Below are 56,563 nucleotides of genomic sequence, written 5' to 3' on the forward strand. Positions count from 1 at the left end.
GTTCCGCAGGTTCCTGCTTCATTCCTAAAGCGGGGACGGTTTGGGAGAATAGCTCGCCTGAAATTAGGGAAAGAGAGCAGATAAAAGGGAGAAGAATGCGAAATTTCGATTTCATTCGATATTACCTTCGTTTAAATTCTTACTTAACTAGGGAGAGGATATTCTCTTCCAATTCTTTGTTGTATTCGCGGAATGCGTAAGGATGGGGTTCATACAATGCAATGACCTCGGATTCCGTTCCTTTGCTATCCTTAACCTTTTTCTTTATTAAAAAAAGAATATAATCTCCTTCTTGCGGTGGCGCTTTCAACCATTTGCCGATCAGCTCAGGAAAGATCAGAAACGCCAGATCGAATTTCTGAGGGAGATCCTTGCCCCCTTTCAGAGGTTTCAGAATCTCGACGGTCGCGGTAACGGAGACGGAATTGGAGGAGATCTTACTCTCCTTCACGTTGGAAAGCCTTGCTAGAGCGATGAAATTCGAGGCTCCTACTTGAGAATCTAGAGACGGGGGAGGAGTGAGAGCCGTTAGAGGGCTAAGGCAGAGGATAAAAAGAAAGGAAACGGCGTAATAAGAGAGGTGACGACGCATCGTTTAGCTCCGGAAATAAATTTTGAACCGCGACTATTAACTCTAATTCGGATCGGTATCCGTTTTCAACGATTTTCCGGAGCAGGGAATTGCCCTAAGAAAGGAAATCTTTTGGATTTTTTTCGGATTTGTAGGAACTATTTTGCCTGTACTAAAAATTCGGGAATTCGGATCGAATCCGGGTTTTCCGCAAATTTCGGAAAGATTCCTCTGATCTTAGGGGATTCATCCACCCAAATCAAAGCCTCGTCGAATTTCAAATTCCCCAATTCGGGAACGATATAGGCTTGGATTCCGAAGGACCTGGCTATCTCGAATGCGGAAGAGGAATTTTTTGGCTTTAGCAATAGGATTCGTTCGCTAATAGAGCCCAATTTTTCTTTCAGGCTATTGTAATCGTCCTTTTCGGGAGCCAGAGTGATGAAAACGAACTGTGCGTTTTTGCGATCGATTTTTCCCATCCAGGAAAGAAATTTCTTTAGGTTTTCCTTCCCTTCCGTTCTCGATTCCAGACTTCCGAAATATACGAAACTCTGTTTACCTTCCAAAACGGATCTCAACGAAATAGGCTTTTCTTTGCCGGATAAAATTAGAGTCTCCTCGGGCACATCCTTTTCCGCTTGGATCATGGGGCTCGAGTTATGAGATATGAGAAAGACTAGGGGGAGAATTCCTATGGTAGTCGCTAAGGCGAATTTCCAACGATTCGATTCCATTATGATTTTAATCCGGTTCTAACTGATGGCGCCTTACTAAACGCTCTATCTATTTAGAACAATGGACGAACGACTTCGAAAAACCGCACTTCTATTCCCGAAAAACCGACCTGGAACAAGAAGGAAACTTGCTTAGAAAAAAGTTATCTCTGGGGGAAATGTGGAAATATATGGGCGGTTTCGGGCGTCCCGATCTTAAGGAAAATCAGTTATCTCTTAGCTCGAAATGGACGGGGACCTTATGGTTCATCTTTGTAGGACGTCCTTTAGCATAACCCGGGCTCCAACGAGCCGCTCTTGCCACTTTCAACGCTGCGTCTTCGAAACCGTATCCTCTGACAGTGGATTTCACCACTTTTGCGTTGATGAGGTTTCCACGTTCGTCCACTTGGACTTCCATGGTGATATCCGCATAAGCGATCCCTTGGGATTTCGCGTTATCCGGAAAGAATTCGTTCAGGTCGAAGTCGATAATGGCTGCCGGAGGCTTATCTCCTAGAAAAGCGAATAGGAATCCGTCCTTATCCGTTCCGTCCCCGCTGAGTTTATTGGGATCGACTTCGTTTTCTTCCGGATCCTTACCGTCCTTGTCCGTTCCTTCCACCCATTCGTCTTTTTCCACTTTAGCGGGAGAATTTTCTCCACCGATGAGTTCGGGAGGAATGTCCTCTATATCCACATCGACATTCATCTCCAATTGTTCCGAGTCTACGACGCCTCTTTCGGTATGCGTAGCGATATAATAGGTGGCGAATGCAAGAAAATGGAATAACATCGATCCGTACAAACAACGTTCCCACAGCGTGAGATTCTTCGCCGTTTGAACGATGCTTGTTTTTATCTTTTCGAGATTCTGGGCCATTTTCGTTCCATTCTCATCGTTTCACGGAAAGCGCGATTCTTGTGACTCCCGCCTTACGGATTTGCCCCATGGTCTCCGCGATTTTTCCGTAAGGAATGGAGGAATCGGCGGATAATGTGAGCCTCATATTAGGTCGTAGCTTCAGGTCTCTCTGCAATTCGGCCTGGAGTTTGCCGATAGTCGTCTCGGTACCTTCTAACATAAGCTTTCCGTCTTTGGTTATGGCCACCTGTACGGATTGAGCCACGTTAGGCTCGGCGGAATCCACTTTAGGAAGATTGATATTGATGGATTCCTTTTTTAGAAAGTTAGCCGTAACCATAAAGATCACTAGAAGCACGAGGATAATATCCACCATCGGCGTGATATTAATGCTGCCGATTTCTTCGCCGTCTCCGGAAGAACTTTGTCCTGCCATCGGGAACTCCTTACTTCTTACGAGCGAGATTCGCTAAAAATTCTTTGGAAAGAATATCCAGATTGGATTGTACGATCTTAAGCTTGCGGGTGAAATAGTTATTCGCCATTACCACAGGGATCGCGATCGCTAAACCCACCGCGGTTGCAAGTAATGCAGTGGAGATCGCTCTCATCACCACTTCCGCTCCGGTATTACCCAAGGTTCCTAACTTGAAGAATGCGTTGATGACTCCGAATACGGTTCCTAAGAGTCCGATAAAGGGTGCGTTGTTTCCTAAGGTGTTTAGAATAGAGAGTCTGGTCTCGAGGGAAACTCTTTCTCCTATGATCTGTCCGTCCAGGAGTTCGCTTAGGCTTTCTTTTCCGCCCTTAGCGTGTTCCGCGGAGAAACCCGCGAATTTGGCGTATACGTTTTCGGGATGGGACGCTTGGAATTTAGCGAGCTCGGATAATTCTCCGTTTCGAACTGTGGATATGATATCGGGGAATACGATTTTGGAATCTTTAATGCTTTTGAAGAAAACGATCGCTCTCTCTATCACCACCGCTATCGCGATGATACTTGCGATTCCCATGACCACGAATATCGATTTTTCACCGAATTCGATGAGACTCTCATAATTCATTCTGACTGTCCTTCCTAATAGCTGTTTTTTTGTTTGATACGATCCGAGTCATTCTGTTTTTGTTCCAGAATTTTCGAACTTAAAACTCGGGTTCGGGAGAATATAATTCTTTGCAATGTCTGATACATGATAAGGTCTCGATACCCGACCTAGAGATAAGGTCCGAACTTTCTCCTTCGCATTGTCCTTCCGCTTCCACTCTGGACCAATAGGACTCGTTGCAGGAAAATATACATTCCTGCATTTTCGCATCGAATTTGGATAATTCTTCCGTTCCCAAAAGTTGGGTGCAATACGTCTCGTAAGAATTCGCCGATCCGCCTGAAAGAATCGGAGCAAGACTATTTTCCTTGATTCCGGAGAGGTCGTTAGTCGAAGAAAGGCAATCCTCGGCTTCCTGAACGGAACTTTTACAGGAACCTTTCGGATCCGCAGAGTTGTTTAGTAAGGATTGTAGGATCAATCCGGAATCGGAACCGGACTTGTCCTCGAATTGAGTACAATCGGATAGAAGGAATACTAGAAGGACCGAAGCCAAACGAGTCGTAGCATGTATGTTTCGGACCGACGCTATCATTAGAATTTTACCTCGATACCGACGTTAAAGAAAGGAATCACCACGCCTCCGGGCAGAGGGATCGTTCCGAACGTCGGACTAGGACTTGGGTTGGTTTTAGAATACGGTTTGGTATTATCGAAGTCTTCTCCGCCAACGTTTTCACGCAGATAGACGTTGATGATTTCCAAGAAAGTATTCACGTATCCCCATTCATAATTGAAAAATCTATCAAATCGTATGTCAAGCCTATGATAGGGTTTCAAGCGTCTGGTGTTGATATAATCCGCCAGGGCAGGGTTATTCGCATACTGGGGCACCCAATAGGTTTGCCCGTTGGCCGGGTTGCTGAATTGTCCCCCATCGTCCCCTACGATCGGAGTGAACGGCCTGCTTGTCAGATAGGACCATCTTGCGCCGAATTGCCATTCTTGGCTCCATCTCCAGCCGAACACCATATTGATCACATGTGTGCGATCATAATCGTATAATGTCTCTTTAGAATTCTTATAAAAGTGTGCGGCAATCTGGGTCTCTTGGGCGCTCAAAGGAGCGGCACCCGGATCCGGGGTGTATATATTATTATTTCGGAATGTTTGGGACCAAGTATAGGTGATCCAGCCGAACCAATGTCTGGTTCCCGGCCGGGAATTTTTTCTGAGGACCAACTCGTAACCTCTGGACCATCCCGTTCCGCTATTCGAATAATTCAGTCTTTTGTTCAGGATATAAGGCTGCGTAACCCGACCGTAAGGATCCGGATTCGTTCCGATCGGATCGGTGATATACGGATCGTCCACGATCAGATTGGAATATTCTTGTTTGAAGAGTTCTCCCTTGATCTGGTAATCTCCGGAGAGAAGCTGCTCGATTCCTCCTCCGTATTTGAATACCTTCTCGAATTCCAAATGGGGGTTTCCGCTGTCCTTATTGAAGCGAGTATCCAACGGGAAGCGGAAGAAATTTCCTCCTCCTCCGAAAATCGTAGTGCCTTTGCCTATCCCGTCGAATTTATAAGATGCCTGTCCTCTAGGACCGAAAGCGCTACTATTTACATAAGGAATATAATCGTAACGCGCGCCCGGCTCGATTTGGAATCCTCCGAACTTGATCTTAGTCGTTAGGTAAGCGTTATAGTACGCTCCCTTTGCGGTGATATTCGTCGGAATACTCGAATATGCGGGGTTTTGCGTATCGTACGGGTTCGGGCTTAGATTGTTCGGATCGTTCTGGATGATATTGGTCCCGCGGGAGAAATAATTCAGCTCCCTATATTCCGTTCCGAATTCCGCACTGAAGTATTTGCTCGGGTCCCAGAACGCATCCTGACGAACTCCGTTATAGGCGCCGCTTGCCCTGTTCTTTCCTTGGATGGAACCGAAGGAAACGTTGAAGTCCGTAAACGGATCGTAACTGATGACGGTGATTCTATTCGAGAATGTATCCACCGGCTTCCATGTATAACGTAGAGCCTGAGTTCTAAATCCTTGTCCTGCGGAGATACTCGCTCCTGCAAATGCCGCAGTCGAGTCGTTCGCAGGATCGTTCTTGTATTTACTTGGAAGATCCGCGGCAAAGTCGTCCTTGGAATAAAAAGAATGGAAGGAGATCTGGTGTCTTTCGTTGAAATTATGTACGAACTTTACCTGAGAATCCACAAAACGAGGCAGACGAAGCCCTTCCGGGAAATCGGCTCCTAACGCGGAACTAAGTCCTTGTACAAAACGATCTAGATAGCCCACACGGGCGGAGGCGATCAGATAACCTTTGCCTCCGAATGTGGGAGCCATATAGCTGATACTACTGGACCATGCGGAAACGATCAGATTCTTCTGAGACTTGTCCACTTTATCCACGGTATCGATATGAATTACACCGCCTAAGGCGTTATTGAAATTCGCGGGGAAAACGCCAGTATACACGTCTATGGATTTGATCAGGTTCGCATTCACCACTGCGCTCAATCCGTCGAAGTGGAAAGGATATAGAATAGGAAGATCGTCCACCAGATATAAATTCGAGTTCGGGTCCGAACCCCGGATCACGTAATTATTCGCTCCACCCCCGAAGGCCGCCGAAGGTACGACTCCCGGAATCGTTTCCAAAGCTCGCAAGGGCTCTCCGAATGTTCCGGGCATTCTCTTGATCTCTTCGTATTTGATCGTGGTTCTGGAAAGAATGGGTTTCTCCCTATCCGCAGTAACGTTAATGGCTCCTTTTGGAGTTCTAGCGGGAGAAGAACCGATCCCTCCGGAACCGGAGGCGTCGTCCATGTATAAGGTTACCGTCTGCCCGGAGGACTCAACGTTTCCTTTTACGTCCTGCATTTCATCGTTTTTTAATATACGGAACGTATAAAACCCGGGAGCAGGGACCACCGCATCGAAATATCCTTCCGCGTCCGTCTTATACAGTTTCTTGGTCTCGAAGAGTAAAACTTGGGTTTTAGCTTCTCCCTGATTTTTTTGGCGGGAGAATAAGCGAGCCTTGAATGCGACTTCGGCAAATACGTCCACCGGAGACAAAACGACTAAGAAGGCTAATTTGAATAGGATCCGTTTCATCTTCATGGTATTTTCGGGGTGACGAATGCGTCTTTAAAGTTCAGATACCAAGGTATCTCGCCGGTGGGTTTATCGTAATAGATGAGAAGACAGGCCACAGGATAACCTACGAAAGGACATTCCGATTTCGTAATCGCGATGCTGCAAAGATCCAAATTCCTTTTTTGTACGTCTCCGATAGCGACTGGGAACGGCGACGGCAAAGGGTCTCCGCATTTATTCGATAGATATTGTGCCGCGGCATAAATCTGGCTATTAGCGTCTCCTTCCGGAACCGTATCTTCCCTAGTGCATTCCAAGAAGAATAGAAAGAATGCGGGAAGGCCGAATATGAGTAGGGATCTTTTCATTTTTTACCCGCCTCGTTTACCAAGGGAGAACCGATTACAGTCCCTTTGACCTTTAAAACGCTCACGGTTCCCACCGGAAAAAATAGATGAGTCTCCTGCCAGTATTTTACCTTGATAAGACTTTTACCTCCGGGGATCTTCTGTACCGCGTCGCTTAAAGCGTAGTCCATATTCAAAGGATTGGTCAATGGGATGAGTCCGAAGAGGAAGAATACCGAACTCTCACCGCTGGAAGTCCCTAATTCTATATATTCTGTGGATCGGATGATCGTTACAGAATCTATGATTTGCATATCGCGGACCCTTCCTCCGACATCGGTCCGATCGAAGGTTCCGGAACAGGCTTCTCCTAAAAGAGATAAGGATAGAATTAGGAAATAGGTAATATTCCGTTTCATAGTCGGCTCTTACCTGACTTAACGTCCCTTTCTCCTCGGGTCGATTTCTTCTTCGAATTTCACCGCTTCGGCGGAAACATGCAGTCGATTGACTGTGATAAAGGCGACAATGATCTTATCCGTCCAGTATCTCACATTGATGAGTGCGTCTGCATCCTTTTCCCTTTTTAATTCTTCCAAAAGACGATCGATGGGGGGTTCTCCCAATGGGATTCCTATGATGGCGATATCCAAGGTAACCCAGTATTTCATACCTTCTACCGGGGCGAGGACTTTGTATTTTCTGTCCGCAATCGGGATCGTACTCGTCGCCAAGCCGGCGCTAGAAGTCGCGCAGGAGGAGTTGAAAATCAAAAGAGCCGTTAAGATCGTTAGGGCCGAGATACGAGTGGTCATTTTTTCTTCCTTTCTCCGGAACCGACCGAGGTCTAGGCGGGGTGCACACCTAGAAAAAACGGGAACGATTCAAAATGAGGTTCGACTTTTATTATCCGCCATGAGCGTTCGAAAAGACATATTTTCCAAGAAAAAAACTTTCCAAGAGGAGAATGAATAGACCGCGTACTATCGGAAAGTAGTACGCATGTAAGAATATTATATTACAAAACTATGATTCTTTTTGCACTTTTAAGTTTAGGGACTTATTTGCGATCGTGTTTGTATAGATCCACAAGACGACGTGCGGCTTGGTAGGAGCCCGAGGTCCCTTGCATGACGGATTCTTCCGCCTTTCCGAATTCTTCTCCTAACTTGGAATGGAAGTCGTCTAGGAGCATTGTTTGTACGGATTCGTGCAACCAATGCTTGGCTTGCTCCTTTCTTTTCTTATCCAAGTATCCATTCTTCTCGATGGCTTGGATAAAGGATTGGATACCTATCCAGATTTCGGAGATTCCTTCTCCCGTTAAGGCGGAACAGGTTTTAACTTCCGTTTTTACGCCTGATTCATGCGGAGGAAGAAAATGAACCGCAGAGATCGTTTCGGATTTGGCTCGGCTGGCTTTCAATGCGTTGTCGCCGTCCGCTTTTGTGATGGCGATTAGATCCGCCATCTCCATGATTCCTCTTTTGATTCCTTGCAATTCGTCTCCCGCTCCTGCTATGAGAAGAAGTAGGAATAAATCCACCATAGAATACACCGATGTCTCGGATTGTCCCACTCCCACGGTTTCCACAAGAATCGTATCGAAGCCCGCCGCCTCGCAAAGAAAAATAGCCTCTCTAGTTTTACGAGCGACTCCTCCCAAAGAATCTCCGGAAGGAGAAGGACGAATGAACGCTTCGCTTCTTCTGGATAAGGTTTCCATTCTGGTCTTATCGCCTAAGATGGATCCTCTGGATAATTGGGAAGTAGGGTCGATGGTGAGTACTGCGATCTTTCTACCTTGATCGATTAGATGGTTACCGAAGGCTTCTATGAAAGTGCTTTTACCCACTCCCGGAATTCCGGTGATACCGACTCTTACGCTTTTTCCGGAATGAGGGAGACATCTTTCTAGAATCTTTTCCGCAAGTTCTTGGTGAGCAGGGAGTGTGCTTTCTATCAGAGTGATGGCTCTGCTTAAGAGTCCGATATCGCCTTTCAAGATTCCTTGAACGAAGGTTTCCAGATCGGGTAAAACTTTCTTCCCGATCCGGCCTCTTACGAGATTTCCCTCCTGTCCTCGGACCTCGGCCATAAACGATTATCCTTCCACGCTTTTGATCAGCAATTCTAGGATTTCGACTCCTGCCTTGGAGATTTTGGTGCCTGGTCCGAAGATCCCGTTCACACCCGCTTTGTAGAGATAATCGTAATCTTGTTGAGGGATGACTCCTCCCGCGATTACTAGAATGTCTTCTCTGCCTAGTCGCTTCAATTCTTGGATGACCTGAGGAACGAGAGTTTTGTGACCCGCGGCGAGGCTAGAAACTCCTAGGACATGCACATCGTTTTCCACCGCTTGTTTCGCTGCTTCCGCAGGAGTTTGGAAGAGCGGTCCTATATCGACGTCGAATCCCATATCGGCAAAGCTTGTGGAGATTACCTTGGCACCCCGATCGTGACCGTCCTGGCCCATCTTTGCAACCATGATCCTGGGTTGTCTTCCCTCCAGCTTGGCGAATTTTGAAGAAAGCTCTTTAGCCTTCTTGAAATCCGGATCGTCCATAATTTCCTCCGAATAGACTCCTTGGATCATATGAGTCACGGATTTGTATCTGCCGAAAATCTTCTCCATGGCGAAGGAGATTTCTCCCAGAGTGGCTCTTTTCCTTGCCGCATCCACGGCCAGGGCAAGTAAGTTTCCGTTACCTGTTTTCGCGCATTCAGTGATAGCGTCCAGAGCCGCTTCCACCGCTTTGGAGTCCCGGTTTTTTTTCAGCTCTTGAAGCTTACGAATCTGGGATTCACGGACGGCAGTATTATCGATATCTAATATGTCCAAAGGATTTTCTTTGGCGGGGCGATAACGATTCACACCTACGATAACGTCTCGTCCGGAGTCGATTCTGGCCTGCTTTCTTGCAGCTGCCTCTTCGATTCTCATTTTAGGAATTCCGGTTTCAATCGCCTTTGCGATCCCCCCCAGTTTTTCCACTTCTTCTATGAGTTCCCAGGCTCTTTCCGCTAGTTGAGCGGTTAAAGTTTCCACATAATAGGAACCGCCCCAAGGATCCACGACCCTATGGATATTCGTTTCTTCCTGCAGATAGATTTGAGTGTTTCTTGCAATCCTTGCGGAAAAATCCGTGGGAAGGGCGATCGCCTCGTCCAATGCGTTGGTATGCAATGATTGCGTGTGTCCGAGTGCGGCCGCTAAGGCCTCCACGCAGGTTCTTCCTACATTGTTGAAAGGATCCTGTTCCGTAAGACTCCAGCCGGAGGTTTGGCAATGGGTTCTAAGAGCAAGCGACTTGTTATTTTTAGGATGAAAGCCTTTTACAAGTTTTGCCCAGAGAAGTCTTCCCGCTCTCATTTTGGCGATTTCCATAAAATGGTTCATTCCGATCGCCCAAAAGAAGGAAAGACGAGGAGCAAAACTATCCACGTCCATTCCTGCCTTGATACCGGTGCGTAAATATTCCAGACCGTCCGCGAGAGTGTAGGCGAGTTCTATATCCGCTGTCGCTCCCGCTTCCTGCATATGATAGCCGGAGATGGAGATGGAGTTGAACTTCGGCATATGATCCGTAGTGTATTTAAAGATATCCGCGATAATCCTCATGGAAGGTTCGGGCGGATAAATATAAGTATTTCGAACCATGAATTCTTTTAGAATATCGTTTTGGATGGTTCCGGAAAGTTGCTCTGGTTTTACTCCTTGTTCTTCCGCGGCGACGATATAAAAAGCCAGAGTAGGGATGACGGCTCCGTTCATAGTCATGGAGACGGACATTTGGTCCAAAGGAATCTGGTCGAAGAGTATCTTCATATCCAGCACGGAATCGATTGCGACTCCCGCCTTTCCCACGTCTCCTACAACGCGTTCATGATCTGAATCGTATCCTCTGTGCGTAGCCAGATCGAAGGCCACGGAGAGTCCTTTTTGTCCTGCAGCTAAATTCCTACGATAGAATGCGTTGGATTCTTCTGCGGTGGAAAAACCCGCGTACTGTCGGATCGTCCAAGGCTGCTGCACATACATTGTAGAATACGGCCCTCTTAGAAAAGGAGGGATTCCCGCTGCATAATCCAGATGCTCCAGATTCTTGGCGTCCTCCGGAACATAGACAGGCTTTACTGGAATTTTTTCCGGAGTATTCCAAACGGTATCTTCTAATTTAGAAAGTCCTAATTCATCTAGGGCTTCCTTGGTCCAAGCCTCCAGCTTTGCATCGGAGGAGGCAGGGGTTCGGTTCGAGGAGAATATTGGTCGTTTCATCGGATACCCAGCCTTTTTTGAAGATCGGTAAGCGTTTCGAGTAGATTGGATTTCACATGTAGGAACCCGCCGATTCCCGCGGCTTCTAAAGCTGGGACCGTATCCTTAGGATAGCCCGCAACCAAAGCAAGAGGCTTATTCGTTCCCTGGATTTTGGGAAGAATTTTAGTTACCCAGTCGGAAACTTCCTCGTCGGAGCTGCAGAATACGACGACTTGCGGATTCTCTTTAGCGATTCCGGCCAACGCTTCTTCCGCAGATTCATAACTTCCGGGATCGATCGTAGTGAACCCGGCGCAACCTAAGAAGTTCAAGGAGAAGATGGCTCTCGCCTTCTTCATTTTCAGATCTCCTAAGGGAAGAAGAAGCGCTTTAACCGTGGATTTGTTTTTGGATTCCCAATTTTCCGTAAGGATCCGGATCTCTTCGATCGCATCTCCTGCAAAAAATTCCGGAATAGGATTGCATACGATCTCTTCGGAAACGCTCGTTAAAGCCGGAGATTGCAAATTCTTGTTCAGGTCCTTGTTTTGGATTCTGTCCTTGGAATTAGGATATTGGTTGGTGCCTAGAAAGAATTCCTTGCGAGTGGAATAATTTTCTTCCTTCTTCTTTCTGGATTCCCGGATCGAAGCTTGGATTTTTCCTGACTGCAATGCTGCGAGAAAACCTCCATCTTTTTCGATTTCCGAGAATAACTTCCACGCTTGTTCTGTGATCGAATCGGTAATCGTTTCAATATAATAAGAACCGGAAGAAGGATCCGCAACCTTATCCAGATAGGATTCGTGCTTGAGAAGTAACTGCACGTTTCTTGCGATTCTGAGAGAGAAGGAATCCGCAGGTTGCAATAGATGATCGAAAGGCAGAACCTGAATGATCTCCGCTCCTCCGATGGCAGCCGAAATCGCTTCGGTAGTTCCTCTCAGAATATTATTATGAAGATCGTAAATCCCGTAATTGTATCTGGCCGTTTCCGCGGAAAGGAAGGGAAGACTCTTCTCTCCTTTTTCGGAAGAATATGCGGAGAAGATTTCCGCCCAAAGAGTACGTGCCGCTCGGAACTTCGCGATTTCCAAAAAGTAATCCGGACCGACGGAGAATTGGAAAATGGTTTGCGAGTTTACGACCTCCGGAGAGAGTCCCAATTCTCCTAAACGGAAGAGATACTCGGAACCCAATGCCAGAGTATAAGCGAGTTCCTGAACGATTGTGGATCCGCTGTCTCTGAATGTGGAAGAATGGACGGTGAGTCCCCGAAAATGCTCCGAAGTCTTGGAAGATTCTTTAAGAATCGGAAGAAGTGTTTCCGGCCCATGTCCTCCGGATTTTCCCTTACGAGCAAGAATCCGGTATGGATCGTAGCCGAGACCTCCTACGAGTTTCTTGTCCTTGGGCAACCAGGAATAAATCTCGGGAGAACGTTCTTCCGCTACGAAATGCAGTGTGATCTCGGCAAGAGGAAGTCCTTGCAATAGAAAGTCCAAATCCTTCTTGCTTGCGACCGGAATCCCTTTCCTGTCGGAAACCGAGTTTGCGATTACGAATCCTAAAGAGGAGACTCCGTTTTGGATGGCTTCTTCGGCTAAGGATTTAGCGGTGGAAAGATCGGTGGCGTCTATGTCTTGGCGAATATTCCAATCGTTTGCAAGTTTACGAGTCGATCGGGAATAAGGAAATTTTCCGGGAAGATTGGAAAGGAGCCATTCCTTTCCTTTTAGGTCTTCTTTTCTGTAGAACGGTCTGACCTTAAAACCTTCTTGGGTTTCCCAGACCAATTTTTTATCGAAATCCGCACCCTTAAGATCCTTTTGGATGAGATTCGTCCAGTCGTCCGTCGGGACCGGAGGAAATTCGGAGAAGAGTTTTTGAGATGCCATTCTACTCTTAATGCCCTTAGGCTCCTTTTTTAGTTTTGAGATAATGAGGTATCGAAGCTAGGATCGAAAGCGCCAAGGCCGCTACGATCACGATGAGGGAAATTTCGATGGAGACATGGATTACTTTTCCGAATACGTATCCGGAGAATGCCGGCAATAACAGCTTTACTCCCACGAATGCCAAAAGAAGGGCCACGCCTTTTTTCAGATAAATGAAAAGTTCCATCACTCCTCCCAACAGGAAGAATAGGGACCTCAGCCCCAAGATGGCGAATACGTTCGAAGTATAGATGATGAAACTATCCTGGGTGATGGAGAAGATCGCCGGAATGGAATCCACAGCGAAAAGAATATCGCTGAATTCCACCACGATCAAAATCAGGAAGGTGGTAGTGAAGACCGATTTGCCGTGTTCCTTCACCAAGAATTTCTCCGGGTGGTGTACACTCGTCATCGGTAGTATTTTTTTGGCGTATTGAACGAGTTTCATATCGTTCGGATCGAATTCCTCTTCTTCGCTGTGAAAGAACATCTTCCAAGCGGAATAAAGAAGAAGGAAACCGAAGAAGTAAAGGATCCACTCGAAACGGGAAACGAGCTCCGCTCCGGAGAAAATCATCAAGGCTCGGAAGAGAAGAGCTCCGATGATCCCCCATTTTAGGATCAGGGGTTGATACTGGGATTGGATCCGGAACTTGGAAAAGATCATGATGAACACGAAAAGATTATCCACGGAAAGGGAATACTCCAGTAGATAACCGGCCAGAAATTCCAGAGTCTTTTGTTTTGCGAGCCCGGGGTTTGCCGGATCCTCGTGAAAGATATAGATCAGGAGAGCGAAACTGAAAGCGAGAGTCACCCAGAACAGAGTCCAATATCCGGATTCTCTTAAGGAGAGTTTGTGCGCTCTTTTATTCAGAACGAAGAGGTCTAAGTAGATCAAAAGGCCTACCACGACGGAAAAAATCAGAAAAAGTGTAGAATCTTTTTGGCTAAACGAGATCATCGCAGCTTCCGAGACCCAAACCGGGTCTTAGGAAGACAGGTTCTGCGTTTCGACCAGGAAGACAATCCCAAATCCGCAGGAACCAATAGATTAGGAGCTTTGGATGATTTATATTCTCTTTCCGGTTTTGAGCATTTTCCATCTGGTGGTGCTGTATCTTTGGCCGGACGTTTTCTTGCTCCGTTTGCTCTCTAAAATCGCGCCGATTGTGTATCTGATTTTTGGCAGCGTTTGGGACGGGAAATGGAAAAACAATGTAGGGATCTGGTTTGGGATCGGTTTGATTTTCTCGTTGGGTGGAGATACCATTCTCGCTTTTCCCGCGGAATACTTCGTTTTCGGACTCGGAAGTTTCCTCGTCGCTCAGGTGGCTTACTCCGTTAGTTTCTCTATCGGAAATCCGGTGCATTTTTTGCGCCTACTTCCCTATGCGATTTTCGGAGCCGCATATTATTCCTGGATTCTTCCCGGAATCTCCACGGGCCTCATCGTTCCTGTAGGAGTTTACGTCTCCGCGATATGCGTGATGGGATGGAGGTCCGCTTCCAGAGAAGTTTCGGGAAGAGATTTGATTTTAGGTATCGCGGGAGCCTTTAGCTTCATCGTCTCCGATTCATTGATCGCTCTAGGTCAATTCACTCCGTACAAACTTCCTCTGCACGGGATATGTATTATGGGAACGTATTACCTGGCGCAATTTCTCATCTATCTTTCTCAGGAAGAAGAGGAATAGAAAAAATATTATTGAATCGGCACGGAAAACCTCTAGAATTGTCGCGACCGGAGTTGCAGAATGACTATTAAACCGTTGAAAGAAACCACATTCTTGGAAGCCATCGCCGCGGCCATCCAACATGAAAAGGATTACTTCGAATTCTATATGAATACGTACGAAAAACTCCCTCCGGGTCGCACTCGGGAGTTATTCGAAAAATTGGCGGAAGAAGTAGACGAACATATAAAATTCATTCAGGAAATCTACGAGAGTGCGGAAGGTGCGGAGCTTCCGAACCTGAAACAATTGGCTGCGATCCATAAATTTCACCAGAGTACGATCCAAAAAATCATGCACAAGGTGGAGAGAACGATCATCGGTACCGCATCCAAAGACGCTCACGAGGCTTTGGAGTTGGCGATCCGGGAAGCGGAAAATGCAGTAGCATTCTACGAGAAGTTGTCCACCAAGTTCGATGATCCGAATATCAAGTCCTTGTTCACTAAATTGATGGAGTACAATAATAACTATCAATCTTTGTTAGAGGCGGAATTGAATTCCTTCGATCAAACTTCTTCGGGGAGAGGGGCCTTCTTCTGGGATGAGCAAGCGGAAGAAGTGGCTAAGGCGGTACAGGCGCCAAGTAAAACCAAGGCGGCCAAAAGTCTGAAGCCCGGTCCTTCTTCTAAAAAACCCGCTCCTAAGAAAGCGGTCAAGAAGGCTGCGCCTAAGAAAAAAGCAGTAGCAAAAAAGAAGACCGTCGCTAAGAAACCTGCGCCCAAGAAAAAGGCCGCGGCTAAGAAGAAAAGATAGAACTAAAAAGACCGGGAAAGCTTCGTTTCCCGGTTGAAAATCAAAAAATAGGTTTTCTCGTCTCCTGGCGGATCCAAGTTGGACCCGTATGAAAACGAATTCCAGTCCCGATTGGACAAAGATCCAGAATCTATACCCGGTAAACCGGGAAATGATTTGGCTGAACAATTGCGGAACGACTCCCAGCAATACGGATACCGTACACGCGGTAACCGAATATCTAAAAGGATATTCCACCCACGGGGGACTCACTGAGGTGAGGCGCTATCCCAGTGTGAAAAAAGTGGTTCGTAAGATTCTTTCGGAACTGTTAGAATGCGATCCCGAGGAACTTTCTCTTATCCACCATACCAACGAAGGAATCGGTTTCATATCATTGGGTCTCAAACTCCAACCTGGGGACAAGATCCTTCTACTCGAGAACGAATATCCTTCCAATATTTATCCTTGGGAGCATTGGAAAGAAAAGGGTGTGAATCTATCTTTCGTGCCCATGTCCGAGACTCCGGAAGGCTTTTTGGATAATTTAAAAGCCCAGATCACCCCCGACGTAAAAGTAGTCAGCCTTTCCGCCGTGCATTGGTGTACCGGTATGCCGTTTCCCTTGGAAGAAATCGGATCTCTGCTAAAAGAAAAAGGGATCCAGTTCGTTCTGGACGGAGCCCAGGGAGTGGGACTTCTTCCCATCCATCCCAGAAAAATGGGTATTTCCTATATGGCATTTCCCGCTTGGAAATGGCTTTTGGGTCCTCTGGGACTCGGTGTTCTCTATGTGGCGAAGGAAAAATTAGAAGAATTGAATTTTCCTTTTAAGGGAACCGGTTCGGTCGTGAACGATGAAGTTTACCTACCTTATAGAGAAGAATTGAAAGGCACGGATAGATACGAGATCTCCACGGTGAATTTTATCGACTGGGTCTATTTTCAATCCACTTTAGAGATGCTCCACAAGATAGGTTTCCATAATAGCATGGAAAGAATCTATGAACTAGCGGATTATCTCTCCGATAAGCTCAGGGAAGCTGGCTGGAAATTGGCCTCCGACCATTTTCCGGATTTCAAGACCGGGATCGTAGTCGCCGAAAAAGAAGGTCTTTCCATGGAAAACGTGGTCTCCGACTTAAAGAAGAATGGCGTGATGTGCGCTCTAAGATTGGGAAGAGTGCGCTTTTCTCCTCATATTTATATCGCAAAAGAGCAATTGGACCGGGTCGTAGATCTGGTTTCGAGGTAAGCCTTTGGGCAAAATCCTAGAGAAGGCAGCCTTATTCTTTCCTTTTTGGGTGCTTCTTGCCGTAGCCTTCAGTTGGGTATTTCCGGGAGCGCTGACTTGGTTCAAGGGCCCTTGGATCACCTATAGTTTAGGGCTTACCATGCTCGGAATGGGGATCAGTCTGAAGCCTGAGGACTTTACCCGGGTTTTCCAGGCACCGAAACCGATTTTGATCGGAGTGATCGGTCAATATACCATCATGCCTTTGACTGGTTGGGCGCTTGCCACATTCTTCCGATTGCCGGAGCCCTTGGCCATAGGAATCATCGTCGTTTCCTGTTGCCCGGGAGGAGTTGCGTCCAATGTGATCTCATTTCTCGCGAGAGGAGACCTCGCGCTTTCCGTGACCATGACGGCGATTTCCACCGTTCTTTCCGTGGTCCTAACCCCCACTTTGACTTTGTTTCTCGCGGGAAATAGCGTGGGGGCAAACGCCTTAGGACTGTTTTTGGATACGGTTCAGGTGGTGATTCTTCCGGTAATCTTAGGAATTTTATTAAATCGTTATGCTCCTAAATTCTCCGAAGGGATCCAAAAAGTTTCTCCTTTGGTGGCGGTGATTTTAATCGCGCTTATAGTTGCCTCCATTCTAGGGGCCGGAAAGGAAAGCGTGATTCGTTCCGGACCTTATTTGGTATTTTGCGTTTTTCTACTCCATCTTTCCGGTTACTTTTTCGGATACTGGGCGGCTTTTTTCGGAACCCGTTCCTTTACCGTGGCCCGTACCGTTTCCATAGAGGTCGGCATGCAGAATAGCGGGCTCGGAGCGGTATTATCTCGGAATAATTTCTCGGACCCTTTAGTCGCCATTCCTTCTGCGATTTCCAGTTTGATGCATTCTCTGATTGGGAGCGTTTTAGCCGGTTTTTGGAGAAAATCCGTTCCAGTCGAGACCGAGAGCCGGGAAAAATAGGAAATCCGAACAGCGATCTTCCTTGCTTTTTCGAACTCTCTTTTTTTTATAGCATATGCGAGCCCTAGGATGGTATGGGGAGGGGGCAGAACTGCCTTATTTTTCTCCAAATCGCTCTTAGGCTAATTTTCGCTAAAAGAAGCTAGTCGCCATGAGAGAAATCATCAAGCTTACTTGCCAGACTTGTAAGAAAAACGCGTATTTCCAGACGAAAAATAAAAAGGCCAAATCCGAGAAGTTGGTCACGAAAAAATTTTGTAAATTTTGCCGTGCTCACGTCGAACATAAGGAATCCAAGGTCTAATTCTCAAACAGATGGTTACTAAAAAAGCCGCAGCAGCATACGATAAAAAGGTCCTTGCAGAATTGAAGGATCTACTCTTAGAGAGAAAAAACTCTCTCTTGGAGAAGTATGCTAAATGGGAAGACAATAGTAAACCATCCGGTTTGAAAGAAATGGGCGATATCGCCGATATCGCCTCGGAAATCAACGAGGAGATGTTAAGCTCCGTGTTGACCGAATCCGAAATCGATACCATTCGAGAGATCGATGTGGCTTTGGAAAAAATCGAAGACGGCTCCTACGGAATCTGCGAAGGGACCGGTAAGAAAATTCCTTTAGCTAGACTAAAAGCGATTCCCTGGACCCGTTATACCGTCGAGTACGCCGAGGCCGTTTCCAAGCACAGAGCCTCCGGAAAGAAAAGTCCTATGTCCGGCACCCTGACCGGAACCTATAAGATTCCGTCCGATCCGGATTCTTTGGACGACTAATTTAAATCTTCCTTTATTTCGATTTTTTAGATTGAAATCTCTTCGTTTTCGGAGAGCATTTCCAATTCGTGCCAAATCTTTTCGCCCGATTGAGGCCCCTCCGAACTCCTACCTTTCTTACCTTAATTCTTACAGTAATTCTATCGTATATATTACTGCGATGGACGTTGCTCGTACGAAACCCCGACGTAAATTTGGGAATCGTATGGATCCAGTTCTTAGCGGGACTGGTTCCGAATCTGCACCATAGGAAGTCCGGGCGGATCTTTACCGCGGCCTTCGCTTTACTCTCTCCCGGTCTGCTATTATACGGAGAAGGGGGATATCTTTATCTCTCCGCCTTATTCTCGGGGGCCATCTTCGGAATCTTTCTTAGGCAGTATGTCTCCACTTTTTACGGGCATACAACCAACGACGACGATCCGGTATTACGTTATTTTTATATAAATCGACCTTATAAGAATTCCTTGGAATTTACCAAGAATCCTAGAACGGCGTTTTTAAGTCTGGCGGTCTTCCTGCTTTTGGACAGATTGCTCGCTTATTTCGGAACCGATCCTCTGACTTCCTGGGTATTGCAGGATACGGAATATTCCGCGGGGATTTCCTCCAAGTATGCGTTCGCACTGACTCTGGATGGGATAGGGGCTTGGTTTTCCGCCTTTTTATATTTCTGGGCGGAGGAAACCAGTTCTCATGATACGGATCCTCCCGGTAAACATTGGAGGACCGGAGTTACCGCCGGATTTACCGGGAATCTCATCCTCGGAGCGATACAGGCTTGCGCTCCTCAAACCGATTTTCCTTTTACGGCCGGAAACGCGGAGACGTTCGGAGTCTCGGGATTTTTTCCGGACTCCGCTTCTTTCGGAATCGGCATGCCAATCCTCTACGGATTCTTTCTCTACCAAATCCATAGTAGGAATTGGAGAAGATTCTCCCGCATTCTTCTTACGGGAGCGGTTTTGTTGGCCCTAGGACTTGCGGGAAAATTCCAAAGCACTAGCTATTGGCTCCTCTTGGTTTTCCAAACTTCCCTGGTAGTCGGACTCGCTTATCAGAGGAGTTTTAGAAATCCGATCTGGAAATATTCCTTTCTGCCTCTATTGATTTTAGGCACGATTAGCGTTCTTACCGGTTTGTATTTTATAGGCGGAATGGACTGGGCCTTTACTCCTTGGCAGGTGCTGCATGAAGATGCGTCTAACGCTTGGGCCAAAGGGAAAGGGCTCTCCAAAATGTTGGAACTCTTGTGGAAGGACGGATGGATCCAGACCTTATCCGCCTGGAATTGGTGGAAAGAGGCTCCCGTTTTCGGACAAGGAATGGGTGCATTCGCGTTACATTGGATAGAGTCCGGTCCCCGAGCCGGTTATCCTCCCGCAGGTCTTCAGGATTTCGGTTTAAGTTCCTGGGTATATTTACTCAGCGACGGAGGGATCCTATTCTTCCTACTATTCTTCGCTTGGGTAGGAATAGAAGCTTATACCAGAAGCACATATTGGTATTTACCTTTGCTATTCTTCCCGGTTACATTTTTCGAACCTTGGACCGGAGGAGCGGGGATTCTAGGATTTTTGATGATCTGGTTTTTGAGCACTTTGGGAGCTTCCACGAGGACCTTCCCCAAATGGTGGATCGTTCCCGCTTTCAATTTGGTGTGCTTGATTTTCGGGCTTTCTATTCTCGCTAAATCTTTCGTGCAGTTGTCTTCCAAGTTGCAAGGACCCGAGTTTAGATACGAGGAGAGGAAGACTTACCAACTCTCCGCAAAGGCAAAGAATGTGGAGAAGCTGGGAGCAAGATTCCACCAATTCCGTTCCGGAACGGCGTGGGTTCTCGGAGATAAGGGAAATATAAATCTTAGAGTGGCTTTGGAAGAAGCGCCTAAGCAGAACCAACCCGTTTATATTAAATGGATCTTCTCGGACCAAAACGGAGTGGAATTGCAGTCCAGAAGTACCCCATTAGTCGGAATGTCCAACCAAGTCGGTCTAGGTGTTCCCGCGGGAGCCAAGGTGCTAACGGCCAAGGTATTACGGATTTCCTGGTACCAGGCAGGTCCTTCGGATTTCCTGATCTCTACGGACGATTTCGACGGATTGAACCGGATCCGTTAAGAATGTCTAATCGAATCCTTTTAACGCATCCATCGCGTTTCTATACTGTTGTTTGATTCTCACGAACCATCTCCACGCGATAAGATCCCAAGGAATATTCGGAAAACGAAATAAAGCTCCGCTTTCATGATTGGGATCTTCGGGGCGAAAATTCTTCCAAACAGGCACAACCGGAATCGGATCGAAACTCTTTCCGGCCACATAAAAGGATACTAGGATAGGTATTCCGATCTCCGGTTCTCGGATCACGGGAGAATAAAATCCCTTTCTGGAAAGAGAATATGCCAGGCTGGGTTCTTCTTCTCCCAACGGTCCTATATTGACGGAGAGAAATAGCGGAATCTTGAGAATCCTTTCCCGGAAGAAGGAAGGATTGAAAACTCCGCGTAATAAGAATAGGAATCCGAGCCAGGCCGGATATTCCATGAAAAGCGTAATGAATTCCAAGGAGCTGATATTTTCCAAATAATAGGGAATAAAAGCAGGTTGGAAAAGATAAAAATTCAGACAGAAAATAGGAACGCCAAATAACAATACTGCGATAAAGGAACGAATGGGAGAAAGCTGGCGAAAGAGCGGGATATCCTTCAGGTTCTCCTTGGATTGTGCGGCTCGGAGCCAAGAATCGTATCTGGAGAATTTCCGAATCATCGCGTAATCGTCCACGAAAAGATCCTCCGATTGCAGAAGTTCGAAGGGGAGAGTCACTTCCGCTTGGACGATAACGAGTTCCAAAGCAAGAAAGGAGAGTCCGAGCACTAAGGGGATCCAAAGGATTTCGAATCCACCTTGTATTAGTAGAATATTATAAACCGAATGAAGTAGAACTAGACACGCGAAGGAAAAACAAAATCCCAGGCCGGAGAGATTTCCCTTACGGGACTGGATTGCATGCAAAATAAAGAATCCTAGAATCCCTCCGGAGAAGGTATGTAAAGGGAGAGAGGTTCCTGCACGGAGTAGGCTGGGCCAGAATTCCAGATTGAAAGAATAGAAAACGTTCTCTATACAACCTAAAGAAGCTCCCAAAGTGAGCCCGAAATACAAACCGTCCGCTAGATTGTAGGAACTCTTGGATTGTCTCAAAAAAAGGTAAATAAGAGCTGCCTTTGCCGTTTCTTCGGGAATGGCTCCTAATACCGCTGCCTTGATCAAAGGGAGGCTATCCTTCAATAGATCGAATACTCCTACTTCCCAACCGAGTGCGAGTCCCGTCGCTATCATTCCGTAAAAGAACGCCAGATAGGAGAATACCCTGTCTTGGCCTGCGTAGTACGTACTACGATAAAAATTCCAATAGAACCAGGCGGCGAGGATCGCGGCTATAGGTTTGAGTATGAAATACCAATCGCTCATCGGGAGATAAAAAAGGCGTCGACCGACAATTTTCGGCGACGCCCGGAAGTTCGCAACTTTTCGTATTCCGAAAAGTAAGGAATTTAAGCGGTCAGACTATGCCTTTTGCGGAGGAAATAAGCCGCTATTCCCCCGGCAAGAACGAGTCCTATCGCATAGAAGATCGCGAATTTTTTCACGGATAGGAAAAGATATCCCAAGAGTCCGCTAGGATTCGGAACGGGAAATACCTTGGATTCGTCGGTTACATGAAGATACCAAGTTTTATATTCTTTTCCTCCGGAGGAGACCCAAAGATTGAATTCCGCATAACCTGTTTCGGAAGGTTTACGAATATCGTATTTTTCGTAAGGATATTTCCAAGCGCCGGGAAGAAGGATCGCCCAAGGGAATCCGGTGGAATCCAGATATTTGTCGGTTCCGTTTGAATTCTTATACAATCCGGGAAAATGGATTTCCTGTTTCGTGTTGATCACATAGGCGAAGAGATCGTATGGGAAGGCTCCCAGTTTTGCACGTTCCACGGGAGTATCGAATACGATTTCAATCGTCGCGACGAAGCCCGGTTTGAATACGTCGCCGGGATGCACATTCTGTCCACGAATCGTTTTATTCGAATCGGGAAAGATCTCAAAACCTGAGTTCAACTGATTAGCGCTCACGGTCGTGGTGGTCGTATCGGTTTCGACCTTTCCATCGGCTTGAGCTAACTTATAAGTTACCTTAGCGCCGGTAGGAACTGGCAACTTGATGAATAGTTGGTGCTTATACCCCGCTCCCTTGGCTACGTGTTGGTAGATACCGCGCAGGCGAACGATTTTACCGGAGGCATTCAGATCTTCCTGGTTTTTGAATTCGATTACGTAGTCGTTGAAGTCCGCATCTCCTGAAGAAGGATAGAGGTCTTCGTATGCGACAGTATACACTCCCTCCGTAGGATAGGCGATCTCGGTGGAACGAGTTGCGTCGTTCGGATAGATGTCGGTCTCGTCGGGAACCCCGTCTCCATCCGAGTCGGTTACAGGATTGGTGGGAAGAGTAATCGCATAGCGAATAGTTCTGTTGATTCCGAGTACGTCTTGTAGGCTGATATACTGGGAGATCGATTCTCCTCCGATCGAGATATCGACGGTAATATTTCCTACGGAAGTGGGAACCGTAAGAGTTCCGGTTACTTTACCAGATGAATCGGAGACTCCCTGGAAGAGTATATTATTATTCTCATCATAGACTAGAACGGTTGCCCCGCTAACAGGATTGGATTTATTATCCACCACCGTTAAATTCAGGGGAATATTGATCGTAGTATTATAATTGAAGTCGGGAGTTCCCTTCGGGTCTTCTACGACTACTATCGCCACAGGGGGCTCCGGAGTAGGCTCGCTAGGAGTGGTCGGATTGGAAGAAGAAGGATCCGTGGAGCCCCCGGTAGTTCCTCCACTGTTGCTTACATCCCCGGAACCGGAAGAGTTATCGCTTTCGCCGGTAGAACCGGAATTTCCGGTTCCATTATCCCCGGTATTTCCGGAAGAATCCCCTCCTGTATTCGAATTGGAGGGAGTAGTTGTAGTACCTCCTTCTGTTCCACCCGAATTGCCCGGAGTAGTCCCCGTGCTTGGGCTGGTTGAAGGATTGGAATTATTGTCTGTAGGGGTCGTGCCCGTATTGGAATCTGACGGAGTGTCAGAATTCGGCAAAGGAGTTGCGGGATTCCCGGAACCATCGCCCGGAACAAAGATTACACCGGGGCTTCCGCTATTTCCTGGAACTCCTCCGGAAGAATGGGGGCTTCCCAAAAAGAAAAGAAACGGAAACAGGCCCCCTTTCTTCTTATTCGAACATTGAACGATAAACCCGGTAATCAAAACCAGGATTAAGAACTTTTTCATGAAGGAAACACCCCACTAGTCTCTTTAGGTTAAAAGAGACGGGGAGAAGGGGGTTAGTACTACGGTCTGTTAGGTTTTTTTGCCATATGTAATACAGCATTTCCGAATACAAAGTTTACATAACGTACATTCTGAAAACCCGCATTCTCCATTCTTCCCTTCAAAATATCCTGGTCCGGATAAGATAGGGAGGAAACGGGTAGATAGTCGAACATGTCGTTTCTACCTCCCCAGAGAATATAGCCGAAAAGAGGTACGATTCGAAAGAAATAAAAGTCGGCAAAGAATCTAAGGAGCGGATTTTTCACCTTGCCCACGTCCAGATTTGCAAACACTCCTCCCGGCTTGAGAACCCTATATATTTCGGAAATAGCCTTGTCCAGATCGTTCACATTACGTAAACCGAAACCGACGCTGACAGCGTCCAAACTTTCGGTAGCCACTCCGTTCAATTTCGTAGCGTCTCCGATTTCCAATTTGACTCGCCCTTTGATTGCAGGACCCGCCAATCGATTCTTGGCGATTTCCAACATCTTAGGTGAGAAGTCCAGACTCAAAAGAGAATCCACTCTGGAAGATTTTTCCAACCTGACGGAGATATCTCCGGTTCCGCAGCATAAATCCAGAACTCGAATCGGTCCTTCGGTTTCCTGTTCGATTTCACGGACCAACCGATTCTTCCAAAGCCTATGAAGATAAAAACTATTCCAATCGTTGAACCGATCGTATTTGGCTGCAATTTGATCGAAGTTTTCCCGAACGAAGTCGGCCTTTGCTTCTCGGGAAGGCATCTGGAAAGCGGTCATTTCCCTTAGAATTTTTTGCTCCCGCTCGAGCGCAAGAGGGATTTGCAGATTTTGGAGGCTGACAGGATGGAATCCTTGCCCGATGCTGGATAATATAACTTCTTCGAGCAAATCTAAGATTGCCGAAAGGATTTCCAAGGTGGATCATGAGTCATTCTAATATTTTATTCGGATTGGATTGGGTATCCCTGCTTATCTGTCTTCTTTCCGTTTGGAATCTCGGAACTTTTTTGCATGTCTGGACCATTCTACCCAAAAGAAGAAGGTCTCTTTTAGTTTCCTTTTTAGAGGAGCCCGGTCCGGATGTATGGGAAGAAAAAATCTCCGCCATCTTATTTCCGATCGAGACTAAAATCTCCTGGATCAAGCATCTTGCGGGGATCTCCACCATGCTCGGTTTGCTCGGAACCGTACTCGGGATTTCGGAAGCGTTCTCTTCTCTACAAGCGGCAGGAACGGTAAGCTTGGATGCTTTTGCAGGAGGGATTCGTCTGGCCTTGGTTACCACGATCTTAGGACTTTCGGTTGCGATTCCTTCCTTATTCGCGTTTCAGTTTCTTAAGCATAGGCTTCTGGATTTACAGAGAGAAGCCCTGTCCTGGCCTAAGATTCCCCCGGCGGAGAATCTATGAAAAAGTCGTTCTTAGAGGACGAAGACATCGGTGTAGACCTGACTAGCTTTATCGACGTGGTCTTCATTCTTCTCATATTCGTAATGCTCGCGGTGAGTTTTCGCAAAGAGATTCGCTCTATTCCATTAGAACTTCCTAAAATAGGTCAGGGGGAGGACCCGAAAGGGGAGAGAATAGAAATCGGGCTTTTGCCCGACGGGAATTTCGATATTGCGGGAGAGAGAATGGATCGAAAGGTCCTGATTTCCCGCTTGGAATCGGGATTGGTGAGGGAAAAGGAAGTGAGATTCTTTGCCGGAGAATCGGCGAATTACGGAGAAATCGTTCGGACTTTGGATCTACTTAAGAGGTCGGGGACTTCTTCTTTGGAACTTGCGGTCCAAGAAGGCAAATGAAATCCTAATTTAGGATTGGAGCTTGGGATTATTCTTATGCCTGTCCTTATCCCTGGCGGTATTCTTTTCCAGAGTACGTTTCAAAGCGTCCTCCATAGAGATTCCCATTTGGTTGGCGAGACAAATCAGCACAAAAAGGATATCTCCGAATTCCTTAGGAATATTCTCCTCGGATTCTCCCTTCTTGAACGATTGGTCCCCGTAAGTTCTTGCCATTAAGCGGGAGAATTCTCCCACTTCTTCCATCAGAATCGCAAGATTGGTAAGCTCGGAAAAATATTTAACTCCGATTTCCCGGATCCAATCGTCTACGGCTTTTTGCGCTTCGTCGAATGTCATGGTTTTCTTTTAGGAAGGTTTCCGTATTCTTCCAAAAATTCCACTAAGAATTTGGTGGGCTCCTCATAGCAACCTCCACTCAAATGATGAGGGTCTATGAATTTTTGGCATTTCATTCTGTCCCGATAATTTTCCATATCTAAGACTAGAGTTTCCGGGAACTCCTTCACTAAGCCGTCCCGAAGAGAAAGCCAATCGATAAAGAATTGGGAGGAGCGAACCTTTTCCGAAAATTTGGAATATAGAAGTGGAGACCAAAGAACGACCTGGATTCCGTTCTCTCTTGCGGTCTTTAGGAAGTTCCTTAGGAAGAATAATTGTACTTCGGAGGTCCTGTAATTCTTGTAGGACTCGTTGAATACTCTCTCGGACTCGGAGTCCAATTTGTCCTCAGGGGTATTGGAAAGTAACGTATTCGGAATTCCGCCTTTGAATCGATCCGATTCGTTCACTAGAATATTTCGGATAAAGACCAACTTCTCTACTTCGGACGGGTTCTTGATCCGACTCATGGCTTCCTTAAATCTTGGAGGAAAAACGGAGGTCCTAAATACTCTCGCTTTCAGGAAGGAATCCCATTCGTTTGTGGAGAATACGTTCCAATACTCCAGGAAAAAAGGAAAGTCGTAGGAATAACGGAGAGGATATCGGTTCGCGAAATCCGTGGCGGAATCTGGATAATACTCCAGAATCGCATAATCCAAAGGAATCTTCTTCGCGATCAATTTTTCCAGAGTGAAATTATGGAAGGAGAATGGAGCGGAAGGGCCGGATAGATTGTATACGATCAGTCCGGGACTGGATTTTTCGAATTCCGCTAAAGAGAATTCTCCCATATGAGAGGTTCCGAAGAATGTAAGAACCTTTTGTTCCGGCTTTTTGGAATCGGTCTCGGACTTCATCGTCGCGAGTACCTTGTCTTTCATCTCATAAAAGTAATATTCCGCTCCGCTTTCCGTATAAGGGCGTACGGATTCGGAGGAAAGAATTCGGTCCCATATTATAGCGAGTGCCGCGATTCCTAAGGGAATCCAAAGGATCTTTCTGGATAAAAACGGGAGTTTATTCTTTTCCATAATCATATCAGAATGCGAAGTAAATGAAGTCTTGGCCCTTGCCTGCGTAGTTCCCGAAAATCAAAGCGCCGATGAGAAGGAAGGCAAGCAGAAGTTTTCCTCTATTTCTGTGGAACCACATAGGGTATCTTTTCGGCGCCTCCGCAGCGTGGAAAAGTATGCCGCCTATGATATAAGGATATACCAGAGCCAAGGAGAGGGTTAAGGTCTGTTCCGGAAGATAATGGAAGAATATATTTCGGAAGAAATAGATCGAATCGGAAATATGAAATGTCCGGAAGAAGATCGCGGCCAATACGAAAAGGAAATAGGTCCAGAGGATTCTCGTGCCGGTTACTAATTTCCCGTGTTCCGGAAGGATCCTTAATCCTCTTCTTTCCATGGTTCTTTCCACGAATAGAAAGAGTCCATGGGAGAGTCCCCAGGCCAAGAAGGTCCAATTTGCGCCATGCCAAAGGCCGCCTAACGCAAATGTGATCGTCTGGTTCAAATTGGTCCTGAATTCGGAGATTCGGCTTCCGCCCAAAGGAATGTAGATATAATCCTTTAGCCAGGTTCCGAGTGTGATATGCCATCTTCTCCAAAGCTCGTGAATGTTTCTGCTGAAGAAAGGAGCCGAGAAGTTTCTAGGGATATTGAATCCGAATAATAGAGCGCAGCCCCGAGCAACGTCAGTATATCCGGAAAAATCCGAATAAACCTGCCAGGTAAAGCCTATGGCGGCTAACGCAAGGGATCCGGACCCGTATTCTTTCGGATTGGCGAATACCGGATCTATCAGGGAGCCTAGGTTGTCCGCTATAAGAATCTTTTTGCAGGCGCCTAATCCGATCAGAAATAGTCCCGTAAATACCGTTGTCTTGTGAATTTTCAGTCTTTCTAATTTAGGAAAGAAGTCTTCCGCTCTCATGATCGGTCCAGCTACCAGCTGAGGGAAGAATAGAAGGAAGAGGGTGAAATGGAAAAAGTTCGGGATCTCCTTGACCTTGCCTCTATAAACGTCGATGACGAAAGCCATCACTTGGAAGGTATAAAAGCTGATGGCCAAGGGAAGAATGATCCTAAAGCTCATTGTACTCGTATCGAAAAGGGACCATTTCGTAACGTAGAATAGGTTGTCCGTGACAAAGTAGAAATACTTGAATACTCCCAGATTCAGAAGGTCCAGAACCACGATAACGGTCAGCAGAGGTTTACTTTTAGTCGCCGCTATAGGCTTTAAAAAAAGATAATTAACTAATACGATGCCCAAAAGATGCAATAGGAAAGGCGGATTCCAGGACGCGTAAAAAACCAGGGATCCGATCATCAGGATCCATTCTCTGTATTTACGTCCGTTCCAGAGCCAATAGGCTATGTAAACGATCAGAAAGAAGACGAAGAATAGGGTGGATGTGAAGATCATTTTTTCTTCTTACCGGACAATCCTAAATGAGAAGGCAGGTCCGCGGCAAATATATCGGAGAACTTATCCATTCCGATTCGATTCAGGTGGATGAGATCGTAATAATAATCTCCGTTATTAGAGCCGTCCAAACTGTCCTGATAGTCTAAAAGCGAAATCTCCGGATCGATTTTACGGATCTCTTCTTGCCAGATCCTATCTCTTTCGGGGGTTCTCCAGGCTTTTATAATTTCGCTGTACGGTGCGATTACTCCTAAGATTCGGATCTTTTGTCCGTTTTCCTCTCCGATTCTATGGATGTCCTTATAAAGCAGCCCTAATCTCAGAAAATAATTATCCACCGATTTTGTTTTGGTCACGACGGTAGGAGTTCTTTTTGCCAAATCGCAGGTATCCCAGATCGCCTTTTTATGGAATATATCGGAACCTTGTGGAATTGCCTGTCCGTTACCCGGATTAGTAGTCGCAAGACAGGAAAGAACTTCCTTGGCTTCCGGATACATACTGATTTTGGGTAGATTTGTATTTTCGTGAGGCCAAGGAGTCAGTTTCTGCTCTTTTCTCCTTCTTCCTATGTCCTTCAATCTTTTGGAAGGATCTAGAATGAAATCTCGTATATCTCTGCGATAGGCGATGCTCTTAAACGCCAAGAAACCAAGATCGTCGTACTGCACGTTATAATTGAAGTCGTAAATGAGAGGGAAGGCGATCCTTCTGTCTAATTCTCCCAGCATGGCCAGAGTGTGGATTTGAAGGTATTCCTGATCCACCCAGGGAGTCGAAATTTCCAGAATATGGATGACCGTATGGACCTTGGGAAACTTAGGGAGTAGATTTCGTATTATAGAATCTTGAACTACTAACTCGGTTCCTTCCATCGCTACGGATTGGATTTTTTCTCCGTAAGGTTCCAGGGTCTCGTTCAAGGTCTTTAAGGAAAGCCCCTGATAGGCGACGGAGGTCCCCAAAAGAAGAATAGTGGGTTCGAATTCGCTTTTCTTTTCCAGAACGTATTCCGTATTACGGACCACATTCGCGGCGAAGGAGCCCTTCTTTAAATAGGGCCTGTAAACTCCGGTTTGCAGACAAAGATCGAAGAATACGAAGAATAGAACGGGGATCCAGAATTTTTTCTGACGTATCAAACTAAGATAAGGACTCATTTTTTACCTCAGAAATCGAAGTACAGGAAGTTATTCCCGCCCGCTCCGAAGAACAGAATTAAGAAGAAGTTCACGATAAAGAATAACGCGAATTTTCTGCCGTTCTCCACCATATCCTCGATCGTATTCTTAGAGAAATAATAGGAAGCGATAAAGCAGATCGCGAGTAATATTCCATAATCGTAATTCGAGAAGGATTTCACGGATTGGATTCCGTTGGGCACCCAGAATACGAGAGCTTTCATCATGGACCAAGCCTTCTCCATAGTTTCCGCACGGAACATGATGAATCCGAAAGAAAGGAAGAACATCGTCAAGATTCTTGCAAAAATATCGTAAGGACGTCCTCCCTTTTCGTTGATCCAGGCTGCGAATCTGGTTTTGGAATATTCCCTGTGGAATCCCAACATCACTCCCTGCCAAATCCCCCAACCGACGAAATGATAGGCGGCTCCGTGCCAAACGCCCGCGAATAACCAGGTAATGAAAAGATTTCGATATCCTTTTAAAACGGAAACTCTCGAACCGCCCAGCGGAATATAGATATAATCTCGGATCCAAGTGGAGAAGGAGATATGCCAACGAGACCAATGGTCCGCGATATTTCTTGCCACCATCGGAAAATTGAAGTTCGGATCGAATTTATAACCGAATAATCTCGCCACTCCGATCGCAATGTCCGTATAACCCGCAAAGTCGAAATAGATCTGCCAACCGAAGGCCATGGCGCCGACCCAAATCTCCACGGGGTTTAGAATGGCATAATTGGAGAAAGTAGTATCCACCACCTTAGCTAGATTGTCCGCGAATACTATCTTTCGAGTAAAACCCATTAGGATTTGGGCGAAAGCGATTTCTACATCCTTTGCGGTCACAGTAGGAGGGTGGTCCAGGTCTCTAAAGAAGGTATGGGCTCGAACGATCGGACCCGCTACTAGCTGCGGGAAAAAAGAAACGTATAACGCGAAGTCCAGAAAGGAAGTCCTCGCCTCTAGATTTCTTCTGTATACGTCTATGGTGTAACTCATAGATTGGAAGGTATAAAAGGAAATACCTACCGGAAGAATGATCTTCAGGTGTTCTATCTTCAGAGTTCCTACGAAGAATATATCAGACACCACGTCCAAAATGAAGTTCGTATATTTGAAATAAGCGAGAATGCCTAGGTTTGTGAGCAAGGACGCGACTAAGCAGAGTTTTCGGAACTTGTCGCTTGCGCCTTCGCGACTCATAATCAGAGCCGCGAAATAATCCACAATCATCGAAACGATGAGTATGATGATATATAGATTGATTTGAAAATCGCAGAAGGACTTATCGATCCAATATTCGTACCAGGTCCCCGTACGAAACTCGGAACAATCGATGGTTTTAGGATGCCAGGCGTTATAAAAGTAAAGACTGGCTAAAAGTAGGAAGACTCTTCTATAAGTTCCTTTTAGGATCTTTGCCAGTATCAAAACGATCGGCAAAAACACCATAAAATGGGCTGAATTAAACAGCATTCGTTCGCTTTTCCTCGGCTCCTGTGCAGTTTTCTGGACCGAGAGAAACCCACAAGCGTTTTCTTAACCGCCTTCCAAGGCGAATTTTATTCATCTCTGTAGACCTTTTCCGGAGTGATATCCTTATATTTGTCCTCAATACCTTCCATAAAACTTGCTTTAGTATGTTGAGAACGGGGGTATGTGGAGAAACTGAAATTGACTATGAAGAGTAATAATACGTAACCTAGAAGTAGTGAATGAGTCAAGGAGCGGATTCCGGAGCGTAAAGAATCCGTTCTAAGAGAATCCAAAATCAAGCCTGCGAATATCAATAGCCCGATGACGGAAGAGACCCAGAACTCGAAAAAATATCCTTCCCACCAAGTATAGAAAACGAAGGAAGGAATTAGCCAAAAGAAAAGTAGAACGATCTCGATTTTGTAGGACCTCCAAAGTCGGATCGAATTTAAAAGCCCCAGCCCCAAAACCCCGAGCCAGAAGAATAGATTCAAATTATAGGGTAAGAATTTCAATTCGAAGGGTCGGTTCGGATCCACTCTGAGTTGATTTCGGACTCCTTCGAAATTCAAGAATGCGTCTCCGATTCCACGATAGAAATTCATCACATAATTTTTCGCTTCGGCGGAGGCCCCCCATCTTTCCTGGGATGCGTAGAGAAAAAGCCAATGTGCGAAATTTCTTTCGCTTTCGATTCCGGCGGTAAGATTTCTCTCTAATATGATAAAGCCCACATAAAGATAAGAAACGGTAAGAATCAGCACGACCCAGAATAGGTATAACAGAACTAATTTTAGTTTATGCGAAAATTCGAATTTTTTACCTCTCCACTTCTCGGAAAGAAGAACGGAGATAGGAACGAAACTTAAAAATATGGTGTCCGATTGGTGGAAGTAAATATTCCAAACTTGTAGGAAGCCCGCGATGTATAGCAGCCCCGGAGACCAACCGTTTTTGCAATTCCATACGCAAAATAGGTACAACGCGGCGGTAAGGCAGGAATGGATAAGAGGAGTATCGTTGTGTTGAGCATAGAACCAGAATCCCTGGCTGAAATGTACGGCAAAACCTATAAGAATCGCACCGATTATATCTCCGTATAATCTCCAGTGAGCGAACATCAGAACTAAGATAAAAAGACAAGCGGTGCCGAGTATTCTCAATCTAAGCCCGAACATAGCCGAGTCCGGACCGTGAATCCATTTCCAAAATTTCAGATACAATAATCCGGTACTCTCGAAACCTATATGGTGAGGATTAAAGAATACCTTCCATTGTTTGTCGGTGAGTATATTATGAGTGTATACTACCGAGTCCCAATCGTATAATCGGGAAAGAAATCTTAGATCGAAAAGAAATAATGCGCCCGTTATGCAGACTAGAAAAAGAAAGCCGATCCATAGACTCCGAGATCGGAAAATATTTCCAACCTTAGCGAGAAATAATACGCTTTCGAAAGAGCGCTTTAGCATTTATTCCGAATCGAAAAGAGGATTTAAAAAGGAAACGTTGGATTTGGAAAAAAAGAAAGGAGACTCGGCTACGATGGAAGTCCCGGCATCCGATAGATTCGTGAAGAATACCAATCTTTCGAATCCTAGAATTCTACGGAAAAAACCGTTCTTGTGTAGGATTTGTATTCCCGGTTGGTTCGGATTCCATCTCACCGTTTCTTTTCCGGACCAGGACCATTTGGATAAAACCAATTTTTCTCCTTCCCATTTCAGATTGTGAAACAGAGAGGTGCGCAAAAACCGTAGTAGATCCAGAAAGAACGCGAAACTGATATAGCAGACTATCGCTAGTGAGGAATATTCGTAGAGCCTTTTGTCCGTTAGGAAAGAAAGTTTCAGTACTTTGGTAATCTGCAATAGTTCCACGAATTTGGAGATCCAAACCGCAACGAAATCCTTCACGGGGAAAAAATACCAAACGGAAACCGCGTAAATTAGAATCGCTAAAACGGGAGGAATATAATTCTTTTTTAATTCTCCCCCGGAAGCTTTGCGTCGTTTTATGCCGGACGGATTCGGAGCCCAATCCCACCAGGAAGTCGTTGTTTTGGATTTGATTGCGGACATGGATCCCCCCGGATTTACTCTTTTCTTTTTCTGTTTTTCCAAAGCTCGACTAGATAGGATTCCACTTCCTTTGCTGTGGAGTCCCAAGACCATTCTCTATAGGACGGTTTTCTACCCGAAAGACGTTTTTTGCCGGCGAGGGAGAATGCATTCTTCCAACCCTCCACGTTCTTCGGTTCCACGAAACTATCCGTCAACGCATCCAAGACCTCGTGGAAAACGGGAATATCTGATGCGATACAAGGTTTGTTTTCCCGAATCGCCTCTAGAAGAGGTAAACCGAATCCTTCATGCAGGGAAGGAAAAACGAAGTAGGAACAATTCTTATAAAGCCAGCCTAGCTGCGAATCGTTTGGATTCTCCAAAAAGTAGACTCCTTCTTTTTCTAGGGAGCCGTCCTTTAGCTGAGCGGTCAGACCCTCCGATTTCCATCCTAGTCTTCCTGCAAGGACTAAAGGGTAGGGAAAATTCGGCTCTTCTTTCTTCAATTCTCTATACGCCTCCACGATCGTGGAGAGATTTTTTCTAGGCTCGAGAGTTCCTACGGAAAATAGAAAGTGGGAAGGCAATTGTTTGGAAGGCGCTGAGATCGTCGAGAAACCCTGGGCCCCGGGATACACCACTTTCAATTTGGGAGAAAGGTCCGGTAGGAAATCTAGGATATCCTTCTTCGTGTTTTCGGAAAGACAGAACACTGTATCCGCTTTTTTTAAAGTAAGCGGGGAAAGAAAGCGGTGCTGCCAATAATTGGCCGTGGTCATAGTCTCCGGAGCGGATCGGAAATTAAGATCGTGGTAATTTACGGCGGTCGGAATCTTTAGACCGACCACAGGTAGTAATTGGATGGTCCCCCAGAAGATATCTATTCTATGTTTTTTAAGAATGGAAGGAAGGGTAAAATTCAACCAAAGGAATCCGGGCAATTTGCTGGGAAGAAATACCGGTACGGAACGTATGAGTTCCTGGAATACCGGATGGATCGGTTTATTGGAATATAGATAGTATTCCAAGGGAGAATCGGGACGAACCAACCTCTGCAGTACTTCCGCCAAGTATCTGGAATTTCCCGTGATACCGTAGGCGAGGGGACGAGCGTCCACCGCGACTCTAGGTTTGTATTTCAAGCGATCCTTTTTCAACATCTGCCGGATTTCCCTAGCCGGATTCTTTCTCGTCCAGGAAGAAGAGACAAGCATATTGTATGAGGGAAATATAAAGTAAGAAAGAAACCATCAGTAGGGCATCTTCGACAGCGCCTCCGATGATGCTTCTGTGTAAAATTAATACTAAAACGGCAAGAAGGATGTAAACGGCGGCGGCTTTATTCCGAGAGAATCCTTTTCTCCATTCTTTCCAAGAAGGAAGAACGTTCTCGCTCCGAGGCCAGATCTTGGAAACTGCGAAAGCCGTCGGGAAAAGTAGAAAAACGAAAGCGTGGATCCAGGAAATCCCGCTGAAAATCACCGAGAAGAAGAATAGTCCGGATAAAACGAACGCATCCGAGGCTCCTTTAAAGGAGCGATATAGATAGGGTGCGCTGATCCCCAAGGTTAGAGCCGCCGCAATTGCTTTTACTTGGGTTACGGTTAAGGATAAGAAAGGCATTCCGAATTTGCTCTGATTCAGTAGATCCGCGTACGAAAGGAAATATTTAGAAAGAGTGGAATTCAGACTCTGGTTGTTTTTCCAGGCTCGTAGTGCCGGAGATTGGAGATACTTCTCTAAGACGAGATTGTACCAGGTCTCGTTCATTCTAAGGGTGAATTCCGGATCTAAAACTGCCGGTAGGGCGACCCAAGCGATTCCGAAAAGTAGAGTATAAACGATCACTAAATAACGTTTTTTGAATAAGAAATAAAATAAGAAAGCCGCGGGGGTGATTTTGATTACGATCGCCAGAGATAGAAGCGCCCCGGAGGCCCAATCTTTCTGCGTCATGACCGAAGCCAGGATCAGGAAGAGAAGAATAAAACCTACTTGGTTATTGTTTTGGTGATTCTCCAGAAAACGAAGACAAAGAAGAAGAACGGCGGATAGGAAGAGATAATTCTTCTCCTTTCCGAAAAACCCTGCGATCAGAAATAGACTGAGTCCGAGAGCTATACAGTTGATCGTAAAAAAGATGGAAGACGCGGTAGCGAAATCGAAGAGAGTCAAAGGAATCAGGAGAAAGGCGAAAGTAGGAGGATAAATATAGGATCCTACATTATCGATTCTCGCCTTCAGGCTCAAGAATACGGACGGTTCGAAGATCTGCTCTATCTTTAGCTTTCCTGACTCGAAATCCTTTACGACCTCGGAAAGAGCGTCCAGGCTATAGAGATCCTTGCCTTGGATGAAGTTTTGAGCGGCTAGATAATAGTCGGAAAAATCGGACGACTGCTCCGTTCTGCTGATGCCGTTCGCATAAAGGAGAGCTAAAATCAGAATGAATAGCAGAAGGGGGCCTTGCCTTTTCAGGTCGATCCGCATTCAGGTACTCTTTTCGAAAAGGCCGAAAAAGCCAATCAAATAAATTCATTCCTCCAGAAGGGTGTAGGGAGAGTAAAAATCGGTTCCCGTCGGAAAGCCCGGGTTTTCATTGGAAGAATGAAAATCTCGGATCTTTCCGAATTCGATTTCGAGCTCCCGGAAGAATTGATCGCAAAATTTCCGGCACCGGAAAGGGACCGCAGCCGTCTTCTTTGCATCGGAAGAACCCACTCCTTTCTAACGGAAGAGAAGGAGTTCCTAGAAATTCGGAAGTATCTCCGAAAAGGAGACGTACTCGTCGCTAATTCCACTCGGGTATCCAAACGCAGAGTGTTTTTAAGAACCAAGACGGGTAGAAGACATGAGGCCCTTTTTCTTTCCGAGCTGGAACCCGGGATTTGGAAAGCCCTAGTACGTAATTCTAAAAAGTTAAAACCCGAAGAGATGTTACAGGACGAGGTCGCCGCAGGATTCTCTTTTAAATTAGTGGGAAGATCGGAGGAGTTTTCCTTGCTCCAAGCGGGTCCGGAATTCCGAGAGGAAAGCTTCGAACAAATAGGAAGGATTCCGATTCCTCCCTATTTCAAGAGGGAAAGCGGACCGGAAGATGAGATTCGATACCAAACCGTTTACTCTAAGGCATTAGGATCGGTGGCCGCTCCCACTGCCGGTTTGCATTTTACTTCGGGCCTGATTTCCGATCTGAAAAATTCTGGGATAGAGTTTTTGGATTTGGAATTGAGAGTGGGTTACGGGACTTTCCAACCGATAGGAGAGAATCATTTCGCGGAGAAGAGATTACACGAAGAACGTTTCCTCTTGCCTGAGTACACAGTCTCCCGACTCAATCTTGCAAAAAAGGAAAAAAGAAGAATCCTTTCCGTAGGAACTACTACACTCAGAGCTTTGGAATCTTCCTACGATCCGATTTCCGATTCCTTTCGGATGGGCGAGGGAGAGACGACATTATTTCTACAACCCGGAGATCCTGTTCGGAGTTGCGACGGACTGATTACGAATTTCCATCTCCCCCAAAGTAGCCTTTTACTCCTCGTTTCCGCTTTTGCGGGAAAGGAAAATATTCTAAACGCTTATCGTTTCGCGATCGAGCATAAGTTCCGTTTTTTTTCCTACGGAGATGCCATGTTGATCCTGGATCCTATTCCGAACTAAGCTTTCTCCCCTTTATTTTATTGTGGGATTCTCCCCCAAGGTGGAGAATGGGAAAGGTGCTACGTAAAGTTCTTCCTTCCCAAACCGAGATCAAATTCAAGGCGGCGAAGCCTGTCCGTTTGAACGGGCTTCCGGACTTTCTCGTGTTTCATAAGGAGGAAGTGAGGACTTTTCGCCAGGCTCTGGAGAATCCGGGACTCTTCCGGCATATTCTGATCACCGGACCCGAGATTGAATCCAACCTTCTCCGCTTCGAACAGTATTTGGAGGAGATCGTAAAGGACCAACCGGTGGTTGCCGAACCGAATCCCACTCTTCTATCTCTTGCAGGTTTTCCTCATGATTCCAAGTATCGACCGGGCAAGATCGCGGAGGCGAACGGAGGACTTCTTTTACTTCCCATCAAACCTTTTATGGAAGATCCGGATCTGTATTATTTTTTGAAAGGGGTATTACTGACCGGTAAGATAGATTTCCTTTCCCTTCCGGAAGGTTCGGATTTAACCCGAATCGATAGATTTCATCCCAGCATAGAGTCCAGATTCCGTTTAATCTTAGTGGGAGAAGAAGCTGAGGTGGACGCAATCTCCCAAATAGACGCGGACTTTTACGGTAGTTTCGATTTCAAGATTCATATGCCTTATGAGATCAGCCTGGGTAAAGCGTGGCTTCCTATCTTCTCCGGATTATTGAAGTCTTGGGAGAAGCCGGGTTATCCTTCTTTAGACCAAACCGCGTTAGACTCCCTTTTAGAGTTGGCGCTACGTTGGAACGATAGTCAGAGCAGGCTTTCTCTACATCTCTCCGAACTCCGTTCTTTCGTAACCGAAATTCTCGCCTTAAACAAAAAGGCCAAGAAGTCCGTAGGAAGAGCCCAAATAGAAGCGGCTCCCGCATTGATCCAAAAGCGAACCGCCATCCATAAGAGAAAGTATCTGGAAAATATCCAGGAAGGTCTGATCTCCGTTCAGCTAAAGGGAAAGAAGACCGGTAGGATCAACGGTCTCTCCGTGATATTATTACAATCCTCTCTTTTGGATTTCGGGCAAGTGAATCAGGTCTCGGCAAGAGTCTCCCTCGGATCGGGAAATCTAATCAATATAGAAAGGGAAGTGAATCTCTCCGGAAACCTTCACGATAAGGGCGTATTTATCCTACAATCTTATATCAAAGGGATGTTCTCTCATATCCAGTCCTTCGGATTGGACGCATCCATTTTATTCGAGCAGAATAGCTCACCCATAGACGGAGACTCCGCGAGTTGCGCGGAACTATTGGCTTTATTGTCCGCGCTTTCCGGTTTGGAAATAGCATGCAATATCGCCGTCACCGGTGCGCTTTCCCAGTACGGGGACATTCTTCCCGTGGGAGCCGTAAACACGAAGATCCAAGCTTGGTTTGATGTGACCAGGCTCGCTGGCTCCAACAAGGACAAATACTGTATTTATATTCCCAAGGATAATGTGAGGGACTTGAATCTTTCCCGGGAAATTCGGGAGGAAATGCGAAAGGGAAAATTCCAAATCGTTTCCTGCTCTCATGTGGAGGATCTTATACCGGAAATTTTCGGAACACCAGCAGGTAAAATTTCCAAGACAGGGATATATCCTCCGAATACTCTTTTCCGAATCATCGAAGAAAGAATCGATCGCAAGAGAGACGGAGAAGAGGGGTAAAATCCCGAATTTTCGGCTCTAAATTCGACAAAACTCAGGGATTTTCGCCGGAATTCCCCTAATCAGACTGCACTGGATTGGCCGATACTATAGATACAGCCATGAAATCCGGAGCCAGGATCAATATTGAATCTTCTTTGGTGGTGACTCTAGTTGCGAGTCTGGGGTTCCTATTGGTCCTAGGACTTGCTCCGGTCAGAAACTCAGGACAAGACGGCTTCGCCACGGAACCGTATCTTCCGGAATTACTAAGAGATAGATTCACCTGGGAACCTAGTTCCGAACAGATCCGGGATCTTCCCGAGAGAACCAAAGAACCGGGCCCTTCTTCCGTATAATTCTTGCATAGAGGCTTCCTAAAGAAAATCTATTCCTAGGTTCCAAAGGAACCGGGAGTCGTATGTTCGGCGGAAAAAGCTTAGATAATCTTAAACAAATGAACCAGATGCGGGTAAGAATGAAGCGTCTGGAAAAAGAATTAGAGTCCCTTTCTTTCGAAGGAAAATCCAAGAACGATCTGGTGGTATGCATTGCCGACGGAAAGCAAGTCGTTCAGGAAATTAAAATAGAAGATTCTCTTCTCGCTAAGAACGATAAAAAGCTATTGCAGAAAAGTATCAAACAGGCAGTGAACCAGGCCATGGAAGCCGCGCAGAAAGCTGCGGAAGAGAAAATGGGAGAGTTCCGGGAACTTCTTTCCTAATCTCAAAAATCCTAAAAGATCGAGATCGGTTTTAATTTCGTACGAGTCCGGGAGAGTTTGAAAAATTCGTGTGGGCATACCGCACGCACGCCGGAGGATTCCGGTAAGGAGATCGCTTCTTCCCCTTCGTCCTCCGATTCAGTGATCCCTAGGGAAACGGAAATATCACCCGACTTTCTCGCATCCGTATTGATCTGTAAAGAATATTGGGCACCGTCCCAAACCTTCTTGAATAAGACCAAATTGCTCGTCGAGCCCGCATTGGATCTGTCCGCCTTGACGAGTTGGATCTGGCCGGGAGTTAATTGGGAAAGAGGAGTGATCTCGGGAATTCTTAACGGGTTGTATAATTTTCTTAGCTCTCCGCCTTCTTCTCCGCTAAGAGGAAAAGGATAATATTGGATGAGTTGGTTCATCCCGTCTAGGAATGCGGTTCCCCCTGAAGTGTCTGTACCCATCTGACCGGAATCGGGCAGAGTCTCTCCCAAGGATTGCCAGATGAATGTGGGATATATTTTCTGGAAGGAAGTCGCAGAACTGGATCCGAGTAAGTCTTTGATTCCTTGGGGAGCATTCGTGTATCCTGTAGCATTCGAACGGAAAAGTTGGAATAGACCCAAGGCGTCCGAGGCCCGATAACCTTTAGGCCCCTGGACTCCCGAGCGGAAATATGCGTTACGCTCGCTTGTGGTCGATCCTGAAATCATATATAAATATTTCATGAAAGAATACGCGAAAGCGTAATCCACAAGAGTATTGAACTTCGAGGACCCGAATACGGTGCTTCCGTTGGCTCCTCGAGCGCAGGAGTTGGAATTTCTACCCCTATAGCAATTGATCCTACTGATTTGAGGAGAATAACCTGCTATATCGGACGCAACTTCGCTTGTACCTTCGTTGATCCAAGCCTCGTCCCTTCCTCCGTTGCTAGTTAGTATTCTCGCCTCGTATTGGAACCGAATCAAGTGCTGGTATTCGTGCGCAAGTGTGGCAAGGAAGGTATCCGGCTTTCCCGCAGTCATATCCGAAGTCCTCAATTCTACGAGCTCGACTCCGTCCATATAAACTATATTCGAGTAATTGGATCTTACGCTATAACTGGAGCTATCCGGAAAATAATCCACCGGATCGAAGAATCCGGCCACAAAGGAACCTCCAGGTTGGCTTCCGTCTATGATATTGGTTACGATTACGGTTACTTTACCGTCACCGTCCAAATCGTCGGAGTATCCGAAAGCGTCTCCTAAACGAGGATAGATCTTAGTATCGAACTCTTGGGCTATATAATTATAATCGATCGCATTTTCCAGACCGGCACTCGCGTATACCTTCACATGGGTTCCAGAACTCATGAGTTGGGTTTGAGTGCAGGCGGAAGAATTAGTAACTAAATTACGAATCCAAAAGGAAGAAGCTCCCGAGCAGGAGGAGCTTAAACGACTTAAGGAAAGAAGATCGGATAGATTCGGTTCGGTCTTATCATCCGATTGAAAAACGTTTTGTCCTACACAATGGGAAAGAAAGAAAACGAAAAGAAAGAATTTGGAGATTCCAACGAGACGACCGACCCGAGTTTTACGGACCAAAGAAAGAGTTTGCATTTCTTTTTTGAAAGAAACTTTCATGTCTCTACCCGAGAAGAGGGAAACTGCTTTACCAGTCGCCTCCGTCTCGTAAGGTCAATTCTGCGGGGAGGTCTCCGAGGAGCAAGAACCATTGGCGTTTAAAAATTTTAAGGAAAGGAAATTTTTTTCCAAATTTTTCGGCATCCTTTGCATTTTTTCGTTAGAATGCAATTGCGGTTTTCGTCCTTCTCCTCTTGAGAGAGAATCCGGTCAAGGACCGGAACATTCCTCGTTATTCGCCTCTCTTCCGGAAAGCGGAGAATATTTTTCCGAACTCAAAAAAATTCCCACCGGATTTTATATCCGACAAATCTATCTGAATCATAAAACCAAGAACGAGTTCTATATGAGCCAGCTCACCGTTTCCGAGGCCAAGAATTGGGAGGAAATTCGATTCGAAGGAAAGCTGACTAAGGACGATTCCGGTAAACTGTTGAGATTTCGTCCCAGACTTTGCAGGATCTTTACTAGTAAAAACCCCGGAGATAGATGGGCCCTAGTCCGAGCCTTCGAATGCGATCATTTCGAATTTCTAATATGGAAAGCGGGTCTCAGGGAACTGAGAATCGTTCCCGGACCGGAGGGAGAAGAGGACGGAGTACTGTTTCGTAGGCCGAATGCAGGAACTCCCGAAAAAATTTCCGGTATAGTACTCCGCGCTTCGGGCAAAAACACGAGCGTTTGGGGAATGAGATTGTCTAGAGTCCGAAAGGGGGCCAAGGGACAATTAGAGACTTACGACGGAAGGAACCTGGATCTCAGATCTTTGCAAACGGTGGAAACCACGGGTGAAGCCGAGACTACAGCACCGAATCTGGCTCGTCCGGGAGATTTCATTCTATACACGAATCCCAACTCGGTCAATCCTCTCGCTTATGAATGACCTAGTCCGATCCCTTTTCCGAGCTTAAAATCTTTCGCAGACCCGGCATGATTTTTAGATAGGGGAGTTGCTTCCGTATACTTCTGATTTCGTCGTCCGAGACATCCGTTCCGTCCAATTGCAGATGGAAAAGCCCGGAAAGGGAATACAATGGGGCTAGATCCTTTACTTCCGTTCCTTGCAAATATAGCTCTTGCAAACTCGTACAATTTCCAAGAGGACTTAGATCTTTCACTTTCGTATTTTTGATAAGAAGGTGCCGTAATTTACATCCCGGACCGATAAATTCCAGATTCGAAATTTTAGAACCCTTCATTTCCAACCTGGTGAGTCTATTCCATCCGTCGAAGGTTCTCATTCCGGCGTCAGTGATCGGGACTCCGTTTAGAACCAAAGAATCCAATTTTTCGAATCTGCGAAGCGGAGATAAATCCCGGATTTGCGAATCGGTAATATTCAAATATCTAAGTCGGGGGAGATCTGGAAGTTCCTCTAAGGAACGAAGCTCTTTCGTATTCAATTCCAACACTTCTAGTTTGGAAAATGCAAGCAGATCCTTCCAACTGGGTTCTTCCTGAAATCCCAACCAGCGGATGTCCTTCGGATAGGCGCCCAACACTTCTCCGGAAGAATTACGAATCGTGGAATAATTTTCCGGGCGATAAGAGCAGGAAAGAAAGAATAGAAGAAAAAAGAATTTCCTCATACGTAATAAATTCATCCGAATCCCGGGAAAGAAAACTAGAAAATAAACTGAAGCACTTTAATTGGAGGTTTCTTTCAAGAGGACGCGTAGCTTGGAATCGGGGTTGACATGGGTCTAGTTCGTAGCCAGGATCGAAATTGCCCGGAAGATTGGATGGACGAAGATAAAAAATCCGCATCCCGAAACACCAAGCAAAAAGGAGAAATTCTTAGAGTCATCCAGGACGCAAAGGGTCCGCTTTCCGTAAAGGAAATCCACGACATATCTAAGAAATCTATCCAGAATATAGGAATCGCCACGGTTTATAGAGCCGTGAACCATTTACTGGATTCAGGTTTAATCCACGAAATCCAATTGCCGGGAGAATCCTCTCGGTTCGAAACCAGTCATTTGGACCACCACCACCATTTCCATTGCAAGATCTGCGATCGGGTCTTCGACGTGGGGCTTTGCCCTTTCCCGGTGGAGAATCTTCCCAAAGGATTTACAGTGGATTCCCATGAAATCATTCTCTACGGAGTATGTTCCGAGTGCAACTCGTCCAAAAAATGAAAGAAACATCAATCAAAGTTAGAATCATATATATTAGTTTTTTATTATTCGGATTTTTTCTGCTCTTGGACAGAATCCTTCTCCCCGAGATACTATTCGGCGTTCCTAACGAGCTGGAATGGGACACATCTCCCTGGTTCAATTTCTTGGAGAAGAGGAGCAAAATCCGCTTCGACAAAGAGGAGCGGGGAGTCCTGATCGCGGGCAGTAGCGTGGCGTTATATTCTTCTCTTCCGGAAAGAATGAACGATAGATTTCGAAATTCTACCGATCTCAAGGACGTTAGAGCCGAGTTCTATTCCCACCCCGCTTTGACTCCTTCCGATTTATACCATTACAGAAAGGATATAGTGGATAAGAATCCTTCTCTTTTGGTTTTCATACTGAATCCCGCCGACCTGCAATTGGACTTTTTAATCACTCCGGAAGAGGAGGCCAAGAGAAAGGAGCAATTCGAAAACAGGATCGTATACAAAGAAAAGGAGATTCTGGATCTGACCAAAGTGGAATACGACGAGATGAGATTGGCGGAAACATCTGCAAAAACTCGCCACCAAAATCGGATGTTATACCCGTTCGAATATCTCACCGAGAATTTTTCCTCCGTCTTGGGAGTGGGTAAATCCGCGATCTTATCCCTTTTATCCAGGTCGATCTTTTTTACCGTAAGATACAGAAGCTTTCTTTACGATCCATTCGATGCGATGATAGAGAATCATTTTAGAAGCGGTAGGTCTTATCATTATTTTACGGGCATCCAACCGAAAGAAGGAATCTACCTAAGAGGTTGGGCCAAACCTGAATTCCATATATCCTGCGAACTAAAAAGCGGGGTCCTGGAGGAAAGTGTCTTCTTCCAGGAAAAAGACACGAACCTAAAAGTATTTCAGGGAGAAAAAAACGTATTCGATCGGACTTTTTCCAAATCGGGATGGCAACCTTTACGTTTGGAATTTCCCGAAAAACCGGAAACAGTATATCTCAAATTCGTAATGAATCGTCCCATTTCTTCCGATCGCGTGGATTCTAGGATCTTTGGAACGGAGGAAATCTACGGAATCCGACTCTCCCAAAATTTTTGCAGAAGAGAGATTCGGACTGGAATTTCCTACTCCCGCATCCGAGGCCTGGACGATACTCGTTTGGCTTCTATGGACGATTCCACTTATGATAAGGATTACGCGGCGAGAATTTACGGATCCAAACCAGGAGCCTCCACTTCCCGTTTGGTGACTCTAAGAATGGGAAAACTGAAATTGGCAGCGGCCCGCGACTTCTTTATCTGGTCCGAATTGGATTACCTCAAGAAGAATGTGGAGTATTTCCGTTCGAAAGGAATCCGAGTGTTGCTCGTTCATTCTCCCGAAAATCCCGTAGAAAGAAGCGTTTACCAGGAGAGTCCATGGTATAAGGGATATGTTTCCTATCTGGAAAAATTAGGGACGGAAGAGTATCGGTTCCGGAATGCGGCGCCTAGCTTCGAGAAAAAGCAGGATTTTTTGGATCCCCATCATCTTACCTACGACGCTTCCGAACGTTCCACCGACTTGTACGCCGATTGGATTTCGGAAATATTGTCCGAGAAAAAATAGAAACCATGAGAAATCCATTCGATTCCTTCTCAAAGACCCGGCTTTTTCTTTCCGATTTATTTTTGCCTTTCTTGGCGGATAAGAATCGGGTTCTCGTTCTATTCTTTCTGATGTATTTTTCCGCCTCCTTCTTTGTCTGGAAAAAATACGAATGGAATCCTACTTCTCAGATCAATTTCGGAAAGGAATTCGCCGATCAGAATGCGCCAGAAACACCTCCGGGAGCCGTCGTATTTCTGGGAGAAGAAGGGAACCTAGGCGCCGGTTACGACGGACAAATCTTTTATTATTATTCTAGGATGCTGTCCGGATTTCACCTGGATTGGCCCAAGGGTTTCGAGACTAGTTTTAGAGCGCCAAGGATCGGATATCCGCTTTTGGTTTCTCCCTTCGGTTGGTTCGGGAGATACGGAACCGTATTCGGGATGTATTTTTTACATCTGTTGCTACTTCCTCTTTCTTTTCTAGCGCTACGCGACCTATTATCCGAAGACAAAAAATACCTGGCTGGTCTATATCTTCTCTCACCCTTTACCTTAGGAAGTTACGTGCTTCTGGTATCCGATACGGTCATGATCGGTCTTGTCGTTCTATCGTACTGGGCTTACAAAAAGAAAAGGTATCTTCTCTTCTCACTTTTGGGCGGGGTAGCGATTCTCACGAAAGAACAGGCTCTCTTCCTCCTTTTTCCTTTGGGATTAGAGGCTTTATTTCGAAAAGAATGGAGAAATGCAATATGGGTAGGATCGGTTCTAATCTTGCCGGTTCTATGGAGCGCCTATTTACGAACCCAATTTCCTTCTTGGAGTCCCGCTCACTTAGGGAGCTTTTTCGAGCCTTTTAGCGGAATATCCGCCTATTTCCGGGAAATCTACGAGGCTGTATCCGGGGCAGACGCGGGCTTAAAGGTGTTAGTAAAGAAATTCTCTCGTTTCCCGCTTCTGGTTCTTCTCGCTTCCGGCGTCTTTTTATTATTCCGAGGTCGAATCCGCCTGGGGATTCCTTTCCGGATCGGATTCGGAATCACGATGTTTACGATCTGCGGGGCAGGATACATATTGTATTGGGCCACTTATGAGAACGTTTCCAGGATGTTTGCGGTGAGTTTGCCGCTTTTGGCCCTTTGGCAATCCGAAGACGAGGAACTCCCCGGCTGGATCTACTGGACCCTCTGCGGTCTCGTTCTATTCTTCTTTTTTATAAAATTGGCAATCGTTTCGCAACCATTGCGCTTCTTGGTTTGGTAATTTGGCGACTTTCCCGTTATTTTCGTCATTTTTAGGAAAGGCAGGTTCGTAAAAAATTTCTTAGACTTGATTCTTCTCGGAAAAGAATTAACTTGGTCGTATTGTAGGTCCGCTGTTCAGAAATCCGCACGTGTCAAAGTACTAGTATTGTTAGAACCAAAGACTCTCATTCTTAAGTGGTGAGATCTTCCGCGCTTCTACCGATCGTTCACCAATCCCGCCATTTTCTAGAGAGTTAACTGTCTGTTAAAAGGCGAATTGGGTCTCCATTTGCGAAGTCCAGGCTGCCTAAAAAAATCGTTCGAGGAAAGCATGCAAAATCGCAAACTTTTTGTAGGAAATCTTAATTACTCCGTCGGCCAAGCCGAAATCAGTGAGTTGTTCTCTAATTACGGCGAAGTATCGTACGTAAAAGTAATCGAAGGCAAAGGATTCGGATTCGTCGAAATGGCGAATGACGAGCAAGCTGCTAACGCTAAAAACAGTCTGAACGGAACCGAGTTCAAAGGAAGAACCTTGAATATCGATATCGCTAAGCCTCAGACTTTCAATAAGCCTAGAAGAAACTAATCCTTTCTATCTCCGGGAGGCCGTGCGGCTTCTCGGAGATCAGACTATCGTTCCCTTTTTCCTGCCGTATTCCAGAAGTGCGGCGTAGGGATCCTTTCCCTCCAAGTCTAGAATTTCTACAAACGATTCTTCCGTGGTCTTGCCGGAGCCTTTGCGCTCTAAAACCTTCTTCCGAATATTCTCTCCGTTTTCCTCCAATATCTCTTTTTCTATGAGCAGATGTAGGTAAGATATTTGTCTCCGAGTGGGAATGGCCTGGGCCACAATTTCCACTTTTTCCGACTCCAAATGGAAGCGGCAAACCAGAGAGGGGACACCTCCCAGATTTCTTTCGGACAGCATATAATTAGGAAAATGGGAGAAGCCCTCTAAAATTCCCACGAGAGAAGGTTGGATATTACAAATGATGTCTATATCGGAATCGGGAAGATCCACGGAAATAGGAATCGAACCTACAAACTCGGGATCCGAATCCTTTAGTTTGGACAAGATCCCGTGTTTATCCAGTAATTTTACGCATTCGGAATAGCGGTCCGATATCATGGGTTTTCTGGAATTGATCCAGCCGAGTCAGGGGCGGTAAGGCCGTAGATGGGTAAGGAAATTCCGGAATCGGAATCCTTATTCTATGCTATACTCCTACTTCTTCTTCCGCGTCGTCGTTTTCAAAAGTCAGGAGTTCCAATAGCTCATTATATGCTCTTTCTTTTTCCTGTACTCCGGTTTTCTTAATGGCCTTCTTCAATACATCATCCCATTTTTTTTGGGGAAGAATGGCCTGCATTTGCTCGAGTACTTCCAAGACGTCGATATCGTCTTTCGTATTGAAAATCTCGGTTACGTCGTAGCGGAACAATCCGGAAAGTTGGTCTATAAAATCCCCAACACTACTTCCGTTGCTGGCTCGTCCTTGTAAGGCTTCTTGTTTTTTTTGAGCTTTGCGGAGATCTCTTTCTCGTCTCTCCAATTCGGTCCGTTTCATAAAAGAACCCTCTCCTACCGACTGTACCTACCATCTTTTCGAACCCTGTTTCGTGGCATAGAAAAAACCCTTGGAAAAACCGGGAGAAAATCGAGGAGGATCGGTCAGTTCCATCTCAAAAGTCCCATTTCCGGCCGAAAAACTGGCCCATTCGCGAAATCCGGTCTTCCGGTCAGGACTTCGGACTTATTTATTAGACCGCGGAAAATGAGAATTTATTTCGGAGTTTCGGAAGCAAAAGGCGAGTTTCAGCGTTCGCCCATGGCTCCGTTAGGGATTCTATATTCTGTTTGGATCCTTTTGTTTGCGGAGGAAAGATTTTCCTTATCTAAAACTACATCGGTTCCGTCGTCTAAGCGAACTTCCACGAATCTGGTTCCCGATTCTTTCACCTGCTTGGCTATGTCTTTGACGGAGCGGACCGGTTTTCCGTTTACGGACTCTACGATTCTTCCTCCGACTTCATGGTATCCGTTATTGGATTCGTCCGGAATGACTTGGGAAAGTATTACGATCTTTCCTTCCTTACCGGGAGAACTGAACTTATTATAATCGTATAGATAGAGAAGTTTCCGATCCACTTTGGATCTCCAATCTTTTCCCCATTCCAAAAGATATCCTTCGGAAAGTTCCACGAAGAGAAAGCCTCCGTTAAAATAATAGTCTGTCTTTAAACCCGGATTTCTATGGGGGATTCGGATCGCTGAATAAGGAAAAGGTTTTAATGGTAGCTTGATTTCTGAAGGCTTCTTATCCCGCAAAATAGAAACCGGGATTTCTTTGCCGATTTGATAACCGAATTCGTCTCCGGAATGCGCTATATAGGAAAGAACCTGTTTTCCGTATTTTGGATGTTCGAAATATCCTTTAGAATCGATCTTCTTTCCGCCGAATTCTAGAATCACGTCTCCCGGTTGCAGAACTCCGTCCGCGGAACTGCCCGGCAAAACTTCCGCAACCACGATCCCTCTATCCTTTTCCGTGATTCCGTAAAAGTTCTTAGTGGCAGTGTCCGTTACCGGTCTGTAGCGAAAACCTTTGAATGCAATCTCGGATTTTCCGAATTTACCTAGGAATTTTTGGATCAAAAAGGAAGGAATAGCTCTACCGGAATTCTTATCTCCGGAGAATTCGAAAAGGATTCCGGTTACATTACCGTTTTCTAATAATACTTCCCCGTTGCCGTTCAATGTCTCCGCGGAATTCACGTCTAAAACGGGTAATTCCACCAAACCTTGCGGATATTGGTCCAAGTCTAGACTGATCAAAGAGCCGGAGGAACTTTGAATGGATCCGGAATTATCCAATTGGTAGATGGAAACCTGTTTCGGATAGCTGATCGAGGACTGAAACTCCAAGGGGGTCAGATCCTTATAGAATCCTTCCTCCTCCACTTTCAAAAGTGCTAGATCCGTCTCGGAATCGATTTTAGAAATGATGGCCTTTGTCTCCGCATAAGAGGAGAATTTTTTCACTTCCACCAAGGTAGAGTAGGCGAGCAGATGAGCCGGTAATAGGATCCTTTCTCCGGGAACTACGATGCCTACTCCTCTCCGAACCCTGGGATTTTTCTTTTTCCAGGGGTTGAAATAGTCGGGTTCCTGGTAGGATATCTTTACTTGTACGATGCTTTTCTTAAATTCCTCTTCGGATTTGGATATGACGGAATGATCCGCTTTTGGGGGAGAAGAGGGCTTAGGCTTCTTCTTAGCCTCTATTACGGAAAAAGAAACAAGGATTAGAGCCAGGGAAACGATACGTTGCAACAAGATACTTTACTCCAAACCGTAGGTACTGCGGATTTGCGCGTCCGCTTTTCCGACTTCCTCTCTATCCAAGATGAGCGGAAGTTCCACATCCAAAAACTTAAGTTTGAGAAATCTGGATTTGGAATCGGAAACGATTCGTTTCAGATCCGCCAAACTGTCCACCTTCTCTCCGTTTACGGATTCCAGGACTAAGTTCAGATAAAAATCCGCGGAGGCGTTTACGGGATGAGCGAGTTTTCTGTAGAGGACCACATCGGCCTTTTTAGTTCCGTTGAAGCCGTCTTCTATGAAATAATCGTAACGATATAGAAATTGGCTGCCGCCGGAAGTATTGCCGCTTCTGCTCCAAGCTCCCAACAAATCCCTGGACATTTCCTGGAAAAGAAGACCACCGATCATGGAATAGTCGAAGGAGAGATCGTAGCGATTCCGCATAAAATCGAAATCCGGCATTCTCTTGGCCTTGAATTCCACGGTGATGAGCTTTCCATCCCTAAACACACGGAACCGGATCGGTTCTCCCGAGTATTTATCGTCTATGGTTTCCGTAAAATCCACACGGGCATCCTTATCCAGGGTGATGGTTCCGTTACGACCGATTGCGAGTCCGTCGACTTCCGTCAGATAATCGCCTTCTTTCAGGTAACCGTCAGCGGAACCGTGGGGAAGGATACGGGTTACGAAAACTCCTTCCATCCCTTCCGGGATTCCTTTGGATTTTCTCAGAGAAGCATTAAAAGAATTGAATGTACCAATTCCTAACTCCACGTATCCGTCGTATTTTCCGTCCTCTATATCCTTTAGAAAATGACGTATGACTTTGGTGGGGATGAGATATCCTATATTCTCCCCTTTGGTGGCGACTTGGAAGGCGACTCCGACTACCTTGTCGTTTTGGATTGCCGGCCCACCCGAGTTCCCCGGATTGATGGCGGCGTCTACCTGCAATACTAGGTGGCTGTCTACCGAAGAATGTTCGTATTTGGATTGTTCCTTTCTGGAAACGATTCCTCGGGTAACGGAGACCTTATTTCCTCCGATCGGATACCCTACCACGATGAGAGGGGAGTTCAGTTCCGGGATTTCTCCCAAGGTCAATTCTTTGGAGTCCTTATAGAATTCGGGATCTTCCGCTTCTAAAACGGCGAGATCGCAATCGTGGGCAACATGCAGTACCTTGACTCGATACCATTCCGTTTGGTTGTATCTCTGGACCTGGATGAACTTGGCGTTGGATATTACGTGGGCATTCGTGAGGATTCTTTTGTTTCCGATCAAAAATCCTGTTCCGGAACTAGCTCGGACTCCGTCCGTGGTCCAGGGCGTATAAGCGCTAAATGCCTGGGAATATACTTTGATTTGGACAACGGATTTACGAACGCTATCGAAGTCCGTTTTTTCTTCCGCATGCAGATGGGCATAAAAGAAGAAAGCGAGAATTACTAGATGTAATCTTAGGATTTTTACCAAGGTTCAGTGACCTTCGAACTCGCAGATGGAGAATACATTCACTCCCAAATCTTTTTGGAGTTTGCCCGCTCCTCCTAGATCAGGAAGATCGATGATGACTCCCGCTTCAGGAACTTCCGCACCTAATTTTTGCAATAATTGCACTGCGGCGATCATGGTTCCGCCGGTCGCGATTAGATCGTCCATGAGTAGAATTCGATCTCCCGGTTGTACGGAATCTTTATGTACTTCGATGGTATCTTTTCCGTATTCCAAATCGTATTCCTGAGATACGGTTTCGGAAGGAAGCTTTCCTTTTTTACGGATGGGAATGAATCCCACTCCTAGTTGGAAGGCCAAGGGGGCTCCGATAATAAAGCCTCTTGCTTCTATCCCGGCGACTTTGGTGATTCCTTTTCCGGTATATCTATCCACGAAAGTACCGATCGTAAGAGCAAGTCCCTCCGGATCCAAAAGAAGGGAGGTGATGTCTCGGAATAGAATCCCTTTGCGAGGGTAATCTGGGATGGTTCGGATTTTGCTTTTTACGATGGACATGGGTTCGATGTCCTATTCCATTTTTGCGAAAATAACTAACAATTCTTTTTTCAGGTCCGGAAAGAAGAGAGGGCCCTTTCGGGCCCTCGTTTTCATCAATAGGCTTTTGCTCTAAGAGCGGCGATCCTTTCTTCCAAAGGAGGGTGAGTCGCAAATAATGATGCGAGTCCTCCCGCCCGATTGGAAATCTTCAGGGTCGCTAAGGATTCTCCTCTTTGGTCTACAGGATCCCTAGAAAATGCGATATTTAGCTTTTCCAAAGCGGCGATCATATTATGCCTTCCTGCGAGTTTCGCTCCACCCGCATCGGCTCTATATTCTCTAGCGCGGGAAACGTAGGCTACCACGATAGAGCCTAGAATTCCGAATACCATTACAAGAACCTGCTGGATCATATATTGCATGAAGAACCCTCCGCCGCCTCTTTCTTCTCGGTCGTCTCCTCGGTTGAGTTGGGAAACGATGAGAGTACTCACGATCCACGCGAAGAAGAATACGAAAGAGTTCACCACACCTTGCACTAGAGTCATGGTCACCATGTCTCCGTTGGCCACGTGAGAGAGTTCGTGTCCTAGGACTCCGTCCACTTCTCCGCTTTCCATACGGTTCAGTAGTCCTGTGGAAACGGCGACTAGAGCGCTGTCTCTACTAGGGCCTGTGGCGAATGCGTTGATTTCGGGAGATTCGTAGTATCCCACTTCCGGCATAGGCAATCCCGCCGCCTCGGAAAGTCTTTGTACTCTCACGAGTAAGTCTCTTTGCCAGCCGCTTGCATTTCTAGGATCGATGACTTGGACTCCCATGGCCATCTTTGCGGAGAATTTAGAAATCAGTAGGGAAATAAAGGCTCCGCCCATACCCCAGATCGTACACATGACGAGGATTCCTCCGTAGGAAATCCCTGATTTTTGCAAATAGGCTCCTAAGCCTGAAAAATGCACGATCGCGATAATCGTGGATGTGACCGCGATATTCGTGAGTGCAAATAGTCCGATTCTTCGAACGAGCGACATAGATAAAAGAAACTCCTTTTAGAAGCGTTTAGAGGATGATCCCCCTCCGGCCTTCTAATTCCGGTAGTGATTAGACCGCTCTTGGTTCCTTTCTGAGAAAAGAAGCGATCAAGAAAAGTCCCGCAAGTAATAAATATCCCTGCGCAAAAGGTCCGAAATTCAGCTCAAAAGGGGTTAGAATCGCGTTTCCTCGTAGGGAATATGCATGTATAAACCCGGTTCCGGAGAGTATCACCCCGACCAAACTCGCAATAATCGCTTTTTTGAAATCCCGGTCTATGATAAAAGTCGCAATCGAAGCCCAGACCATGGCCGAGAGAAGAAATCCTTGGGACAGACTTAAAAGCCCTCCGAGTGGATACGGAAAAATCGGTTGGTCCAAAGGAACTTGAGAAAGCCAGATATTAGGCGTTTGGGAAGCTGCATTGGTTCCTTCTATCGCCTTGGAAAGAATAGGATCCGAGAAATTGAAAGCGCTTTGCAAGAGAAGAACTCCCCATCCTGCTAGTGCCGGCAAGAGTCCGATCACGACTGCGGGAGCGTGACGAGTGGGAGTCGCCTCGAATGCTTGGGATCCGATTACGATTCCGATCCATAGAACGATCGCCATTCCCGCTTCGATAGGAACCAGTTTGGATACGAATCCCATGAGTCCCAGAAACGCGATCGCAGTCATGAAGATTCCGTTCAGAGTGGAGTAGCCGGATCGGGCGCCGAGAGCCTTCCATCCCGGATGCCCTATGTAAATGGTCGTAGGAAAAGGAGATCCGAATAAGGATCCTACTATGGTTCCGACTCCGTTCGCCATAAGAGAATTACGGGTATTGAATTTATCTCCCGCTGCTTCTGCGGATTCTATATTTTGCAAGGAACCGATTACGTTGAAGATCCCCATAGGAAGGATGATGGAAAGGTATTCTCGGATATCCGCTTGGCTGAACGCGGAAAATAATTCTCCTCCGCTCCAAACGGGCAGATAGAGTCCGATACTAAAGGAAGATTTTAACGCATCCGGATCCATCAAAGTCTTTCCGGAAAAATAAGGAGAATACCAAGCGAGTAGCGTTCCCGCAATCACGGAAATCAATCCTCCAGGAATCTTAAAAGGAAATACTACCCTTCCGAAATACTGGAGTAGTATGATCCCGAACGGAACGAATGCAACCAGAGGATTCTGAAACGTCCGAATCAGAAAGTCCATGGAGATAAAGGTGAGCGCAATCCCGGCTAATGCGGAGAGTAAAGCCGCCCTAGGAGTCGCCTTTCTCACTCTCTCCGCTACGAAGGATCCGAAAAATTCGATCATACCGGAGAGAAAGCTCGCGAGAAGCCCGACGGACCAAGCTGCCTTATAGCTATTGGTCTTGAGATATACCGGAAACATAATGAAGAATACGAATGCGAATAGGGAAACCGTATTGATTCCGTAGGGAAGAGCGGTCACATCCGAGCGGTTTTCTTCTAAAGCTAGGCGTCTTGCCTGCCAGGCATAAAACAGGTTTCCGATCAAAAGGGAAATTGCCGCCCCTGGAATCACGACCTTGAATACGAAATCTTGGGGCATACCGCAAGGACCAGTACAAAGCGCGATCAACACCAAGATCTGGATCAGGTTATCGATCATCAATCCGAAGAAGCCGTCCAGGTCTCCGGCAACAAACCATTTGTATTTGCTCATTTCTTTGTTTTACTCCCGAAATCCACTTGGATCACATTATCTTTTCTTTTCGTTCCTTTGGCCTTGGAATCCGAAACCGCTTCGGTCGAATCGGGCGTTTCTTGCGAAGATTCCGCCTTCGGAGCCGGTTCTTCCGTTTTACCTAGATAGATTCTCATCTGGGTAACCGTTTGCTGGGATTTATCGAAATAGCGGAAAACGCTATCCCAAGGAATGAAGACCTGCTCCCAGGTGTAACCGAATTGGAGCTCGGAATACACCCATTGCTCTTCTATTCGGATATCCCTGGCCGCACGCGGTCCTATGACTAGAATGATTCCGGACTCGGGTTCCTCTCCGACCAATCCTCGTTTACCGATTTTCAGATCCGGATGAGGCATAGCGTGCACATAAAAAGTTCCAAACCTTTCCCAGTAGACTGTGAAAAGTTGTTTTTTGAATTCGCGAAGCGCTTGTAGATCCTCTTGATTCGTATTATCCATTTGTTTCGATTTTACGGGACGCTTCCTCGCTGATATAATCCTTATGGATTCTGTATTCCGGAACCAAGGCCTTAAAGCAGTAGAAGATTTCCTCTTCTCTATCCGCTCTCGCTGCCTCCAATAGTGCCAAAAATCTGGCCTGGAAGCTGCTAGGATCTCTGTCCACTAAGGGAGCTGCAATCCTGATTTTTGGGTGGTGGGTTTTTTTGATCCCTTCCAGGTCTAACAGCAGTTCTTCGAAGAGTTTCTCACCGGGACGCAAACCCGTAAACTCTATTGGTATATCCGTATAAGGTCTTAAACCCGAAAGACGAATCATATCTTCGGCAAGTCGGAGAATGCGGATCGGTTCTCCCATCTCCAAAAGAAAGATCTCACCTTTTTCTCCCATGGCTCCCGCTTGTAATACGAGCTGGGTAGCCTCCGGTATGGTCATGAAGTAACGGATCACATCCGGATGAGTCACCGTGACAGGACCTCCGTTGCTGATCTGCTCCCTAAAACGGGGAATCACTGAGCCGCTGGAACCTAACACGTTTCCGAATCTCACAGTAATGAATTTGGTCTTGGTTTCGGGAGAAAGAATCTGAAGATAAAGTTCGGAAACACGCTTGGATGCTCCCATAATATTCACCGGATTGACCGCCTTGTCCGTCGAGATCAGAACGAACCTCTCCGTTCCGAAGGCCACCGCGATATCCGCCAGATTCTTGGTTCCGAATACGTTATTCAAAACCGCCTCGGAAGGATTGATCTCCATCATTGGAACGTGCTTATAGGCCGCCGAGTGAAAGACCACCTCCGGTTTATGAGTCTGGAAAACGGAACCGATCCGAGAAGGATTCTTTATATCCGCGATCACCGCGGAGAATTGAATCTCCGTGTCCTTGAAAGATTTTCGTAACTCGTAATCGATTTCGTAAAGAGGTGTCTCCGCCGAATCCAATAGAATCATTTTCTTGGGATGGAAAACTGCCATTTGTCGGCAAAGTTCGCTTCCGATCGAACCTCCCGCTCCGGTGATAAGAATGGTTTTTCCCGCGATATAAGAACGGATGGACTCGATTTCCAAGTCTACAACAGGTCTACCCAGAACGTCTTCTACCCGAATCTCTCTCAGTTGTTGGACCCGAGGAGGATCGAAGAATAGGGATCCCAAGGAGGGCAGAATCTTGAAATCTACTTCCGAGGACTCGAAGGTCTGGATTAGCTTGCCGATGAATTTTCCGTCCGGACGATTGAAGGCTATGAGTACTTTTTTCACTCCCAGATTGCGGATCGTGTCCTCCGCCTGGTCCAGTTTGCCTAGGACCGGAACTCCTTGGATATGAGCTCCGATTTTGGACTCGTCGTCGTCCAAAAGACCTATGGGGAGTAGATTCAGATCGTTATGCCTTCTGAGTTCGGTAAGAAGAGTGGCTCCGGTTTTACCCGCGCCCAAAATCAATGTAGGAATTCCTTCCCCCTTTCTTTTGTGAAGAATATACTGATCTCTCACTAGTCTCCAGGAAAGACTGCGGATACATAAAAATCCTAGGAGAAGAAGAGTGTCTATCACCGGAATCATCCGGGAAAGATGCTCGAATCCGTTGTAAAAAAGAAGCGCCGTATTGGAGATCAGAGAAGATAGAATCGTGGTCTTTATGATCTCCACCAAATCGTGGATGGATGCGTAGGCCCAGATGGATCTATAAATATTCGAAAACAGGAATACGATGGAACGACAAACGACTACGATAGAGAGAGGGATGAGGAACTCCTCGAGTCGGTCCAGAAAGCCCAGAGACTCGAAGCGGATGAGGTGAGCCAGAAAATAAGAGGCCACCATAAAGATCAGATCAAGGGGGAAAAGAAGAGTCCTACGATTCCATTGTCCCATTACGTAAAAAAAATCGTCGAAAGAGGAAAAGTCCAATCTTTTTGGCATTTTTAGGTTGCGGAAAAGCGGTACCGGATCGAAGGTTCGAAGGGTTTGCACTTCTCGTGAAAGAACTGATTGTCAACCTGCAGGGAAAACTAGATTCTATTCTTGGAAACAACTTCCGGGAAAAAACAGATCCTCTACTGCGCTCCGAGCCTTACTATATTCTCCTGGATGCGAACGACTTGCAAGCCTGGGACGAAATCGGGCTCGGACTACTGAGAGATTCTTCTACCAGCCACCCTTCTTCTCGTTTTGCGGCTTGCGGACTTTCGGAAATTTTAACGAAAGATTGGGAAAGATTCGGCGTCTCTAGAACGATTCCTTATTTCCGAACGAGAGAAGACGCTAAAAACTATTTGCTTTCCGGTCGGATCGGAACACCTGTGCATACGATCACCGAAAGTACTGCTGCTTGTCCCGC

Annotated in this window: 57 protein-coding genes (2 of these 57 running past the window's edge); 19 read left to right on the top strand and 38 right to left on the bottom strand. The window is 46.1% G+C overall.

Going from position 1 to position 56,563, the window contains the following annotated elements:
* From LEP1GSC061_RS11575 to LEP1GSC061_RS11645, 15 genes are all read right to left on the bottom strand, one after another.
* Positions 1–115, bottom strand: partial view of a C1 family peptidase gene (locus LEP1GSC061_RS11575; RefSeq protein ID WP_016545693.1) — the 5' portion only. Its footprint begins 2,300 nt before the window's first position; the window shows 115 of its 2,415 coding nt (coding positions 1–115); its start codon is at positions 113–115; its stop codon lies off the left edge, out of view.
* A gap of 24 nt (positions 116–139) precedes the next feature.
* Positions 140–592, bottom strand: a complete 453-nt coding sequence (locus LEP1GSC061_RS11580) for an LIC_20196 family exoprotein (RefSeq protein ID WP_016545653.1) — start codon at positions 590–592, stop codon at positions 140–142.
* A 137-nt stretch (positions 593–729) separates the two neighbouring features.
* Positions 730–1,308, bottom strand: a complete 579-nt coding sequence (locus LEP1GSC061_RS11585) for an SCO family protein (RefSeq protein ID WP_016545573.1) — start codon at positions 1,306–1,308, stop codon at positions 730–732.
* 205 nt (positions 1,309–1,513) lie between these two features.
* Positions 1,514–2,170 (bottom strand): energy transducer TonB, encoded by a 657-nt coding sequence (locus LEP1GSC061_RS11590; RefSeq protein ID WP_040508575.1) that lies wholly within the window; start codon positions 2,168–2,170, stop codon positions 1,514–1,516.
* A 13-nt stretch (positions 2,171–2,183) separates the two neighbouring features.
* Positions 2,184–2,588: an ExbD/TolR family protein gene (locus tag LEP1GSC061_RS11595; protein WP_016545646.1), complete on the bottom strand. Its 405-nt coding sequence runs from the start codon at positions 2,586–2,588 to the stop codon at positions 2,184–2,186.
* Positions 2,589–2,598: 10 nt separating this feature from the next.
* Positions 2,599–3,216, bottom strand: a complete 618-nt coding sequence (locus tag LEP1GSC061_RS11600) for a MotA/TolQ/ExbB proton channel family protein (RefSeq protein WP_016545755.1) — start codon at positions 3,214–3,216, stop codon at positions 2,599–2,601.
* Between the two features lie 79 nt (positions 3,217–3,295).
* A complete protein-coding gene (locus tag LEP1GSC061_RS11605; RefSeq protein ID WP_016545477.1) occupies positions 3,296–3,793 on the bottom strand; it encodes a hypothetical protein in 498 nt (165 codons plus the stop codon).
* A complete protein-coding gene (locus LEP1GSC061_RS11610; protein WP_016545525.1) occupies positions 3,793–6,342 on the bottom strand; it encodes a TonB-dependent receptor plug domain-containing protein in 2,550 nt (849 codons plus the stop codon). Before LEP1GSC061_RS11610 ends, LEP1GSC061_RS11605 begins: the two co-directional genes overlap by 1 nt.
* Positions 6,339–6,686, bottom strand: coding sequence for a hypothetical protein (locus tag LEP1GSC061_RS11615; RefSeq protein WP_016545741.1), 348 nt, complete (start codon positions 6,684–6,686; stop codon positions 6,339–6,341). The genes LEP1GSC061_RS11610 and LEP1GSC061_RS11615 overlap by 4 nt, the downstream gene beginning before the upstream one ends.
* On the bottom strand, positions 6,683–7,084 hold the full coding sequence (locus tag LEP1GSC061_RS11620; protein WP_016545468.1) for a hypothetical protein: 402 nt from the start codon (positions 7,082–7,084) through the stop codon (positions 6,683–6,685). The genes LEP1GSC061_RS11615 and LEP1GSC061_RS11620 overlap by 4 nt, the downstream gene beginning before the upstream one ends.
* Positions 7,085–7,102: 18 nt before the next feature.
* Positions 7,103–7,480, bottom strand: a complete 378-nt coding sequence (locus LEP1GSC061_RS11625; RefSeq protein ID WP_040508577.1) for an LIC20211 family lipoprotein — start codon at positions 7,478–7,480, stop codon at positions 7,103–7,105.
* A 245-nt stretch (positions 7,481–7,725) separates the two neighbouring features.
* Positions 7,726–8,763: a methylmalonyl Co-A mutase-associated GTPase MeaB gene (gene meaB / locus LEP1GSC061_RS11630; RefSeq protein ID WP_016545719.1), complete on the bottom strand. Its 1,038-nt coding sequence runs from the start codon at positions 8,761–8,763 to the stop codon at positions 7,726–7,728.
* A gap of 6 nt (positions 8,764–8,769) precedes the next feature.
* On the bottom strand, positions 8,770–10,947 hold the full coding sequence (gene scpA / locus LEP1GSC061_RS11635) for a methylmalonyl-CoA mutase (RefSeq protein WP_016545765.1): 2,178 nt from the start codon (positions 10,945–10,947) through the stop codon (positions 8,770–8,772).
* On the bottom strand, positions 10,944–12,827 hold the full coding sequence (locus LEP1GSC061_RS11640) for a methylmalonyl-CoA mutase family protein (protein WP_016545661.1): 1,884 nt from the start codon (positions 12,825–12,827) through the stop codon (positions 10,944–10,946). Before LEP1GSC061_RS11640 ends, scpA begins: the two co-directional genes overlap by 4 nt.
* 16 nt (positions 12,828–12,843) lie before the next feature.
* Positions 12,844–13,833 (bottom strand): TerC family protein, encoded by a 990-nt coding sequence (locus LEP1GSC061_RS11645; protein ID WP_016545553.1) that lies wholly within the window; start codon positions 13,831–13,833, stop codon positions 12,844–12,846.
* 103 nt (positions 13,834–13,936) lie between these two features.
* Between LEP1GSC061_RS11645 and LEP1GSC061_RS11650 the strand changes: the two genes are divergently transcribed.
* From LEP1GSC061_RS11650 to LEP1GSC061_RS11680, 7 genes are all read left to right on the top strand, one after another.
* A complete protein-coding gene (locus tag LEP1GSC061_RS11650) occupies positions 13,937–14,566 on the top strand; it encodes a lysoplasmalogenase (RefSeq protein ID WP_016545596.1) in 630 nt (209 codons plus the stop codon).
* A 60-nt stretch (positions 14,567–14,626) separates the two neighbouring features.
* A complete protein-coding gene (locus LEP1GSC061_RS11655; RefSeq protein ID WP_016545648.1) occupies positions 14,627–15,361 on the top strand; it encodes a ferritin-like domain-containing protein in 735 nt (244 codons plus the stop codon).
* An 88-nt stretch (positions 15,362–15,449) separates the two neighbouring features.
* Positions 15,450–16,595 carry an aminotransferase class V-fold PLP-dependent enzyme gene (locus tag LEP1GSC061_RS11660; protein WP_016545483.1) on the top strand — a complete coding sequence of 382 codons (1,146 nt, stop codon included), beginning with the start codon at positions 15,450–15,452 and terminating at the stop codon, positions 16,593–16,595.
* A gap of 4 nt (positions 16,596–16,599) precedes the next feature.
* Entirely contained in the window at positions 16,600–17,547 is a 948-nt protein-coding gene (locus LEP1GSC061_RS11665) for a bile acid:sodium symporter family protein (protein WP_016545504.1), read from the top strand.
* Between the two features lie 151 nt (positions 17,548–17,698).
* Positions 17,699–17,851 carry a 50S ribosomal protein L33 gene (gene rpmG, locus LEP1GSC061_RS11670; protein WP_016545617.1) on the top strand — a complete coding sequence of 51 codons (153 nt, stop codon included), beginning with the start codon at positions 17,699–17,701 and terminating at the stop codon, positions 17,849–17,851.
* Between the two features lie 11 nt (positions 17,852–17,862).
* On the top strand, positions 17,863–18,321 hold the full coding sequence (locus LEP1GSC061_RS11675) for a TraR/DksA family transcriptional regulator (RefSeq protein ID WP_016545670.1): 459 nt from the start codon (positions 17,863–17,865) through the stop codon (positions 18,319–18,321).
* A 167-nt stretch (positions 18,322–18,488) separates the two neighbouring features.
* On the top strand, positions 18,489–20,441 hold the full coding sequence (locus LEP1GSC061_RS11680; RefSeq protein ID WP_232218434.1) for a hypothetical protein: 1,953 nt from the start codon (positions 18,489–18,491) through the stop codon (positions 20,439–20,441).
* 6 nt (positions 20,442–20,447) lie between these two features.
* On the opposite strand, the gene LEP1GSC061_RS11685 is transcribed toward LEP1GSC061_RS11680, so the two are convergent.
* From LEP1GSC061_RS11685 to LEP1GSC061_RS11695, 3 genes are all read right to left on the bottom strand, one after another.
* Positions 20,448–21,797 (bottom strand): PrsW family glutamic-type intramembrane protease, encoded by a 1,350-nt coding sequence (locus tag LEP1GSC061_RS11685; protein ID WP_016545554.1) that lies wholly within the window; start codon positions 21,795–21,797, stop codon positions 20,448–20,450.
* An 83-nt stretch (positions 21,798–21,880) separates the two neighbouring features.
* Positions 21,881–23,686, bottom strand: coding sequence for an LruC domain-containing protein (locus LEP1GSC061_RS11690; RefSeq protein ID WP_016545560.1), 1,806 nt, complete (start codon positions 23,684–23,686; stop codon positions 21,881–21,883).
* A gap of 59 nt (positions 23,687–23,745) precedes the next feature.
* Positions 23,746–24,492 (bottom strand): ubiquinone/menaquinone biosynthesis methyltransferase, encoded by a 747-nt coding sequence (locus tag LEP1GSC061_RS11695; RefSeq protein ID WP_084680503.1) that lies wholly within the window; start codon positions 24,490–24,492, stop codon positions 23,746–23,748.
* Between the two features lie 146 nt (positions 24,493–24,638).
* Here LEP1GSC061_RS11695 and LEP1GSC061_RS11700 point away from each other — a divergent pair, with 146 nt between their 5' ends.
* Together LEP1GSC061_RS11700 and LEP1GSC061_RS11705 are read left to right on the top strand one after the other, a co-directional pair.
* The gene (locus LEP1GSC061_RS11700; RefSeq protein WP_016545692.1) at positions 24,639–25,124 is read left to right on the top strand and encodes a MotA/TolQ/ExbB proton channel family protein; all 486 of its coding nucleotides are present in this window, start codon (positions 24,639–24,641) and stop codon (positions 25,122–25,124) included.
* Positions 25,121–25,519, top strand: a complete 399-nt coding sequence (locus LEP1GSC061_RS11705) for an ExbD/TolR family protein (protein ID WP_016545619.1) — start codon at positions 25,121–25,123, stop codon at positions 25,517–25,519. The genes LEP1GSC061_RS11700 and LEP1GSC061_RS11705 overlap by 4 nt, the downstream gene beginning before the upstream one ends.
* 9 nt (positions 25,520–25,528) lie before the next feature.
* On the opposite strand, the gene LEP1GSC061_RS11710 is transcribed toward LEP1GSC061_RS11705, so the two are convergent.
* The 9 genes from LEP1GSC061_RS11710 to LEP1GSC061_RS11750 form a co-directional block, all read right to left on the bottom strand.
* The gene (locus LEP1GSC061_RS11710) at positions 25,529–25,858 is read right to left on the bottom strand and encodes a nucleotide pyrophosphohydrolase (RefSeq protein ID WP_016545531.1); all 330 of its coding nucleotides are present in this window, start codon (positions 25,856–25,858) and stop codon (positions 25,529–25,531) included.
* Positions 25,855–26,934, bottom strand: a complete 1,080-nt coding sequence (locus LEP1GSC061_RS11715) for a DUF1574 family protein (RefSeq protein ID WP_016545479.1) — start codon at positions 26,932–26,934, stop codon at positions 25,855–25,857. Before LEP1GSC061_RS11715 ends, LEP1GSC061_RS11710 begins: the two co-directional genes overlap by 4 nt.
* A gap of 7 nt (positions 26,935–26,941) precedes the next feature.
* Complete coding sequence (locus LEP1GSC061_RS11720; protein ID WP_016545686.1) at positions 26,942–28,339, bottom strand: MBOAT family O-acyltransferase; 1,398 nt, start codon at positions 28,337–28,339, stop codon at positions 26,942–26,944.
* On the bottom strand, positions 28,336–29,502 hold the full coding sequence (locus tag LEP1GSC061_RS11725) for an SGNH/GDSL hydrolase family protein (RefSeq protein ID WP_016545717.1): 1,167 nt from the start codon (positions 29,500–29,502) through the stop codon (positions 28,336–28,338). Before LEP1GSC061_RS11725 ends, LEP1GSC061_RS11720 begins: the two co-directional genes overlap by 4 nt.
* A gap of 8 nt (positions 29,503–29,510) precedes the next feature.
* A complete protein-coding gene (locus LEP1GSC061_RS11730; RefSeq protein WP_016545629.1) occupies positions 29,511–31,007 on the bottom strand; it encodes an MBOAT family O-acyltransferase in 1,497 nt (498 codons plus the stop codon).
* An 86-nt stretch (positions 31,008–31,093) separates the two neighbouring features.
* Positions 31,094–32,479 carry a hypothetical protein gene (locus LEP1GSC061_RS11735; RefSeq protein ID WP_016545564.1) on the bottom strand — a complete coding sequence of 462 codons (1,386 nt, stop codon included), beginning with the start codon at positions 32,477–32,479 and terminating at the stop codon, positions 31,094–31,096.
* Entirely contained in the window at positions 32,480–33,088 is a 609-nt protein-coding gene (locus LEP1GSC061_RS11740) for an LIC20162 family protein (protein WP_016545761.1), read from the bottom strand.
* A 14-nt stretch (positions 33,089–33,102) separates the two neighbouring features.
* The gene (locus tag LEP1GSC061_RS11745; RefSeq protein ID WP_016545711.1) at positions 33,103–34,230 is read right to left on the bottom strand and encodes a glycosyltransferase family 4 protein; all 1,128 of its coding nucleotides are present in this window, start codon (positions 34,228–34,230) and stop codon (positions 33,103–33,105) included.
* Positions 34,231–34,243: 13 nt separating this feature from the next.
* Entirely contained in the window at positions 34,244–35,560 is a 1,317-nt protein-coding gene (locus tag LEP1GSC061_RS11750; RefSeq protein WP_016545439.1) for a glycosyltransferase family 87 protein, read from the bottom strand.
* Positions 35,561–35,677: 117 nt separating this feature from the next.
* Between LEP1GSC061_RS11750 and queA the strand changes: the two genes are divergently transcribed.
* The 4 genes from queA (at position 35,678) to LEP1GSC061_RS11770 (ending at position 39,112) form a co-directional block, all read left to right on the top strand.
* Entirely contained in the window at positions 35,678–36,733 is a 1,056-nt protein-coding gene (gene queA / locus LEP1GSC061_RS11755; RefSeq protein ID WP_040508581.1) for a tRNA preQ1(34) S-adenosylmethionine ribosyltransferase-isomerase QueA, read from the top strand.
* Between the two features lie 56 nt (positions 36,734–36,789).
* Positions 36,790–38,409 (top strand): AAA family ATPase, encoded by a 1,620-nt coding sequence (locus tag LEP1GSC061_RS11760; RefSeq protein WP_040508648.1) that lies wholly within the window; start codon positions 36,790–36,792, stop codon positions 38,407–38,409.
* A 77-nt stretch (positions 38,410–38,486) separates the two neighbouring features.
* The gene (locus tag LEP1GSC061_RS11765) at positions 38,487–38,747 is read left to right on the top strand and encodes a hypothetical protein (protein WP_156844548.1); all 261 of its coding nucleotides are present in this window, start codon (positions 38,487–38,489) and stop codon (positions 38,745–38,747) included.
* 62 nt (positions 38,748–38,809) lie between these two features.
* The gene (locus tag LEP1GSC061_RS11770) at positions 38,810–39,112 is read left to right on the top strand and encodes a YbaB/EbfC family nucleoid-associated protein (protein ID WP_016545570.1); all 303 of its coding nucleotides are present in this window, start codon (positions 38,810–38,812) and stop codon (positions 39,110–39,112) included.
* Positions 39,113–39,123: 11 nt separating this feature from the next.
* Here LEP1GSC061_RS11770 and LEP1GSC061_RS11775 read toward each other — a convergent pair whose 3' ends face one another.
* A complete protein-coding gene (locus LEP1GSC061_RS11775; RefSeq protein WP_016545649.1) occupies positions 39,124–40,737 on the bottom strand; it encodes a peptidase MA family protein in 1,614 nt (537 codons plus the stop codon).
* Positions 40,738–40,828: 91 nt separating this feature from the next.
* Here LEP1GSC061_RS11775 and LEP1GSC061_RS11780 point away from each other — a divergent pair, with 91 nt between their 5' ends.
* Positions 40,829–41,620: a hypothetical protein gene (locus LEP1GSC061_RS11780; RefSeq protein ID WP_016545739.1), complete on the top strand. Its 792-nt coding sequence runs from the start codon at positions 40,829–40,831 to the stop codon at positions 41,618–41,620.
* A gap of 1 nt (position 41,621) precedes the next feature.
* On the opposite strand, the gene LEP1GSC061_RS11785 is transcribed toward LEP1GSC061_RS11780, so the two are convergent.
* Positions 41,622–42,326 carry a leucine-rich repeat domain-containing protein gene (locus LEP1GSC061_RS11785; RefSeq protein WP_040508651.1) on the bottom strand — a complete coding sequence of 235 codons (705 nt, stop codon included), beginning with the start codon at positions 42,324–42,326 and terminating at the stop codon, positions 41,622–41,624.
* A gap of 153 nt (positions 42,327–42,479) precedes the next feature.
* Here LEP1GSC061_RS11785 and LEP1GSC061_RS11790 point away from each other — a divergent pair, with 153 nt between their 5' ends.
* From LEP1GSC061_RS11790 to LEP1GSC061_RS11805, 4 genes are all read left to right on the top strand, one after another.
* Positions 42,480–42,878 carry a Fur family transcriptional regulator gene (locus LEP1GSC061_RS11790; RefSeq protein ID WP_040508653.1) on the top strand — a complete coding sequence of 133 codons (399 nt, stop codon included), beginning with the start codon at positions 42,480–42,482 and terminating at the stop codon, positions 42,876–42,878.
* Positions 42,875–44,470, top strand: a complete 1,596-nt coding sequence (locus LEP1GSC061_RS11795; RefSeq protein ID WP_040508582.1) for a hypothetical protein — start codon at positions 42,875–42,877, stop codon at positions 44,468–44,470. Before LEP1GSC061_RS11790 ends, LEP1GSC061_RS11795 begins: the two co-directional genes overlap by 4 nt.
* A gap of 5 nt (positions 44,471–44,475) precedes the next feature.
* Positions 44,476–45,717, top strand: coding sequence for an AZOBR_p60025 family cell surface glycopolymer formation protein (locus LEP1GSC061_RS11800; RefSeq protein ID WP_016545657.1), 1,242 nt, complete (start codon positions 44,476–44,478; stop codon positions 45,715–45,717).
* A gap of 312 nt (positions 45,718–46,029) precedes the next feature.
* Complete coding sequence (locus LEP1GSC061_RS11805) at positions 46,030–46,287, top strand: RNA recognition motif domain-containing protein (RefSeq protein WP_016545701.1); 258 nt, start codon at positions 46,030–46,032, stop codon at positions 46,285–46,287.
* Positions 46,288–46,326: 39 nt separating this feature from the next.
* On the opposite strand, the gene LEP1GSC061_RS11810 is transcribed toward LEP1GSC061_RS11805, so the two are convergent.
* The 9 genes from LEP1GSC061_RS11810 to LEP1GSC061_RS11850 form a co-directional block, all read right to left on the bottom strand.
* Positions 46,327–46,830 (bottom strand): DUF4269 domain-containing protein, encoded by a 504-nt coding sequence (locus LEP1GSC061_RS11810; protein WP_016545722.1) that lies wholly within the window; start codon positions 46,828–46,830, stop codon positions 46,327–46,329.
* Positions 46,831–46,918: 88 nt separating this feature from the next.
* Positions 46,919–47,269, bottom strand: coding sequence for an LB_289 family protein (locus tag LEP1GSC061_RS11815; protein WP_016545449.1), 351 nt, complete (start codon positions 47,267–47,269; stop codon positions 46,919–46,921).
* 248 nt (positions 47,270–47,517) lie between these two features.
* Positions 47,518–49,038, bottom strand: a complete 1,521-nt coding sequence (locus LEP1GSC061_RS11820) for a PDZ domain-containing protein (RefSeq protein WP_016545464.1) — start codon at positions 49,036–49,038, stop codon at positions 47,518–47,520.
* 6 nt (positions 49,039–49,044) lie between these two features.
* Positions 49,045–50,499 carry a S1C family serine protease gene (locus LEP1GSC061_RS11825; RefSeq protein ID WP_415751834.1) on the bottom strand — a complete coding sequence of 485 codons (1,455 nt, stop codon included), beginning with the start codon at positions 50,497–50,499 and terminating at the stop codon, positions 49,045–49,047.
* A gap of 12 nt (positions 50,500–50,511) precedes the next feature.
* The gene (locus LEP1GSC061_RS11830; protein WP_016545639.1) at positions 50,512–51,045 is read right to left on the bottom strand and encodes an adenine phosphoribosyltransferase; all 534 of its coding nucleotides are present in this window, start codon (positions 51,043–51,045) and stop codon (positions 50,512–50,514) included.
* Between the two features lie 95 nt (positions 51,046–51,140).
* Complete coding sequence (htpX, locus tag LEP1GSC061_RS11835) at positions 51,141–52,058, bottom strand: protease HtpX (protein WP_016545738.1); 918 nt, start codon at positions 52,056–52,058, stop codon at positions 51,141–51,143.
* Positions 52,059–52,128: 70 nt separating this feature from the next.
* Entirely contained in the window at positions 52,129–53,736 is a 1,608-nt protein-coding gene (locus LEP1GSC061_RS11840) for a membrane protein (RefSeq protein WP_016545547.1), read from the bottom strand.
* On the bottom strand, positions 53,733–54,218 hold the full coding sequence (locus LEP1GSC061_RS11845) for a ClpXP protease specificity-enhancing factor SspB (protein ID WP_016545438.1): 486 nt from the start codon (positions 54,216–54,218) through the stop codon (positions 53,733–53,735). Before LEP1GSC061_RS11845 ends, LEP1GSC061_RS11840 begins: the two co-directional genes overlap by 4 nt.
* Complete coding sequence (locus LEP1GSC061_RS11850) at positions 54,211–56,145, bottom strand: polysaccharide biosynthesis protein (RefSeq protein WP_016545745.1); 1,935 nt, start codon at positions 56,143–56,145, stop codon at positions 54,211–54,213. Before LEP1GSC061_RS11850 ends, LEP1GSC061_RS11845 begins: the two co-directional genes overlap by 8 nt.
* A gap of 56 nt (positions 56,146–56,201) precedes the next feature.
* Between LEP1GSC061_RS11850 and LEP1GSC061_RS11855 the strand changes: the two genes are divergently transcribed.
* On the top strand, positions 56,202–56,563 hold the 5' portion of the coding sequence (locus LEP1GSC061_RS11855; RefSeq protein WP_040508659.1) for an STAS domain-containing protein. Its footprint extends 115 nt past the window's final position; only the first 362 of its 477 coding nucleotides appear in the window; it begins with the start codon at positions 56,202–56,204; the stop codon falls past the right edge of the window.

The organism is Leptospira wolffii serovar Khorat str. Khorat-H2 (genome assembly GCF_000306115.2).
In the GTDB taxonomy this organism is placed as follows: domain Bacteria; phylum Spirochaetota; class Leptospiria; order Leptospirales; family Leptospiraceae; genus Leptospira_B; species Leptospira_B wolffii.

What these genes read in the sequence shown, in the direction of transcription:
- LEP1GSC061_RS11580 (WP_016545653.1), bottom strand. Translation starts at nt 592, where the DNA reads ATGCGTCGTCACCTCTCTTATTACGCCGTTTCCTTTCTTTTTATCCTC.
- LEP1GSC061_RS11585 (WP_016545573.1), bottom strand. Translation starts at nt 1,308, where the DNA reads ATGGAATCGAATCGTTGGAAATTCGCCTTAGCGACTACCATAGGAATT.
- LEP1GSC061_RS11590 (WP_040508575.1), bottom strand. Translation starts at nt 2,170, where the DNA reads ATGGCCCAGAATCTCGAAAAGATAAAAACAAGCATCGTTCAAACGGCG.
- LEP1GSC061_RS11595 (WP_016545646.1), bottom strand. Translation starts at nt 2,588, where the DNA reads ATGGCAGGACAAAGTTCTTCCGGAGACGGCGAAGAAATCGGCAGCATT.
- LEP1GSC061_RS11600 (WP_016545755.1), bottom strand. Translation starts at nt 3,216, where the DNA reads ATGAATTATGAGAGTCTCATCGAATTCGGTGAAAAATCGATATTCGTG.
- LEP1GSC061_RS11605 (WP_016545477.1), bottom strand. Translation starts at nt 3,793, where the DNA reads ATGATAGCGTCGGTCCGAAACATACATGCTACGACTCGTTTGGCTTCG.
- LEP1GSC061_RS11610 (WP_016545525.1), bottom strand. Translation starts at nt 6,342, where the DNA reads ATGAAGATGAAACGGATCCTATTCAAATTAGCCTTCTTAGTCGTTTTG.
- LEP1GSC061_RS11615 (WP_016545741.1), bottom strand. Translation starts at nt 6,686, where the DNA reads ATGAAAAGATCCCTACTCATATTCGGCCTTCCCGCATTCTTTCTATTC.
- LEP1GSC061_RS11620 (WP_016545468.1), bottom strand. Translation starts at nt 7,084, where the DNA reads ATGAAACGGAATATTACCTATTTCCTAATTCTATCCTTATCTCTTTTA.
- LEP1GSC061_RS11625 (WP_040508577.1), bottom strand. Translation starts at nt 7,480, where the DNA reads ATGACCACTCGTATCTCGGCCCTAACGATCTTAACGGCTCTTTTGATT.
- meaB (WP_016545719.1), bottom strand. Translation starts at nt 8,763, where the DNA reads ATGGCCGAGGTCCGAGGACAGGAGGGAAATCTCGTAAGAGGCCGGATC.
- scpA (WP_016545765.1), bottom strand. Translation starts at nt 10,947, where the DNA reads ATGAAACGACCAATATTCTCCTCGAACCGAACCCCTGCCTCCTCCGAT.
- LEP1GSC061_RS11640 (WP_016545661.1), bottom strand. Translation starts at nt 12,827, where the DNA reads ATGGCATCTCAAAAACTCTTCTCCGAATTTCCTCCGGTCCCGACGGAC.
- LEP1GSC061_RS11645 (WP_016545553.1), bottom strand. Translation starts at nt 13,833, where the DNA reads ATGATCTCGTTTAGCCAAAAAGATTCTACACTTTTTCTGATTTTTTCC.
- LEP1GSC061_RS11650 (WP_016545596.1), top strand. Translation starts at nt 13,937, where the DNA reads ATGATTTATATTCTCTTTCCGGTTTTGAGCATTTTCCATCTGGTGGTG.
- LEP1GSC061_RS11655 (WP_016545648.1), top strand. Translation starts at nt 14,627, where the DNA reads ATGACTATTAAACCGTTGAAAGAAACCACATTCTTGGAAGCCATCGCC.
- LEP1GSC061_RS11660 (WP_016545483.1), top strand. Translation starts at nt 15,450, where the DNA reads ATGAAAACGAATTCCAGTCCCGATTGGACAAAGATCCAGAATCTATAC.
- rpmG (WP_016545617.1), top strand. Translation starts at nt 17,699, where the DNA reads ATGAGAGAAATCATCAAGCTTACTTGCCAGACTTGTAAGAAAAACGCG.
- LEP1GSC061_RS11675 (WP_016545670.1), top strand. Translation starts at nt 17,863, where the DNA reads ATGGTTACTAAAAAAGCCGCAGCAGCATACGATAAAAAGGTCCTTGCA.
- LEP1GSC061_RS11685 (WP_016545554.1), bottom strand. Translation starts at nt 21,797, where the DNA reads ATGAGCGATTGGTATTTCATACTCAAACCTATAGCCGCGATCCTCGCC.
- LEP1GSC061_RS11690 (WP_016545560.1), bottom strand. Translation starts at nt 23,686, where the DNA reads ATGAAAAAGTTCTTAATCCTGGTTTTGATTACCGGGTTTATCGTTCAA.
- LEP1GSC061_RS11695 (WP_084680503.1), bottom strand. Translation starts at nt 24,492, where the DNA reads ATGACCGCTTTCCAGATGCCTTCCCGAGAAGCAAAGGCCGACTTCGTT.
- LEP1GSC061_RS11700 (WP_016545692.1), top strand. Translation starts at nt 24,639, where the DNA reads ATGAGTCATTCTAATATTTTATTCGGATTGGATTGGGTATCCCTGCTT.
- LEP1GSC061_RS11705 (WP_016545619.1), top strand. Translation starts at nt 25,121, where the DNA reads ATGAAAAAGTCGTTCTTAGAGGACGAAGACATCGGTGTAGACCTGACT.
- LEP1GSC061_RS11710 (WP_016545531.1), bottom strand. Translation starts at nt 25,858, where the DNA reads ATGACATTCGACGAAGCGCAAAAAGCCGTAGACGATTGGATCCGGGAA.
- LEP1GSC061_RS11715 (WP_016545479.1), bottom strand. Translation starts at nt 26,934, where the DNA reads ATGGAAAAGAATAAACTCCCGTTTTTATCCAGAAAGATCCTTTGGATT.
- LEP1GSC061_RS11720 (WP_016545686.1), bottom strand. Translation starts at nt 28,339, where the DNA reads ATGATCTTCACATCCACCCTATTCTTCGTCTTCTTTCTGATCGTTTAC.
- LEP1GSC061_RS11725 (WP_016545717.1), bottom strand. Translation starts at nt 29,502, where the DNA reads ATGAGTCCTTATCTTAGTTTGATACGTCAGAAAAAATTCTGGATCCCC.
- LEP1GSC061_RS11730 (WP_016545629.1), bottom strand. Translation starts at nt 31,007, where the DNA reads ATGCTGTTTAATTCAGCCCATTTTATGGTGTTTTTGCCGATCGTTTTG.
- LEP1GSC061_RS11735 (WP_016545564.1), bottom strand. Translation starts at nt 32,479, where the DNA reads ATGCTAAAGCGCTCTTTCGAAAGCGTATTATTTCTCGCTAAGGTTGGA.
- LEP1GSC061_RS11740 (WP_016545761.1), bottom strand. Translation starts at nt 33,088, where the DNA reads ATGTCCGCAATCAAATCCAAAACAACGACTTCCTGGTGGGATTGGGCT.
- LEP1GSC061_RS11745 (WP_016545711.1), bottom strand. Translation starts at nt 34,230, where the DNA reads ATGTTGAAAAAGGATCGCTTGAAATACAAACCTAGAGTCGCGGTGGAC.
- LEP1GSC061_RS11750 (WP_016545439.1), bottom strand. Translation starts at nt 35,560, where the DNA reads ATGCGGATCGACCTGAAAAGGCAAGGCCCCCTTCTGCTATTCATTCTG.
- queA (WP_040508581.1), top strand. Translation starts at nt 35,678, where the DNA reads ATGAAAATCTCGGATCTTTCCGAATTCGATTTCGAGCTCCCGGAAGAA.
- LEP1GSC061_RS11770 (WP_016545570.1), top strand. Translation starts at nt 38,810, where the DNA reads ATGTTCGGCGGAAAAAGCTTAGATAATCTTAAACAAATGAACCAGATG.
- LEP1GSC061_RS11775 (WP_016545649.1), bottom strand. Translation starts at nt 40,737, where the DNA reads ATGAAAGTTTCTTTCAAAAAAGAAATGCAAACTCTTTCTTTGGTCCGT.
- LEP1GSC061_RS11785 (WP_040508651.1), bottom strand. Translation starts at nt 42,326, where the DNA reads ATGAGGAAATTCTTTTTTCTTCTATTCTTTCTTTCCTGCTCTTATCGC.
- LEP1GSC061_RS11790 (WP_040508653.1), top strand. Translation starts at nt 42,480, where the DNA reads ATGGACGAAGATAAAAAATCCGCATCCCGAAACACCAAGCAAAAAGGA.
- LEP1GSC061_RS11795 (WP_040508582.1), top strand. Translation starts at nt 42,875, where the DNA reads ATGAAAGAAACATCAATCAAAGTTAGAATCATATATATTAGTTTTTTA.
- LEP1GSC061_RS11800 (WP_016545657.1), top strand. Translation starts at nt 44,476, where the DNA reads ATGAGAAATCCATTCGATTCCTTCTCAAAGACCCGGCTTTTTCTTTCC.
- LEP1GSC061_RS11805 (WP_016545701.1), top strand. Translation starts at nt 46,030, where the DNA reads ATGCAAAATCGCAAACTTTTTGTAGGAAATCTTAATTACTCCGTCGGC.
- LEP1GSC061_RS11810 (WP_016545722.1), bottom strand. Translation starts at nt 46,830, where the DNA reads ATGATATCGGACCGCTATTCCGAATGCGTAAAATTACTGGATAAACAC.
- LEP1GSC061_RS11815 (WP_016545449.1), bottom strand. Translation starts at nt 47,269, where the DNA reads ATGAAACGGACCGAATTGGAGAGACGAGAAAGAGATCTCCGCAAAGCT.
- LEP1GSC061_RS11830 (WP_016545639.1), bottom strand. Translation starts at nt 51,045, where the DNA reads ATGTCCATCGTAAAAAGCAAAATCCGAACCATCCCAGATTACCCTCGC.
- htpX (WP_016545738.1), bottom strand. Translation starts at nt 52,058, where the DNA reads ATGTCGCTCGTTCGAAGAATCGGACTATTTGCACTCACGAATATCGCG.
- LEP1GSC061_RS11840 (WP_016545547.1), bottom strand. Translation starts at nt 53,736, where the DNA reads ATGAGCAAATACAAATGGTTTGTTGCCGGAGACCTGGACGGCTTCTTC.
- LEP1GSC061_RS11845 (WP_016545438.1), bottom strand. Translation starts at nt 54,218, where the DNA reads ATGGATAATACGAATCAAGAGGATCTACAAGCGCTTCGCGAATTCAAA.
- LEP1GSC061_RS11850 (WP_016545745.1), bottom strand. Translation starts at nt 56,145, where the DNA reads ATGCCAAAAAGATTGGACTTTTCCTCTTTCGACGATTTTTTTTACGTA.